The sequence below is a fragment of the Acerihabitans sp. genome (assembly GCF_036398755.1).
Lineage (GTDB): Bacteria > Pseudomonadota > Gammaproteobacteria > Enterobacterales > Enterobacteriaceae > Acerihabitans.
On sequence record NZ_DASWOM010000064.1, the window covers coordinates 1 to 57,671 of the forward strand.

The following is a 57,671-nucleotide window of genomic DNA, read 5'->3' on the forward strand; positions in this document are numbered from 1 at the left end:
ACCGCCATGCGGACGAAAATGATGATGACCTGAGTCGTGTTTGCCAGGTGTGGCGGTTACGGTCATGACATCTTCATTTCTCGACGAGGTGACTCGGCTGGCATAATCACCGCCACCCCCGCCTCTGTTAGTCGCGCATGCTCCACGGGAATTGCCGCCACCACAGCTCCCGGATGAGCTACTGCACCTGCCGCCCGATGACGGTCCACAACTGCCGATATTCATATATTCCCTTATTGGAATGATGATTAATTATTCTTGATTAATTTCATTCAGCACATAACTTGCGGAGCTGATAAAATAATATATGGGAAAAATTAAAGCATCAAAAATGTAACGGGGTGTTAAATGAGAGCCGGGGAAAAAATTCGCGAGAGATATTAACTTATTTCTTAAAAATAAATATAGTATTGCTTAAAATGAATTGAAATAATCATTGCCATGAAAAATTGAATATTAGGGGGTAAAAGATATTTATTTTTGCTTCATTTTAATTTCTCAAAATATTTTATTGAAAAGGATAAATTTCTTAATTAATGTTAATCTCATGAATGGTTCGTTGCAATAAAGGCGTTTATCATGGCCCGTCCGGCGCTAAAGTATGATCATTTTTAGTATTGAGAATTTAAATGCTCCAAATTAATATTTTTTTAAACACTGATTAAAATAGTCTGCGTATTCCTTACGGTGTTGACGAGGGGTTGCCTAATAATAATCCGGGAATGCGAGCGCCGAAACAGTCTGCGCAGATCACCAGCGTGCAATCCCACTATCGCCGCCTGTCAAACAGTGGCTGATTGCCAGTATCCTGGTTGTTATCAGCTTGATTATGCCAACCTATGCTGCCCAAAGGTAATCCGCGTCAACCCAAGGGCAAGCGTCAGGCGTTAACCGTACATTGTTGATTTTCCTTTGTCGCTTTTGGAACAAAACATCGATGGGCGACAATCTGAAATGTGGAAATCGACGTCAAATCATATCGTTATATATTTAAGTATATAGCGATAGGTGGCCTCCAACTTGCACCACTTCCACTCTGGCCGGAAAACACGTATGCCGGCATATCCGTTATTTTAACCTTCACCGCCGCTCCGGCGGCCAAGGGGAGGAGAGCTTTATGCAACCGGCCATGCGACATGACACCAAAACCACCCATCCAACGCTTGCGCAGTCGTTATCCTTTACCTGCCAACTGGGTGAATGCCGCTCCGAGCTGCTGCCCCTGCTGTCCGAGGTGAGCAAGGTGGTCAGCAGGGAAGGCTCTTTATCCAAGACGCTCAAACTGGTGCTGGAACTGATGCAAAAACATTTGCAGGTCACCCGGGCGATGATCTCGCTTTACGACGCCAGCTGCGATCAGATTTTTATTCATGAAAGCTTCGGTTTATCAAAAGATGAAATCGACCGGGGCGTCTATTACCCGGGCGAGGGCATCACCGGCAAAGTGGTCGAGACCCGCCAGCCGATAATCGTGCCGGTTATCGCCGAGGAGCCGCTGTTTCTCAACCGCACCGGCAGCTGGGACAAAACCCTTGATAGCCGGCTGTCGTTTATCTGCGTGCCCATTATGCGTGGCATGAAAGTCATGGGGACGATAGGGGTGGAGCGTTTATACAATAACCGGCAACTGCTGTACCTGGACCTGGAAGTGTTGGCGATTATCGCCACCACCATTGCCCAGGCGGTGGAGCTGCATCTGCTGGAGCGCGCCCATAAGCAGGTATTGCGGGATCAAAGCGCCAGACTGAATAAAGAGTTAAAAGAAAAATTCAAGCCAGCGAATATTATCGGCAATTCCAGGGCGATGCAGTCGGTTTACCGGATGATTGATAAAGTCAGCCATGCCCGCACCACTGTGCTGATCCTGGGCGAAAGCGGGGTCGGCAAGGAACGGGTCGCCAGCGCCATTCACTATAACAGCAGCTGCGGCGGCGGCCCGTTTGTCAAATTCAACTGTGCTTCGCTGCCGGAAAGCGTTATCGAAAGCGAGCTGTTCGGCCACGAAAAAGGCGCCTTTACCGGCGCCGTGGCGCGCCGGGCCGGGCGGTTTGAGGAAGCGGACGGCGGTACGATTTTTCTCGATGAGGTCGGTGAACTGTCCCTCTCGGCGCAGGCCAAGCTGTTAAGGGTTATCCAGGAGCGCTGCTTTGAACGCCTGGGCAGCAACGAATCCATCAAGGTTAACGTGCGCATCCTGGCGGCGACGCATTGCGATTTAACCGCCATGGTGGCCGAGGGCACGTTCCGCGAGGATCTGTTCTATCGGCTGAATGTTTTCCCCATTACCATTCCTCCGCTACATGAGCGGGGCAACGATATCCTGATCCTGGCCGAACATTTTAACGCCTGGTTTGCCAAGGAGCAGCAGGTCGACGTGCCCACCATCTCCACGCCCGCGCTGAATTTAATGCTGAACTACGATTGGCCCGGCAATGTGCGCGAGCTGGAAAATATGATGGAGCGCGCGGTGCTGCTGGCGGAAGAGGGGGTCATCCACAGCTATCATCTGCCCGCCGCCCTGCAGCCGGCCATACTGGGGACGCTTGGCGAACACGCGGGGCTGGAGGCCCGTTTATCCATGATGGAATACGAGCTTATCGTCGAGGCACTGGCGCGTTTTCAGGGCAATATGTCCAGGGCGGCGGCGCAGTTGGGCCTGACCCGGCGTATGCTCGGCCTGCGCATGGCGAAATATCAGCTGAACTATAAAAATTACCGGAGTGGAGACTGATATGGCCGACGCCGACGAGCTCGCGGCACGGGACCTGGCGGAAAGTATGGACATTCCGCGCCGCGCCGGCGACCTGCGCCGGCCGGCGCGCAAAACCCATGTACGCAAAGGGCGCGGCGGGCACGCGGTGGATCAGATCATCGCCGATTCCCACGCCATGAAGCGCACCCTGGCGGCGGTGGCGAATATTGCGCCCACCCGCTCGGCGGTGCTGTTGCGCGGCGAGCCGGGAACCGGTAAGGACGTTATCGCCAGGGCTATCCATCTCAAGTCGCAACACCGCGCCGGTCCGTTTATCAAAGTCTGCTGCGATTATCTTGCCAGCGACGATATCATGCGCGAGTTGTTCGGCTGTGAAGCGGGCTTTTCCGGCAGCGGCGCCGGCTATCCCGGGGATATTTCCCTGGCCGCGGGCGGTACGCTGTTTATCAGCGAAATCGGCCATTTTTCCCTGTTATTGCAAAAGCGGCTGCTGCGCATTTTACAAGAACAGCTGTATAAGCCGCTCGGCGGCACCCGTACCCTGGCCTGCGATGTGCGCATCATCTGCGCCACGGAGAAAAACCTGGAGCAGATGATGGCGCAGGGGACATTTCTAGCCGAGCTGTATTACCGCATCCATATCGCCACCATTGCCCTGCCGCCCCTGCGCGAGCGTAAGGAAGACATTCCCGGCCTGGTGAATTACTTTTTTGCACGCTATAACCGCGATAACCACAGATCGCTTACGCTTACCGGGGAGGCTCTGGCGCCGCTCTATCTGTGCCATTGGCCGGCGAATGTGCGCGATATCGAGAACTGTCTTGAGCATGCCGCCATCCATGCCCGGGGCGAGGTTATACAGCAATTGCCCTGCCTGTCCGGGCGCTGCCTGCGTCAGCGCCTGAACCGGGAAATCAGCCGGCAGCAGGAGGCAACGCCGCAGGAACCACGCCCCGACGCGGGGTACAGTCCGGCGACGCCGCTATGGCCGGCGGGCATGATGCGCGCCATGCCCGCGACGGCCATCGCTTCGGATGACGATGATGAGGAGATGCGCTATCGCCTGGTCGCCGCGCTGGAAAAAAGCGGCGGGGTCAAGGCCAAAGCCGCCCGTTTGCTGCAGATTACCCCGCGGCAGCTTTATTATGCGTTGAAAAAAATGCACATCGAGGTAAAGAAGTTCTGAGCGCGCGGCGGCGGTTCCCTGCCACCCCACAGCCTGATTAAGGTTAATAGGTTATTTAATATATGGCAGTAGAGGGTTAATTTATTTATTTAGCTTAATACCACGAAAAATATTTCACCGTAATTTGATCTCATCGCCATTTATTGGCGAAAAAGCGTTTTATTCTTGCGTGCTTCATTTTACCCGCGATGAAACGCCTCGGGAGAAATACCGCTCCAGGAGAATCAACGCAAAAAAATATCTCGAATTATCAGCGTAATATAGCGCATCATTCTCATTTGCAAGTCGGTGATCCTCTGATTATCTTATGTATGGTCATAACGTTTGTTTATGGCTGATGGCGAGCGCGCAGATAGTATGGCAGACTGGGCTGGATGGTTGTCGATATGGTCATAAAGGCAATCCATTAACAGCATTTTTACCTGCTTTTCGCCCGGAATTCTGAAATAACAGTTCATATATTCGCCATACGATTAAAAATTTTTTTAGATTTTAAATAGAACGTATGACTGCTTATTTTTTTACAGATAGTGAATTACTTCACGCTTTTGTCATAAAGTCTGCCGATCGTGCTTCATTTATGGTCAAACACCTGTGGATTGTTTTCGTTTGCTGTGCTTCACAAAATGTGTAAATCCCTACGGGTTATATTGACGTATTGGCAAACAGTTGCCAAATTGGGAGCCTCGGAAGTCAGGAGGGCAATGGATTGTTTGCATGGATCCACGCAATCAACGCGTCGGTCGGTGATATCTTATGGGTGTCCCGGCATACTTTCCCTTCTGGAGTTCTGATGCCGCAAGGCATACTGCACAGACCGCAGCATTAATAAAAAAGCGTCTGGCCGTACAACACACAACATCACATCACACAACGGAGCATAACGATGACAATTTCCTTGACCAAATCAGGGATACTGAAGGTCGGCATAAGCCTGGCGGCATTAGCCGTGGCGGCCAGCGTTCAGGCAAAAACTCTGGTCTATTGCTCAGAGGGCTCGCCTGAAGGGTTCAACCCGCAGTTATTCACTTCCGGCACCAGTTTTGATGCCAGTTCCGTGCCGATCTACAACCGTTTGGTCGATTTTAAACTGGGCACCACGGAAGTGATTCCGAGCCTGGCCGATAAGTGGGAAATCAGCGCCGATGGCAAGTCTTATACCTTCCATCTGCGCAAAGGCGTGAAGTGGCAGGAAAGCAAAGACTTCAAACCGACCCGCGATTTTAACGCCGATGACGTGATCTTCTCGTTTATGCGGCAGAAAGACGCTAACAACCCTTACCATAAAGTCTCCGGCGGCAACTACGAATACTTTGACGGCATGGGCATGGGCGATTTGATCGCCAGCGTGGAAAAAGTCGACGACTACACCGTGCGCTTTAACCTGACCCGTGAGGAATCGCCGTTCCTGGCCGACCTGGCCATGGACTTCGCCTCCATTATGTCCGCCGAGTATGCCGATGCGATGCAAAAAGCGGGCACGCCGGAAAAAATCGATCTTAACCCGATCGGTACCGGACCGTTCCAACTGCTGCAGTACCAGAAAGATTCCCGCATTCTGTACAAAGCGTTTGAGAACTACTGGGGCACCAAACCGAAAATCGATCGCCTGGTGTTCTCCATTACGCCGGATGCTTCCGTACGTTATGCCAAGCTGCAGAAAAACGAATGCCAGGTTATGCCGTATCCTAACCCTGCGGACATCGCCCGCATGAAACAGGATAAAGACATTACCCTGTTGCAGCAGCCGGGCCTGAACGTCGGTTATTTGGCGTTCAATGTCGAAAAGAAACCCTTGGATAACCTGAAGGTCCGCCAGGCGCTGATTACCGCGGTAAATAAATCCGCTATTATCGACGCCGTCTATCAGGGCGCCGGCCAACCGGCGAAAAACCTGATTCCGCCGACCATGTGGGGCTACAACGACGCGGTGCAGGATTACGCCTACGATCCGGCCAAAGCGAAAGAGCTGCTCAAGGAAGCCGGTATGCCGGATGGCTTCACCATCGATTTGTGGGCGATGCCGGTTCAGCGTCCCTACAACCCGAATGCCCGCCGCATGGCGGAAATGATCCAGTCCGACTGGGCGAAAATCGGTGTCAAGGCCAAGATCGTCAGCTACGAATGGGGCGAATACCTCAAGCGTGCCAAAGCCGGCGAGCATCAGTCCGTTATGATGGGCTGGACCGGGGATAATGGGGATCCGGATAACTTCTTCGCCACCCTGTTCAGCTGTGCGTCGGCTAAAGACGGCTCCAACTATTCAAGATGGTGTTATAAGCCGTTTGAAGATGTGATCCAGCCTGCGCGCAGCACGTCGGATCATGCTAAACGCGTCGATCTGTACAAACAGGCCCAGGTGGTGATGCACGATCAGGCCCCGGCATTAATCATTGCCCACTCAACGGTGTACGAGCCGGTGCGTAAAGAAGTCAAAGGGTATGTGGTTGATCCGTTAGGTAAACATCATTTCGAGAACGTATCTTTAGAGTAAAGGTCAATTAACCCCCCTTAACCCTAAAGGGAGCCCCCTCCGTTCATGCGAGGGGGCGGGAATATCCCCTGTGTCACACAGGGGAAGGTCTCGCGCCAGCAAGACCTCGGGGGGAAATCCTGAAGATGTGAGCTTTGATAAACCCGGTCGCCGCAAGCGGCCGGGTAAACTATATACAGAAACAGAGAGTTCGGAATATGTTGCAGTTCATACTCCGACGTTTGGGACTTGTAATCCCGACGTTTATTGGTATTACGTTACTGACATTTGCATTTGTCCATCTGATCCCCGGCGATCCGGTGCTGATCATGGCGGGCGAACGCGGCATGTCCCCCGAGCGTCACGCCGAGATGATGGCGGCGCTTGGCCTGGATAAACCCTTATTTCAGCAATATGTTCATTATGTCATCGGCATTATGCACGGCGACCTGGGCATTTCGCTTAAAAGCCGCATCCCCGTTTGGCAGGAGTTTGTGCCGCGATTCCAGGCAACCCTGGAGCTGGGTGTTTGCGCAATGATTTTTGCCGTGCTGGTCGGTATCCCCGCCGGGGTGTTGGCGGCGGTCAAGCGCGGTTCGATATTTGACCATACCGCGGTCAGTATTTCGCTGGCCGGCTATTCGATGCCTATTTTCTGGTGGGGCATGATGCTCATCATGCTGGTGTCGGTGCATTTCAACCTCACGCCGGTGTCCGGGCGGGTGGGCGATACGGTCTTTCTCGACGACAGTATGCCGCTCACCGGCTTTATGCTGATCGATACCCTGATTTGGGGCCAGCCGGGAGATTTTAAGGATGCCGTGATGCATATGGTGCTGCCGGCCATCGTGCTTGGCACCATTCCGCTGGCGGTCATTGTGCGCATGACCCGTTCGGCGATGCTGGAGGTGCTGAGCGAAGATTATATCCGCACCGCCCGCGCCAAGGGCCTGAGCCGCATGCGCGTCATTATCGTCCATGCCTTGCGCAACGCGCTGTTGCCGGTGGTGACTGTTATCGGGCTGCAGGTCGGCACCCTGTTGGCGGGCGCTATCCTTACGGAAACGATTTTCTCCTGGCCCGGATTGGGCCGCTGGCTGGTCGAGGCCTTGCAGCGCCGCGATTATCCGGTAGTGCAGGGCGGGGTATTATTGGTGGCGATCCTGATTATTGTGGTGAACCTGCTGGTGGACGTGCTGTATGGCGTGGTTAACCCGCGTATTCGCCACAAGAAATAGGGGAAGGGAAAATGACTGAAATCTCTGAGCCGGTAATTACCGGCGCACCGAAGCCCATGACCCCTTTGCAGGAGTTCTGGCACTATTTTAAACGTAATAAGGGCGCGGTAATCGGCCTGGCCTATATCGTGCTGATGTTTGTCATCGCCATCGGCGCCGGGGTTATTGCGCCCCACGGCCCGGCGGAGCAGTTCCGTGAGGCGCTGCTGCGCCCGCCGGTATGGATGGAGGGCGGCAGTTGGCAGTTTATCCTGGGCACCGATGACGTCGGACGCGATATCATGACCCGCCTGATGTTCGGCGCGCGCCTTTCCCTGCTGGTCGGTTGCCTGGTGGTGGTGCTGTCGCTGATTTTCGGCGTGATATTCGGGCTGCTGTCCGGGTATATCGGCGGATTGGTGGACGTGGTCATCATGCGCGTGGTGGATATCATGCTGGCGCTGCCCAGCCTGCTGCTGGCGCTGGTGCTGGTGGCTATCTTCGGCCCCTCCATCGTCAACGCCTCACTGGCGCTGACCTTCGTCGCGCTGCCCCATTATGTGCGCCTGACGCGCGCGGCGGTGCTGGGCGAGGTGAACCGCGACTATGTAACCGCCTCGGGCGTGGCCGGCGCCGGCCCCTTGCGCCAGATGTTCGTCAACATCCTTCCCAACTGCCTGGCACCGCTGATCGTGCAGGCGTCGCTGGGCTTCTCCAATGCCATCCTTGATATGGCCGCGTTGGGCTTCCTGGGCATGGGCGCGCAGCCGCCGACACCGGAGTGGGGCACCATGCTCTCCGATGTGCTGCAGTTTGCGCAGAGTGCCTGGTGGGTGGTGACCTTCCCGGGGGTCATTATCCTGCTCACCGTTTTAGCCTTTAATTTGATGGGGGACGGACTGCGTGATGCGCTCGACCCCAAACTCAAGCAGTAACGAGGAAGCAATGGCGTTATTAACCATAGATAAATTATCGGTACATTTCGGTGATGAAGGGACACCGTTTCGTGCCGTCGACCGCATCAGCTACCAGGTGGAACAGGGCCAGGTGGTCGGCATTGTCGGCGAGTCCGGCTCCGGCAAGTCCGTCAGCTCGCTGGCCATTATGGGCCTGATTGATTTTCCCGGCCGCGTGATGGCGGAAAACCTGGTATTCAACGGCCGCGATTTGCAGAAAATCTCCAACAGCGAGCGTCGCCAGCTGATTGGCGCCGACATCGCCATGATTTTCCAGGACCCGATGACCAGCCTCAATCCCTGCTACACCGTAGGCTTCCAGATCATGGAAGCCATCAAGGTGCATCAGGGCGGCAATCGCCGGACCCGGCGCCAGCGCGCCATCGATCTGCTGACCCTGGTGGGCATTCCCGCGCCGGCGTCCAGGCTGGACGTTTATCCGCACCAGCTGTCCGGCGGCATGAGCCAGCGGGTGATGATCGCCATGGCGATTGCCTGCCGTCCCAAGCTGCTGATTGCCGATGAGCCCACCACCGCGCTGGATGTGACCATTCAGGCGCAGATCATCGAGCTGCTGCTGGATTTGCAGCAGCGGGAAAATATGGCGCTGGTGCTGATTACCCATGATCTGGCGCTGGTGGCGGAAGCCGCGCATCATATTATCGTTATGTACGCCGGCCAGGTGGTTGAAACCGGCAAGGCGACGGAAATCTTCCGCGCCCCGCGCCACCCCTATACCCAGGCGCTGCTGCGCGCCCTGCCGGAATTTGCCACCGACAAAGCCAGGCTGGCCTCTCTGCCCGGCATGGTGCCCGGCAAATACGATCGGCCCACCGGCTGCCTGCTGAACCCGCGCTGTCCCTATGCCACCGATTATTGCCGCCAGGTGGAGCCGGAGCTGCGGGATCTGCCGGATCGTCAGTCTAAATGTCACTATCCGCTGGATGACGCGGGGAGACCTACCCGATGAGCGAGACAATTTACGATCCGCAGGCAACCGCCTTGCTGCATGCGGTGGATTTAAAGAAATACTACCCGGTGAAAAAAGGGCTGTTCGGCAAGGAAGTCATGGTCAAGGCCCTGGACGGGGTGTCCTTTACCCTGGAACGCGGCAAGACGCTGGCGGTGGTGGGCGAATCCGGCTGCGGCAAGTCCACCCTCGGCCGCCTGCTGACCATGATCGAGACGCCTACCGGCGGGCAGTTGCATTACCTGGGCCAGGATCTGCTGAAACCTGATGTGACCGCCGCGCACCTGCGCCGGCAGAAAATCCAGATTGTGTTCCAGAACCCGTACGGCTCGCTGAATCCACGTAAAAAGGTGGGGCAAATCCTCGAGGAGCCGCTGCAAATCAATACCCCGCTTAACCGCGCCGAACGGCGCGAAAAAGCGCTGGCGATGATGGCGAAGGTGGGTCTGCGCACCGAATACTACGATCGCTATCCGCATATGTTTTCCGGCGGCCAGCGCCAGCGTATCGCCATTGCCCGCGGTCTGATGCTCGACCCCGACGTGGTGATCGCCGATGAGCCGGTTTCGGCCCTCGACGTATCGGTACGCGCCCAGGTGCTGAACCTGATGATGGACCTGCAGCAGGATATGGGGCTGTCGTATGTGTTTATCTCCCACGACCTGTCGGTGGTGGAGCATATTGCCGATGAAGTGATGGTGATGTATCTGGGCCGCTGTGTGGAAAAGGGCAGCAAGGAGGCGATTTTCAGCAACCCGCGCCACCCTTACACCCAGGCGCTGCTCTCCGCCACTCCCCGGCTGAACCCGGATTTGCGCCGCGAGCGCATCAAGCTGACCGGCGAGCTGCCCAGCCCGCTGAATCCGCCCCCGGGATGCGCCTTCAGCGCCCGCTGCCGCCGCCGTTTCGGTACCTGTACCGAACTGCAGCCGCAGCTTAAGCGCTACGGCGACCAGCTGGTGGCCTGCTTTGCCGTCGATCAGGACGAGGCGCAGGGCATTCGCTGAGCTTGATGACATAAGCGTATTTGCGGGCATGATGGGATGTTTTTTGGTCATCATGGACAGTTAGTCAAAAATATCTGGCGGGGGAAGGGAAACCTTCACCCGCTTTTTTTATCCACTTCGGACTGATGCCGAGCGAGGCAGATTTCCTGCAAACCCCTACTTCAATAGCAGCCTTTTCCTCTTGTTCCTGTGCAGATTTATTCGCTATATTTATATGCATAAACATGCGCAGAGGTGAACAATGAAACAGACCTTCTACCGGGCGAAAGCCTAACCTTTCATCCATACAAAAGCTAAAAAAGGCATTAATGTTTACCTGACTGAATCCGTGGTCAACGAGGCAAAAGAGATGCATTTGAATATTTCAGCCACGCTGAATGAAGCGCTGGCTGCCGCCGTGAAAGCAAAAAAAATGCAGCAGTGGAAAGACGATAACAAAGCCGGGATACAGGCATTCAATGAGTTCCAGCGGGAAGCGGGAAGCTTTACAGATGATGATTATTACGGAGTGGTTTGATGTCGCAGTTTTCAGTCTATAAAAATAAATCAGTAAAATCCAACCACCAGTACCCGTATATTATTGATGTTCAATCAGACTTGCTGAGTGATTTTCAGAGCCGTGTCATCATGCCTATAGCATCACGGACCGAAAGAAACTCTCAGGTGAAAAAGCTGACACCAGAAATTATCATTAATGAATTGCGTTATGTCGTCATCACGACATCGATCGCTTCCGTGGATGTCAAAAAGCTCAAAGAGCAGGACCTCGTTTTACAAGCTGATTTTATCCGCGATGCCATCGTCAGCGCAACCGACACCTTGATACTGGGCTCATGGAGAACCTTTTAGGCTAAAATTGTTCACATACTCTTGCTTTTATGCGCTACCCTATCGACACAATTTGTGTAATGCACAATTCTAGAAGGTTTTTTCATCGACCTCCGTTTATTAATACAATGTGGCGTCAGGGAAAAGAGGTTTTGTGCTGTATATGAATCATGATCTAGACATCTTTTCCCGTAGCAACATCCCTGATCTTGCAACTCATTATTTAAATATTTATCCATTGAAGGTTACAAAATATTAAAACAAGGGCAGCTAGAACATTTGGCCGGGCCAATCAGATTTCTAAGTGCGACCTGCCCGCAACAGCGATAAAAGAGATGGACATTCGGCAGCAAAGCAAACATACGGGCTCTGAAAAATTTAATCTAATGCGGTGGTTAAGGCGTGGCCAGGGGACCTGACCCTATAAGCAGTGCTCCTGTACTGTTAATCCATAGGTTTAAAGTTATAAATATTATCTTTATTCGTTTTAACGAGTTTAACATTGCTGCTATCACTGATATCTTTAAGATCAATAGAGACCCTCCGCCCTTTATTAAATCCAGTAGTATATATGATTTCACAAAGATCTTTAGACCGAAAGTTTTGGAAAATATCAATATTTTTATGTATATACTCACCTGAAAAACAAACTTCCTGTTCCATTGCTTTTAGCTTATAATTATTGTCATTTGATTCTTCAATAATAAAATAAGCTTCGTAATCTTTTTGTATTTGCGATTCAATTTGGCTTATATCTAAAAGATTATTAGGGTTTATAATATGAAGTAAGTTTTCATTTTTTTTAATATCATTGAAGGTCAAAGCTATATATTCATGGCTGCCGAACTCTTTAAATATATACTTGGTTTTATTGGGGGTGGTAGATTTTATTAGTTCACTCAAAGTTAATTGATACTGAGGATTAAAAACTGCCTTAATCCATTTTATAGCTGAGCGCCAATGCATTTTTCACCTCTGAAATATTCAGGATTAAGAAAAATTTCTAATGATTTTGATTATAACACCAACTATAGAAAAACATTTGTATGCCGACGGCACCACATCCTGATATATAGATACCGCAGTGAAAAAATAACCGGCATCTTCAATAAATACACGTCTAAAACATGGCGTGCTATTGTTGATCTTAACTAAAACAATATCTCCGTCATTAGGTAAATTATCTCTTTTTACTATGCAAATGGTTCCGCTAGAAAATTGCGGATATAGAGAATCATTATTTATATTAATAGCAAAACAATCATTGTTTTCAAATACACATAATTCTGTGGTATAAGTATCATATGTATCCAAAATTTCATCTAAGAATGCATTTAGACCATTAAATTTTATTAATGGTAATGTTTTTATTTTCTTTTGAGTTATTTCCTGTCTTTCTATATCAATGTCTGTGAATTCGCTGAGGCTAACTTCAAAAAATTGAGCCAATGCGACAATTGTTATGAGCGTAGGATTTCCGATACCTCGCCGCATACTATTGATAGTCGCTGTGCCAAGACCGGTTAGGGTGCTTAACTCGGTACTGTCAATACCTCTCTTTGACATCAAATATACCAAATTTTTTCCAATAGTAAGAAGTGCTTCATGCTCACCATTCAGATTTTTTAAGCCAATTTTATGCATTATATTGTCTCTGTGATGATATATTGAAAAAAAATACAGTATATTGTCACTCAGAGCTAAAAATCGAGTAATTTTTCTCTATTAGATATTGCTCTATTGTTTATTGCCCTAGTGATCAGACTAATCAAAATGATGCTAAAAATATATATAAAATTATATATTATCCATAATTATTATTTATAGCTAAGCATTTTTTCCTTAAAACCATATGTTAGTTGAAATTACTGCAACCACCATACAACAAAGGAGACATAAAATTAATTTTTTCGATTATATTATCTCAAAAGGAGTTGCGTTTTCCCGTACGCCAGGTGGATTAATCATAATCAATGATACCCTTGACCTGAGCGACAGTGGTGTGACTCATCTCCCTGACTCTTTGATCGTAATGGGCTCCTTAATTCTAAAAGGTTGTGCTATTGATAAGCTACCCGGTAATCTCAAGGTTTATGATAATCTTGATGCTAAAAATACGAAGGTTCGGGTTTTACCAATAGACATGGAAATAGGGCGCGCTATTTTCCTTGAAAACACTAGGATTGAATCCTTATCTGATAATTTTCATTGTTATGATTCGTTAGATCTTGAAAATACGCCTATCGAGAGGCTGCCCAAGAACCTACGTGTAAATGGCTATTTAAATATAAAAGGAACATTGATTACAGAATTAAGAGATGATTTATTGATAGGAGGTCCTTTACTTGTTGATTTAGAAAATCTGCAAAACCTTGTTGCTTGGCGTAGTGTAGAAACTGCGGCTTTAGCTTTTGAAGCAGAACACAGTCAAATACCTAAAAGTGCCGTGTTGTTAGCGCAAAATTCAGAGATTTTCTCTCCGATTATTTTAGCAGTATGGATATCCCGAACAATCAGGATCTCATTTATGAATTTTTATGGCACAATGGAACAATTTGTGGCTATTCATGATTCGGAAATAATTAAAGCAACTATGTTTGAATGTGTACAAGAACTGAATGAAAAGATAAAAGAATAAGCATAATCAATTAAATTATTATAGCGAACATTCTCCTCCAGTACGCCGAATATATACTGCGAGGAGAAACCAAATTTCAAACGCAATGTTTAATTTAAAACTTATATTGAATTCAATAATGTAATAACTTGCGCTCTATAAGACTAAGAATTATTTTTTTGATAATGAAATATTAAACCAATCTAGTATTATATTGGTCCTATAACAATTAACCACGAAGAAACTCATTCTAATAATAACGCTGCTATATTTATATATTGAAATAAAGAACAAATTTCTAAGTTAAATGAAGTTGTAAAAAGCATGACTTTATGAAATTTTGAAATTAATATGTTAATCTCAGTGCTCTGAATGTTTAAACGGTTAAACGGTCTATTAGGTCAAGATCTTTATCAAAATAGGTACGCAAGCGCTAACAGATGAATTTTTTAAAAGGGATTTTATGAATACTGATTACAAGATATATGGTCTATTTGTCGGACTAACCGTAACTATCATGGTTATGTGTGACACTTTGATGTTTAAGGTGTTTAATTTAGGTGATTTTAGAATCACTGCCAGTGGTATTGTTTTTACGTTATTCTATCTATTGTCAACTATATCCACGGAAGTGTATGGTTATAAATTAGGGGGGCGTACGGTTTGGATTGTGGTTTTATGCCAAACAATATATGTTTTTTTAATAAATATATGTGCAGTTATCCAAGTTGACTCGAATGCCTATTCCCAGCATTATTATGGTCTCTACAATGATTTTTGGCGGGTAACCGTTGCGACCTGGGTCTCGATGCCGGCATCTTATTTTTGTAACAGTTTTTTAATATCAAAGCTGAAAATTTATTTCAATGGCCGCTTTTTCATCGTTCGCTATACCTTATCCGCCATGATGGCTCAGGCGGTGTTGCTGATTACAGATTATCCAATCAGTTTATCATCTAAATATTCTTTTTATGAATTAGTTAATATCATGTCTACTACGTGGTGCTATAAAGTGGTTATGTCAATTATACTTTTACCTGTTGGTATTTACATCGTGCAAAAAATTAAAAAGGTTGAAAAGACGGACTATTACGACTGGGGAATCTCATATAATCCATTAAAAGTCTTTAAAGGAACCAATGATGATGTAATGAGGAATAAATTCGATATTAATAAATAACGTCTAATGAGTATAGCGTCCTGTTGAGCAGCGTGCATGTCTACGCAGATCTACTGAATGGTTTGTCGAGCCTACGGCACAGAAAGGATTTGTTTAGTGGCCGCTATGATTACGCTAGGGGGTATCATATTGATTTTGATTATAGGCAGATCTATTCGTGCGCCTATTGTCCGCGTCACCATTATCTTAATATCGAGCTTATGGTAAACACTCAGTGTCCACTGGATTTACCATTGCTCACGCCTTTTACAGTGCGTCGCCTGACGCTCGGGCGAATGAGTTATTTCAGCGACCAGTACGTCAGCATCCGCAGGCTGGCGGAGTAGTAGTCTTCCTGCGGCTGGATATTGTCGTTGACCTGCGCGCCGTTGCCCATGATGGCGTCGCGGATGGCCAGCATGCCCGGCGACAGCATGAAATCGGCCTTGGCGCCGGTCAGCACATCGACCCAGGCGGGGGTGGCCAGCCGGTCGAACTGGCGCCAGTAGGCGACGTAGGGCCCGAGCGACAGGCTGTTGCGCTGCGCCCAGCTGATATACAGCGGTATGCGCACCGCGTCGAAGCTAAAGCGCGACGGCCAGCGATCGGACGGGGCTAAGGCGCCGTCCGCCCGCAGGGTGACCCAATCGGTGGGTAATTGCGGGTCGCCGAAGCGCATCAGCGCCAGTATTTTAATGGAATCGGTGGTTAAATCGTTCCACACCTTAAGATGACCGGCCTGATAAAACGCCTGCCAGGCGGGGAAAATAAAATAAGACGGATTGAGCGTTACCGAACTGGTCTGGTTAAAACCCGAGGCACCGGGCAATAGCAGGCTATACCCGGCGAATTTAATCACATTGTGTTTGATTAACGCCGCCTGCAGCGCGTTGGAGGCGGCGGTATAGTCTGGCTGTTTCCACTTCTCGCCGGCCTGGAGCAGCGCCCAGGCAATCAGGGTGTCCCCATCCGCGGCGTTGTTGAGATCGGACACCGGCGGGGTGGCGGCGGGATCGTAGCGCCAGGAGTACAGGCCGATATCTTTGCGGTACAGATGCTGGTTGGTCCATTTCAGCAGGGTATCGAAAGTGGCGCGGTCATTATAGTTAACCGCCAGCAGCATGGCGTAGCCTTGCCCTTCGGTATGGCTGACATTGTGGTTGCCGGTATCGATAATGCGCCCTTCGGGCAGCATATAGCGGCTTTTATAATGCTGCCAGCCGGCGCTGTCGGCCTGCGCCGCGCCCGTCAGCAGTGCAAAAACCAGACCAAGCAGCAGCGAGAGATGGCGGGCAAGTTTCATAACGATTTACTACCTTAAAGAGAGTTTTGATAACTAAAGGTCATTATGCCTTTTGCGCTGTCCTGTTGCCAACGCAGCGCGACGTGAGGCTGGCCGCCCTGGGCGGATATCCATTGAGCGTAGGCGCCTTCCAGGATGGCCGCCAGTCCGGCGGTCCATTCTTCTTCCTGCGCGCCGGCGGCGGCGGGAGGTATGGCGTGGTGCGAAAAAACAAGATGGGTTGCGCCGGGCTGCAACCGCACGAAGCCCCAATGGAAATCCGACCATAGCCGATTAAGGCTGTCTTCCAGATCCCCGACCGTTTCGGCATGGGGCAGGGGAAAACGCATGGCCAGCTGATTGCCCATCAGGTTAAGGAACTGGCGGCGGTCTTCATCGCCGGCATTGGCGGCGATGCCGGAAATCATGATATCGAGCAAATCCTGCCAGCCGGGCTGGTACTGCCGCCGACGGAAGTACGCCAGCTCGGGAATGGTGTCAGTGGTATCCTGCATGCTTATTTTTCACCCAATAAATATCTAAAATACACCAGCGCGGTACTCTCGGAGTAATCGCCGAAGGTGTCGTAGCCCACCTGTCCGCCCACGGACATGTTGGGATTGATTTTATAGCTGCCGTTGGCGTGTACATTATAACTGACGCCGTTTTCATTGCGGGCGTCGTAATAGGCCGAATCGACGGACCCTTTGGCCACCAGTGTTTCCAACGCGGTTTGCAGCGCCGGATTATTGGGATAATAGGCGCTTTTATCCTGTGCATAGGACTGATAGCCCACCGATCCGCCCAGCGTCAAATCCCAGTCGTCATACTTTTGGGTGTAATCCACCGGCAGCGAGACGCTGATATAGTTTTGCGGGCTGAAGTAGCCCCCCTGGCCATAGCTGTAATAACTGAGATTTTTATCATAATCCATAAAGGTAATGTTGATACCGGTCTTCACCTCGCTATGATCCTCGCGTAGCGGGCGTACGTAGAATCCCGCCGAGGAAGTGATACCGGTATTACCGGGGATATTGTCGCCCTGGTAGCTGTAGCCGCCGACGCCGGCATACAAACCCGCGTCGCCGTCATCATAGGAGTACTGGACGCCGCCGCCGTTTTTGGTCACCTGCCCCCATTTTTTACCGCTGATCTTATCGCGGGTGCCGACATAAGAAAGCAGGCTGTCGGTGACCGCGCGCCGTTCAGCGGTAAAAATCAGCTTACTGAAATTGGTCAGGCTGGGCGACCACTGGAAACCGCCCACCAGCGAACTCAGATCCTCGCCTAGCGGGGTGGTGCCGATATCGGCTTTATAGCTGTCGCCGCTGAGCGCCAGGTTGACCTCCACGCCGGAGGCCTGCTGCGAACCGGATGAATCGGCGACGTAATCGCCGGGATTGACGGTGGATGCGGCATCCGAGGTGGAGGCTGTGGTGGTGGTGGTACTGCTTTGCGTACCGTCGGAATTCGTGGTGGTGGAGGTGGTGGTGGTCGACGTGGAGGCGCCGGCGGCGGCGGTGGCGTTATCTTTGGCGTTTTGCACCATAAGTCCCTGCTGCAGCGCGCCGGTGCCGAAACGGTTGCTTACCGAGCCGCTGGTGGAGCCGGAATTTAACGAGACCGGCGTGACCGATAGCTTCAGCCGCGAGCTGTCGAACGGTACGCCGGAGAGCACCAGCGGCGCCTTGATTTCGGTCAGGCCGCTCAGGCCGCTTTCGCCGTCGCGGCTGCGGATCCCCACATCGCCTTCGACCCAGGTGGCGGTTTTTTGCTGTTCCTGATCGAGCAATTGGTTGATTTGTTTCAATGTGCGGTCTTCGGGTGTGTCAACGCTGGCGGTAGCCATTGTCAAGCCGGTCAGCGGCAGCGGCGACACGCTATCGGAACGCTGCCATGGCAATACGGTGCCGTAGGCGGAGGCGGTACGCGGCGCGGCGGCCGCGGTTTTATTAACGAAAGGATTATCGGCGGTTTCCAGCCCGCCGACCACCGGCGCGCCGCCGGTACCGGCGGTATTGAGGCCGATGACCCGGCCTTTGGCGGAACGCAGCAGGGCGATGGCCTGCTGATGATCGCCCGCCGCTTCCGCAATCCGCGCCTCAAGCACCATGCGATCCACCGAACGCGGACCCTGCATGCCGGCCACCAGCCGTTTGGCGCGGCCGATATCGCCCTGCGCCAGCGCGGCGTTGGCGGCGCCTTCGCGGGCGCCTTCGTTTTGCGGTTCGCGCACCAGCACATAATCATAGACCCGCGCCGCCTGCTCGTTCATTTTGCCGGACTGGTAGAGGCGCGCCATGGCCAGCATCAGATCGACGTTCTGCGGATCGCTTTGCATCGCCACGATAAGCTTATCATAGGCCGCCGCGTATTGGCCGCGTTCGCGCAGCTCATCCGCCTGGTTAATCACCGAACCCTGGCGAATGCGGCTCAGCTCCGCCGGCGTGCTGCTGGCCACGATGCGCGGATTATTCATCCAGGCTTCCGCCTCGGCGGTCAGTCCCGCCTGGTTCAGCACCCCCACCTGGGCGGCATAATCACCGGCATTGCCGTTAACGCCGGCGCGCATATTATTGCGCACCAGCGCCACCGCGGCGGCGCTGTCGCCCAAGGTCATCAGATCCTGCGCCAGCTTGCCCACATCGGCCGGCGCCGCGGGCGGTGTTTGCGCCAGGGCGCGCAGGGTATTTAACGCCGCCGTGCGGTTGCCCTCCTGGATATAACGCTCGGCCCCCGCCATCTGCTGGTTAAAATTGACCCGCACGGCCAGGTCACGCATGGCGCGGTTGCGCCGGCTTTCGGGAATGTAGGCCAGCAATTGAGACGCCGCGGCCCAGCGCTGGGTTTCGCTGGCAAACAGGGCGGCGGCGTAAAGATTGTCCGCCGGCGCGCCGCGTTGGCCGGCGGCGGCCATCATGGCCTGCGCCTGGGCGCTGTCTCCCTGTTTTTGCAGGATGCGCGCCATATCCAGGCGTACCCAGATATTGGACGGTTGTTTTTCCAGCGCCTGGCGCAGCACTGCCAGCGCCCGCGGCGAATCGCCCGCCTGCATCGCCTGCGCGGCCTGGCGGCGCAAGGGGTCGACGTTGACGCCGCCCGCCGCCACCTGCGGGCGCTTATCCGCCGGTATCGTTTCCAGCACCTGTTGCGCGTCGGCGGTTTTATTGGCCTGGCGCAGGGTGTAGTACAGTCCCAGCTTGGTATCGGTATTTTGCGTATCCTGGGCCAGCGCGGCGCGATAGGTTTGCTCCGCGCCGGCCAGGTCGCCACGGCGGCGTAATACGTCGGCGCGAAACAGTTCCGCCGAGATGCCTTTGCTGCCTTCCGCCTGCGCCAGCGGCTCACTGAGCGTCAGCGCCGTATTCAGGTCGCCGGACGATACGGCGCCTTTGGCCTTGTTCAGTTCGCCGTAAAAATGCGCGTCCTTGGCAAGCGCCGCCCATTGGGCGCTGTTGGGTCCGCCTTGCTTCATCGCCTGGTTAAGGTAGTTTTCCGCCGCGCTGAAATCACCGCCGCGCATGGCGATATAACCCAATCCCGCCAGGGCGTCGCCATCGTTGGGATTGGTGGTCAGCACCGCCTCGAACCGGCTGCGCGCCGCCGCGAGGTCGCCGCTGTTCAGGGCGGAGTAGCCCTGTCCTTTCTCAGCCCCGCCCACGCTATCCTGGAAATGGCGCAACACAGCGCCGTCGCTGGGGTGGCGTTGCATATAATCGTCATAGGCGCTTTTGTCCTCCGGCTGCGGCGCCATCCAGAGCAGCGCCTGGCGCAGGGCGTTGTCCGCCGCCTTGTTATTGGCCGCCATCGGCGACAACAGGCCGACCCCTTCGCGACGGGTGTTTTCGTCATAGGTGAGGATCCTGCCCAGCGCCAGCCTGGCGGCCGCATCGGACGGCTGCTGGCTGACGCGGCCGCGCAGGCCGGCGATGGCGTCCGGACGCGACGCCGGAACCCCGGCCAGGGTTTCGTAATACTCTACCGCCAGGCTATCCAACGGCTGGCTGCCCTGGAACAGGGTCCGGTAACTTTCAATGGCGCGGGCCGTATTGCCCTGCGCCGCCAGTTGCCGGGCATTGGCGAGCTGGGTGGGCGAAATGGTTTGCAGCACGCTGGCGCTGTCGAGGTTTTGCAGGCGCGCGTCGCCGGGGGATGCCTTGACCAGCCGCTGGCGCCATTTCTGGGATTCGGCCTTTTGCCCGTCGCGTAACGCGTAAAGCGAAAGCAGATACAGGGCGTCGGCGTTATTTTCATCCACCGCCAGGATTTTCTGCAAGGACTCCTGGGCCAGTTCGTTATGGGCTTTTTCGTGCCAATAGGCCGCCTGTTGCAGCAATGCGTTGATCGCCGGGCTGTTATCCGCTGCCTGCGCCAGGGCGGAAAACAGCGACAGGCCCGCCAGGCCGGCGGCATACAGCGTCTTTAAGTCTTTTTTTATGTGGCGTTTCATTTTCTTTTACCCATATGGCCCAGTCAGGCAACACATCGTGTCGATACGGCTATTTATTCGCGCTATTGGCCAGGCGTTTAGCCGCATGCCGCGCCAGCAGAACGTAAATACAACTTCCTATCAGTACCGCGAATACCAGGCCACTTAAGGAAAGGAAAATAATATGCTGATTGGCGTACCAGATAATCATCATGTACCAGGGCATCTCCCCGCTGGGGTATTGGCTGCCCACGGTAAAGCTTTTTACCCCGTTTTCCGCGTTTATCACCGCAATATCGCCGCGGATCCCGGCATTGACGGCCGGTACCTGTAAATCAGCGTTGATATGCGTCAACTGATCGGCGTCGGTCGCCGTGGCCATCACCACCACCCGGTTGCCGGCCCAGGGCGAGGCAAAACTCAGGAATCCCCGCCAGGCGTCGGTGGAGGCCAGGTAACGGTCCGCTTCCACGCCCTGGCGGAAGAACCGGCCGGTAAAATAGCCCTTCAGGCGGGTGGTAAACGTTTCTTGCCTGACCGTGAGCAGCCCGTTGCGCATTTCGTAAGGCGACCCGGCCAGCAAGTCGCCCACCAGTTCGGTCTGCTTGAGCGAGGCGAAGGCGAGGATGTCTTTATCCGCCAGGGGCGCGCCGCCGGCGTCAGGGTCTTGCAGGCCCAGGCGCACATCCACGTGGTTAAGCGGGATGCCGGTGGCGTTGCCGGCGCGGGCGGCCATCGCCAGCAGCGTGGCGATTTCACCCGCCTCCGGTTTGGCCGGCAACAGCATGACCGTTTGGGAAAAATCCGCCATGCGGCTAAAGGGAAACGACGCGCCGACGTAATAGGACAGGTTGGGCAATAGCGTAAAATGGTGCGTGCGGCTCAGGTCGATGGTCGAATCCGGATCGATGCGGCTTTTGATATTGTTACTGGTCAGCAGGCTACAGGGCGCGTCGGCCTTGGGCTTCAGGGCGAAATAAAATTCCATCTGGTTGTCGCCGTATATCAGGTAAGGCGCCAACTGGAGGGTGAAGGTTTCCTGGCGGGTATCGCCGCCCAGCATGCGCCAGGCGGACTCCACCAGCCCATGTTTGTTTACCGGTAAACTGTGCAGGAAGGTGCCGTTAAGCGTAATGCTCAATTGCGAAGCATTTTCGTCAATCCAGTTTTCGGTGGGAAAACGATAGTCGATTTTCACCGGGATGAAATCGCCATCCCACATAAACAGATCCGGCGCGGCGCGAAAGCCGATGCGGATGCCGTCGTGGTACAGGCCGTTGGTGGTCAGCAACTCCGAGTTTTGCGCCAGATCTTTCAGGTAGACCGGCTTGGTGGTGTCAATCCAGCGCGGCGCGTCATAGGGCTGGCGTAAGGGAATGGTCTGGTTTGGCACCGCGATGACATCCTGTCTGGCCGGCAGCGGCGACGAAATCAGGCGATAGGCCGCCTGGCGCAGTTCATTGCCGTTGCGCCCCACCACCAGCAGCAGTTTATAGACCGGATTGAGCGGATTATCGATCATTTGCAGCGTGGGGCCGCTGACCTGCGGCAAGGTAATATCGGCGATTTTTTCGCCGGGCTGGCCGAACAGGATGCCGTTTTGCGTCGGCAGTTCGTTCAGGTGTACCGGGAAGTCCATATTACGGTAGCTGGACAATACGCCAAAATAGGACGCCAGCATGCCGGCGGCCGCCACCGCGTCGGATTTTACCGTCTGGCCGAAGATAAACGCCACCGACGAGCCTTTCATCGACAGCGGATCGTAAAACGGACGCGGGAAATGGCTTAAATCGCGGCCGATATCCAGTATCTGGCTGCTGAGCTGCAAATGGCTGGTGGGCAGGATGGTCACCCAATATTTGTCCGACAGATCCCGTTCGCAGGTCAGGGTGTTGTCGTCATTGACGCTAAAACTCAGGTTATTATTACTGACGATCATCGCCGCCGGAATGTCCAGCTCGTAGACATTATCCGCGGCGCTGGCCTGGCTAAGCGCCACGTTGCCCAGTTCCTGGCCGTTAAGCATCAGGCGCAGGCTGGTATCGCGGGCGGCCAGGGCCGGGGAGACCTTCAGCGCCAGGAACAGCCGTGCGGTGGTGGCCACCTGATCGCGGGGCAGGGTGAATTCGATGCCGGACTGGAGTTGGCCGCCGCTCAGGGTCAGGCCGTTCGGCTGGCCCATGCCGGCGACGCTGATGGTATCGTCGTTGATGGGGGTGACCTGCGCCGCCTGGCTGTCAACGCTTTGTCCCGGCGCGGCGGCCTGCGGCGCCACGCTTATCACCGGCGGAGGAAAATCCATCGGCAGAGCGCCGGCGGCGGGCGTGCCGGCGGTGGGCGCGGTTGACGGCGCGCTGCCGTCGGGCGTCGGGCCGGCGCCGGAGACGGGCGCGTTGGCCATCGGATCGGCACCCGCGGACTGAGCGCCCTGGTCGTCACTGTCCTGCGCCGCCGGCAACGGCGGCAGATGATAAACCGGCGCGTCGGCGGCCTGCGGACTGGCGGCAAAGGCCGACCCGACGCATGCCGTGGCGCCGAGACCTGCGATCAGTAACACAAGGTGGGCTATCTTCCTGATACAAAATGGCATGCAATTTTTTCCGCGTAAGCTTAGGTCGCTTCGCCAGGTCCTGCGGACTTGGCATTCTTTCTTTTTTGGCCGCGCTCTTTCCAGGTGTTGTAAAAAAGCTCGAACACGCAACGGACAATGCTGGCAAACGAGTGCAGCGGCCGATCTTTCGGATAGGGCGGCACAATCCAGGCATCCGCGCGGGCCAGCACCACGCGTACCAGCTCACGTCGTTTCTCCAGCGGCATCGCTTCGAACATCAGGCGAATCACGTTGGCGTCGGCGCCGATCAGGCTGACCGGGATACAGACCGCCCCGGACTGCAGACGCAGCTCCACTTCCTCAATGCGGTCGTTTTGATAGCGATCGTCCGGGGTCACCAGCTTCATCCCGCCCATGGAAAGGTCCAGGGTTTCGGTGCGTACGGAAATACCGCTGGCGTAATGAATAATGGCGGGCATGCTGACATCGATACGGATGGTTTTGCGGATTTGGCGCGTTTCCTTGGCCACCGCAATCGCCGCCAGCAAAATGATGACGCTCAGGGATGCCCAGATGACATTGAGCAAAATAACCCGCGGGTCGACGTTGAAATAATCATGCATCACCGCGCGCACCACGCCGGCGGCAATGCCGATGCCCAGCAATACCGCCACGATCAGGTGCGGCTTGACGATATGGAAATCAAAGAAGCCGACATCCAGCAGGCCGCCTTTATCGGTGACGTTGAATTTACCGTGTTTAGGTGAAATAAGGGTCAGCAGGGTGGGGATGACTAAATGGAACGCCATCGTCGTTTCGTAGATTTCACCCCAAAAGGTATAGCGAAAGCGACCGTTCATCCGGGAATTGAGATAGATTGCCAGGAACAGATGCGGCAAGACATAGGCAAAAATAGTGCTGGCGGACGAGGCGATGATGTTTTGGTTAAACAGCAAATAGGCCAGCGGCGCGGTCAGGAACGCCACGCGCGGCAAGCCGTACTGAAAATGCAGCATGGCGTTGAGATAGCATAAGCGCTGCTGCCACTTCAGGCCGCGGCCGAAAAGCGGGTTGTCCAGGCGGAAAATCTGGGTCATGCCGCGCGCCCAGCGGGTGCGCTGGATAACATGCAGCCCCAGGCGCTCGGTGGCAAGACCGGCCGCCAGCGGGATGGAGAGGAACGCGGAGTTCCAGCCCAGCCGCTGGAGCTTCAGGGCGGTATGGGCATCCTCGGTAACGGTTTCCACCGCGAATCCGCCGATTTCTTCCAGCGCGCTGCGGCGGATTACCGCGCAGGAGCCGCAAAAGAAGGTGGCGTTCCAGTTATCGTTGCCCTGCTGCACCGGCCCGTAGAACAGCGCGCCTTCATTGGGAATATCGCGCGCCGCCGACAGGTTGCGCTCGAACGGGTCGGGCGAATAGAAATGGTGGGGCGTTTGGATAAGCGCCAGGCGATCGTCTATTAAAAAGCTGCCCACGGTAGCCTGCAGGAAACCGCGGGTGGCGACATGGTCACAGTCGAATACACAGATATACTCGCCTTTGGTCACCGTCATGGCGTGGTTAAGGTTACCGGCCTTGGCGTGCTTGTTATCATTGCGGGTGATATAGCCCACCCCCGCATCGGCGGCGAATACCGCGAATTCGTTGCGTTTGCCGTCGTCGAGAATATAGATTTTCATCTTGTCGCGCGGGTAGTCGATGCACTGCGCGGCCAGCACGGTGTCGCGCACCACGTCCAGGCTCTCGTTATAGGATGGCACATACACGTCCACCGTCGGCCATGTGGCCGGGTCGTCGGGCATCGGCTCTATTTTACGTTTTAACGGCCAGGTGGTTTGCAGATAGCCGAGCACCAGGATTACCCAAGCGTACATTTCCGCCATAAATAGGCCGATGCCTAATACCGCCTCAATCACCGAATTAAAATGCAGCGTTTCGGTGGCGCGCCAATAGATATAGCGGGTGGACATCAAAAAAGACATCACCACCATGATGACGCTGATTAAATGGCTTTTATTCACGCCCAGCAGCAACATCAGCCCGATACTGAACAGACCGAAGATGTATTGCTTGTCGCTATCCATCGGCGTGATGATAATCAGCACCGCCACCGGCAGTAACAGTAAAAGCAGTAGGGAAAATATAAGCTTATTCATGCCTGGTCCTGTGCTTATTATTTAATGCCATGATTAGGCATGGCATAAAATTCGCCGTCGCCAACTTTCACTCCGACAATAGCGGCGACCTTTTTGCTGATAAGTTCTATATCAAACGCGGCGGCGGACACCGGGCTGAATTCAATGATTGAACGCTGCGACGCATTGGCCTCCGGCACGCACTCATCACGGTGGATGATGCCTAATAACCGGTCGCCAAGGCGTTGCTCAAAAAATTGCGAGACGTCCCGGCTTAAATTGCGGCGCATATCACTTTGATTAACAACATAATATTCACCCAGGCGGCTATTCATCGGCGCGCCGAGAAATTTATGGTTTTCCATTTGCGGTAGTAAGGAGAGGGAGGCGGTATCCGCCAGCATCACCACGATATGCAGATCCGCGAACGATTGGACGGCTTTTAATGCCGCAACCGGACCGGGAGGAAAATCGGCGATGACCACCAGGCCGGGGTAATTCAGTACCGTGCTCAATCCCCGCAGCAGGAAATGCGGATCGCGGCTGACGGCGGTTTCAAACGCCAGGCGCTGTTCTTCTTCCACCTCGCCATAGGGCAGGACAAACAGATTGGCGTCGGCTTTGAGGATAAACTGACTCCAGTCCACCGCCGTGGTGGCCTGGGCCACATAACCCCGGGTATCGGAAATCGGCACGCCAAAATGCAACCGCAGCGCGTTTTGCACATCAAAATCAATTACCAGCACCTTGCTGCCGCTACGGGCCAGGGCATAGGCAAGATTGGCGCTGACGGTCGTTTTACCCACGCCGCCCTTCGGCGAACAGACACAGACTAACGGCATAAAGCAATATTCTCTAAAAGAAGTGAAAGGGGCGTATCCCGACCCGGCAGCGTCGCCGACGCGGGAGATTTCCGGTTAAATAGGCGGTTAAACGGCATGGCGCTGGCCGAAACCCGAGCCGATAACGCCTCCGGGGAGGGGGCCGGGGCCGCTTGACCTTGGTGCCCATCGCCGAACAGCGGCGCCCGGGCGGGTTGACCTTGGCGTCCATCGCCAAACAGCGGCGCCTGGTCGGGGTGGCCTTGGCGCCCATCGTCGAACAGCGGCGCCCGGGCAGCGGCCAGCTCCTGCTGTATGGCGTTAAGAAATGCCGCGCCCGCGTGCGCGTTACCGGCGGGCGTCGCGGCGGCGGGCGATGCATGGGATGTCGCCGGCAGCGCCTTGCCGACCGCGCTCATCAAGGGAGAGGCATAGACTGGCGACGCGGGAAAGACTTGCGGCTGATAATGGGCGTTAACGGCGCCAATGTCCTGATGAATATCGCCGCCCGCGCCCGGCTGTTGCGCCGCGGTCGGTGCTCCCAGCGGGGAGGCGTTAAATTCTTTTTGCGAAACCGGGGTGGGGATCGGCTGCGTGGAGCGGCCCTGTTCCAGAGGATGGAATGGTTCATCGGCCGTGGCCACCTGGTTTATGATCGCCCAATGATGCGAAGAAATATTAGGATTGCTTTCAGCGATTTCTTTATAATCAATGTCTTCCATATTGAGCTTTTCTTTGAACCGCTTAATATCATCGTAATTATTCATTGCAACCTCACCGGATAAATTTGCGCGACATCTCTTGGAACGCGTTATCTTATGAACAAGAAGGCGCCCGCAGGTAGTGTTAGTGGTGGTAATGGATCTCGAACGTGGCGCAATGAAATGAATTAGAAAGTCATTAAAACAAACTAATACAAGTTTCTAATTTTTACAAAGTTAAATCAAATGAAACACATTGCGCTGCGGTAAAATCCGGGTCCCGCGTCGGTTGCCGCAGGTCGCTGAAATCATGTTCTCAAGCCCCGGCATAGGGCGACACATAATAAAATCGACGGCAAATAACGATATCATTATGATTTGTGCCCGTTATTTCTTTCGTGACGCCGCCGAAAAATGCTAAAGAATATGTAATGTCTCGTTAAAAAATAGGCCGGGACACCGGCAAAAAATTGATGTATGGCACGGACGGCATTTTACACAGCTGTCGTTGCTCTTGCCAGCGCCATGACGATAGGGATATGCCGGGGTAAAAGTTAAATTAACTGCGCCAATGGCCGCCTGAATCGCCACGAATCAGAATATTCCTAGGTTAAATGTTGGCATTATAAGCGGGCTTCGCCGATACGCGTTAATGAGACGAAATGCCTGTTTTAAAGAATAAAACCCGGCGTGAGATAGTATATATTAGTATGCTGAAAATCGCCTTACCGCCGGCCCGGCGATTTTTCGTTGTCCTCATCAAAAAATTTGCGCCGTACAGCCGGCGTCATGGCTTCCCGCGTTAACCGGGTAACCGTCCCGCCGGATAGTGGGCACTACGGCTCGAGCTGAAAAATGCCTTGGAGAACAGTTTGCGGATCAGACGTTCATTAACGATTAAACAAATGGCTACGGTGTCAGGCGTGGCGCTGGTGACTATTTGCATATTCATCGTGATCCAGCTGTTCCATTTTGTGCAGCAGCGCCGTGAAGACTATGCCCAGCAGCTGCAAAATATAGCCATGTCGGTGCGTCAGCCTTTATCGAGCGCGGTATTAAAAGGCGACGTGCCGCAGGCCGAGCGTATTCTCGCCACCCTGAAGCCGGTGGGCATCCTGAGCCGGGCGGATGTGGTGCTGCCGGACGATTTCCAGGTGCTGCACGCGGATTTCCCGCCGGAGCGGCCGGTGCCGGACGCGATCGCCCGCCTGTTCCGGCTGCCTGTGGAAATCTCGGTGCCGCTGTATGCGCTCCCCCGGCCATCGCATCCGCGCGCCCTTGCCTCGCTGGTATTGCAAGCCGACTCCTACCGGCTCTACCAGTTTATCGCCAGCGCATTTTCCACCATGATATCCACCTATCTTCTGCTGGCGCTGGTGCTGACGGTATCCATTACCTGGTGTATTAATCGCCTGATGGTCCATCCACTGCGCGAAATCGCCCGCGAACTGGAAACGCTGTCGCCGCAGGACATCGCGCGCCACCAGCTTTCGCTGCCGGATATGCATCGAGACGACGAGCTGGGCGTACTGGTGCGCAGCTATAATCGCAACCAGCAGACGCTGGCCGGCATGTTCGACGACCTTAACCGGCTGTCGACCCGCCATGCCGAAACGGCGTTGCCGAATAAAAATCTGTTTACCGCCATGCTGGATTCGCGCATGGCCCTTTGCAAAGACCCCCAGCAATATTGCCTGCTGGTGATAAGCATCGGCACATTGCAGGAAGCGACCGGCATCCTGACCGAGGCGCAACGGGGCATTCTGCTGATGACGCTGACCCGGCAGCTGAAGCGGCATCTTAACGATCACCGCTTTCTCGGCCAGCTCAATCACAATGAATTCGCGCTTTTCGATCATGGTCTGCATAACGCCTATGAAGGCATGCAGCTGGCGCAGGGCATAATGAACAGCATCAATGCGCCGCTGACCATCGGCAGCCTGTCCCTGCGTCCCGCCGCCAGCATCGGCATTGCCCTCAGGCAGCGCAATGATGAGTCCGCGCATCAATTGCTGCGTCGCGCCACCTCCGCCATGATGCTGGCCCATGACAACGGCAAAAATCAGATCCTGTTTTTCGAGCCGAAGCTCACCGCCATGGTCCACCGGCGCATGACGCTGGAAAGCACCATCCTGGAAGGCATTGAGCAGGGGCGCTGCGCATTATTCTTCCAACCGCAGGTGGATATCCGCGACCAGCGCTTGATTGGCGCGGAAGTGTTGCTGCGTTGGCGCCAGGATGACGGTACGTATTCGCTGCCGTCGGATTTCATCAGCGGCGCCGAAGAGATTGGCGCGATGGGACCGCTGGGCAATTGGGTGCTGGAAGCCTCCTGCCAGGTCCTCGCCCAGTGGCGGGAACGCGGTTCAAGGCTTCAGCTGGCGGTAAACCTGTCGGCCAAACAGCTGCAGGACTCGAAGCTGGTCCCCTTTCTGAAAGTACTGCTGGACCGGTACCAGATCGCGCCCGCCCAACTGGTGCTGGAAATCACTGAAACCGCGCGCATTACCGAATTCGAGCACTCCCTCGATCTGCTGCGGCAAATGCGCGATCTGGGGATTCTGATTGCGTTGGATGACTTTGGCATGGGGTATTCAAGCCTCTATTATCTGGACCGGTTGCGTAACCTGCCGATTGATTTACTGAAAATCGATCGGAGTTTTATTGAAAAACTGCCGGAGGATTTGGTGATGCTGCGCATTGTCAGCGCCATTGCCCAGGTACTGACGCTGCCGGTTATCGCCGAAGGCGTGGAAACCCAGGCTCAGCTGCAATGCCTGCTGGAACATAAAATTAATTGGGGGCAGGGTTATCTGTTCTCCGAGCCGTTGCCGCAGGGTGATTTTGAGCAGCGTTTCCTGCACCTTGCCGCCATCTGATCCCCGTTGGGGCGAGGTAAAATCGCCCGCGTCCGGTTACTTTAGTTTCTAAAGTCTAACTGAAGCGTTTCATTTCTAATTTCTCCCCGAAGCCTGCCGACAACCCCCGCGCGGTGGTGTATTGGTATTTCGAGATATGTAATTAGTTATCAAATCATTAATATTCTCGCTACATACCTTACTCACCTAAACGCGTAAATCTAACAAATAAGGTTGTCGTATGACATTCAACCCGTTTAAAAGTCTTTATCTTCAGGTCCTGGTGGCCATTGCGGTGGGGGTTTTGCTGGGGCATTTCTATCCGGCGCTTGGCGCGGACATGAAACCCTTGGGCGATGGTTTCGTAAAGTTAATCAAGATGATAATCGCGCCGGTTATCTTTTGCACCGTGGTCACCGGTATCGCGGGCATGGAAAGCCTGAAAGAAGTGGGCCGCACCGGCGCTGTGGCGCTGCTGTATTTTGAGGTTGTCAGCACCATAGCGCTGATAATCGGCCTTATCGTGGTGAACGTGGTGCAACCGGGCGCCGGTATGAATATCGATCCGGCCACGCTCGATGCCAAGGCGGTGGCGGTGTATGCGCAGCAGGCGGAGCAGCAGGGGCTGGTGGCGTTTTTAATGGATATCATTCCGGCAAGCGTGATTGGCGCCTTCGCCAGCGGCAATATCCTTCAGGTTTTGCTGTTTGCGGTGCTGTTCGGTTTCGCCCTCCACCGCCTGGGTGAGAAGGGCCTGGTGATTTTTAATGTCATCGACAGCTTTGCCAAGGTGATTTTCGGCATTATCAATATGATTATGCGTCTGGCGCCGATTGGCGCATTCGGCGCCATGGCCTTTACCATCGGCAAGTATGGTTTGGGATCGCTGATACAGCTCGGACAGCTTATCGCCTGTTTCTACCTGACCTGCATCCTGTTCGTCGTCGTGGTTCTGGGGACGATTGCGCGGGTCACCGGGTTTAATATTTTCCGTTTCATCAACTATATAAAAGAAGAGTTGCTGATTGTGCTCGGCACCTCCTCCTCCGAGTCGGCGCTGCCGCGGATGCTTGATAAAATGGAGCGCGCCGGCTGCGAAAAATCGGTGGTGGGCCTGGTGATCCCCACCGGCTATTCGTTTAACCTCGACGGCACCTCCATCTACCTGACCATGGCGGCGGTGTTTATCGCCCAGGCCACCAATAGCCATATGGACATTATTCATCAGGTAACCCTGCTGGTGGTGCTGCTGCTGTCGAGCAAAGGGGCGGCGGGCGTTACCGGCAGCGGCTTTATCGTCCTGGCCGCGACCCTGTCGGCGGTCGGCCATTTACCGGTGGCGGGGCTGGCGCTTATCCTGGGCATCGACCGTTTTATGTCCGAGGCCCGCGCGCTGACCAATCTGGTGGGCAATGGCGTCGCCACTATCGTGGTGGCCAAGTGGTGCGATCAGCTCGATGAAAAGCAACTGAAGGCGGCGCTTAAACCCTCGCCCTCCGCCTCCGCAACCTGATCGCGTACTGGTGTTTTCATGACCCTTTTGCCGGCCGGCGCAACGCGATACGGCCGGCAATACCTTGTTACGCCTATTATTATCCCGCAGGGCCCCCAGGCAGTACTATTTTATGCCGTGCCGTGACATCCGCAAAGGTCTGCGGTCTAACAACATGGTACACTTTGCGTCACGCATTTTTCCGACGGAAAAGATACTAATCGATGGAACGCACGGTAAACCGTCTGAGTGAGATTACACATTTTAATGGGCAGTTATTGAGTAGGGGTTCACATGCAGGGCACCGGAATTCGTCTTTTCATGAGTGTAGTGTTACTGGCGACGGTGGGTGGCAATGTTCAGGCAGAAGCATTACAACCCGATCCCGCCTGGCAACAGGGCAAACTCAGTAATGGCTTCTCCTGGCAAGTATTGGCGACACCGCAACGGCCGAACGATCGTATTGAACTGCGCTTGATGGTAAACACCGGCTCGCTGGCTGAAAACGCACAGCAGACCGGTTTTGCGCGCCTGCTTCCACGCCTGGCATTGACGCACAGTGATAACTTTTCCTCCGCGCAGCTGAAATCACTCTGGCAACAGGGCGTGGATCAACAGCGTCCGCAGCCGCCGGCCATCATTTCCTACGATTACACCCTCTACAGCCTGAGCCTGCCCAACGGCCGTCCCGATTTGCTCAAAGAGGCGCTGAAGTGGATGATGAACACCGGCGGTCATTTAACCATCAGTCCGGCCACGCTGCATGCCGCGCTGCAAGGGAACGATCCGGTGACGACCGCGCCCGCCAATGCCGGCAGCCCCTGGTGGCATTACCGGCTCAAGGGCTCGGTATTGCTGGCCCACGATCCGAGCCGGCAGGCGGCCGCGCCGGTGAGCGGCCAGCAGCTGCAGCAATTCTACCAGCGCTGGTATACGCCGGACGCCATGACGCTGTATGTGGTGGGCAACGTCGACAATCGCGGGCTGAACGAACAGATCGTCAAAACCTTTTCATCCCTTAAGGGCAAGCGCGATACGCCCGCCACGCTGCCGGCGCTGTCGCCGCTGGTGGCCCAGCCGGTCAGTTTGATGAGCGAGGACGCCCGGGAAGACAGCCTGAAGCTGGTATGGGATACCGCCTGGCAGCCGATCCGCGACTCGCGTTCCCTGGATCGCTACTGGCGCAGCGATTTGGCGCGCGAGGCGCTGTTCTGGCATGTCCAGCAGGCCATGAAAGACAGCAACCTGAAGCAAACCAATCTGCGTTTCGATTGTAATGTGCATTACCAGCGCGCGCAGTGCGCCGTGCATATGGACACCCCGACCGATAACCTGACGGCGGCGATGACCTTTGTCTCCCATGAGCTGGCGAACCTGCGCAACAACGGCCTGAGCAAGGCGGAGTTCGACGCGCTGATGGCGCGTAAGACCGGGGAACTGGGCACCCTGTTTGCCACCTACGCCCGCACCGATACCGACATTTTGATGAGCCAGCGACTGCGTTCGCAGCAAAATGACGTGGTGGATATTGCGCCGGAGCAGTACCAGAAGCTGCGTAATGCCTTTTTGTCCAGGCTGACGCTGCAGATGCTGAATGAGGAGTTGCGTTCGCAGTTATCGCAAAACGCCACGCTGGTGCTGATGCAGCCCAAGGGCGAGCCCGAAGTCAATATGAAGACGCTGCAGGAAACCTACGAGCATATCATGGCGCCGGGGCCGCAGCCGGCCGCCGTTGACGAGAGCAAACCGGAAGTCACTGATATTCCGCCGCAGTCCTGATACGCGCCGGCCAAGGATTGATACCACCCCGCCGCGGTCCTGACAACGGCCGGCCGGGGAGGGATTTCTGGCGGCGCCCGCGGACATGATGGCGGCGATAGCCATGGAAGGACGCTCGCCGCCTCAGGCGGAATGGGCTTATTCAGGCATGGCGTCGCGGGGAATAATGGCCCCGCGGTACTGGATCACCGTACTGGCGGTAAGATGGCCGCGTCTGGCCGCAGAGACCGCATCGCCGCCGGTCAGGCGCACGGCCAGGTAGCCGGCGCTGAATGAATCGCCCGCGGCGGTGGTATCGACCACTTTTTCCTTCGGCAGTTTGATCGCCGGCACATCCAGCAGTTCGCCTTCCTGCGTGGACACCAGGCAGGACTCGGCGCCGCGCTTGATGACAATCTCCCGCACGCCCCAGCCGCGGGTGCGCTGAATCACCTCGTCCACCGGCTGTTTACCCCACAGCATATCTTCATCATCCAGCGTCAGGAAGGCGATATCGGTGTGCGCGAGGATATCCCGATAGGCGCTTTGGGTTTCTTCCCGGCTCGCCCACAGGCGCGGACGATAGTTATTGTCAAAGATCACCTTGCCGCCGTTATCCCGGCAGGCCTTCAGCAGCGCCAACAGGCGTTGGCGGCTTTCGACGCTCAGGATGGCGATACTGATGCCGCTTATATAGAGGTAATCGAAGCCGGCCAGCGCCTGGCAGATGCGTTCTGTCCCCGCGCTTTCCAGCCAGTAGCGGGCGGCGGCTTCGTTACGCCAGTAATAGAATGTGCGCTCGCCGGTGTCGTCGGTCTCGATGTAATACAAGCCCGGCAAACGGTTATCCATGCGCTGGATAAGATCGGTCTTCACCCCTTCCCGCCGCCATGCGCCAATCATGTCTTCGCTGAAATTGTCGGTGCCAAGGGCGGTGACGTAATGCACATCCAGCTCGGCCGGTTTGACCAGCCGAGCAATATAAACCGAGGTATTCAGCGTGTCGCCGCCAAAGCCGCGTTTAACATCGGCGCCTTTTTGCGACAGTTCAATCATGCATTCGCCGATAACGGCAATGTTTTTGGTTGTCATTTACTGCGAGCCTGTATGAATAAAGTGAATAGAAAGGGGTCAAGACACTTAGTCTCACTAGATTGGCGGTCTCAGTCAATAGCACTGAAACGATGTTTTAATTTATCATGACCTGGGTCGCTCCCCGGCTGGGCTTAGGCCGCTGGGTTAGCGCGCTTTTTTAGTAACAAATTCAATCATTATCCTACGTAAGGTCAGAAATCCTCAACTATGATTAATGGCATAAGGCCGTTTAATGAGGAATTTTATCACCATGACCCGGACGAAAAAGGCGATTTTAGGTGTTGTATTGTTTCTGCTGGTGGTATTGATTGCCATCGTTATTTTTATTGCCACGTACGACCTGAATCGCCTTAAGCCCAAGATAAATGACAAGGTTACCGCCGAGCTGCACCGGCCTTTTGCCATTAACGGCGACCTGGGCGTACAGTGGTCGCGCCAGCGGGACGAGGCGGGGTGGCGGGCCTGGGTACCCTGGCCGCACCTGCATGCGGAGGATGTGGTGTTGGGCAACCCGCCCGATGTGCCCGGCGATTATACCGCCCGGTTGAAACGGGTGGAGGCCAGCATTTCGCCGCTGGCGTTGCTGCACAAAGAGGTTTACCTGCCGCGCATTACCCTGTTCAGCCCCGACGCCTCGTTGAAGCGGTTGGCCGATGGCAAAAACAATTGGACCTTCAACCTGGCCAATAGCGATCAGCCGCAACAGGATACCCCGCCTTCCGCCTGGTCGTTCAAGGTGGACGATATCGTTTTTGACCAGGGCAAAATTGATTTTCTCGACCCTATCACCAAGGCCGATGTTCATGTGACGGTCAATCCGCTGGGCAAACCTATCGCCTACGCGGAGCTTGCCGGCGCAAGCACCAAGGATAATACCACCCGGGGCGACGCCGCCAGGTCCGGCGACGGCGGCAAAACCACCAAGGCCGATTCCGCCGCCAAGTCCGGCGACGGCGACAAAACCACCAAGGCCGACACCGCCGCCAAGTCCGGCGACGGCGACAAAACCGCCAAGGCCGACACCGCCGCCAAGTCCGGCGACGGCGACAAAACCGCCAAGGCCGACACCGCCGCCGATTCGGATAGCGGCGGCACCCAGGCAACAGCGGCGCGGGGTGCCGACGATTATATCTTTGGCTGGAAGGTGGCCGGTAAATACAATAACGAACCCCTGAGCGGCGACGGCAAAATCGGCGGCATGCTGGCGCTGCGCAGTGCCAACCGGCCCTTCCCGCTGCAGGCGGATGTGCGCTCGGGCGCGAGCCGGGTCAGCCTCCAGGGGACGTTGGAAGATCCGATGAACCTGGGCGGCCTGGATTTGCGGCTGCGGTTGTCAGGGGATAACCTGGGGGATCTTCACGCCCTGACCGGTGTCGTGCTGCCGGATTCCCCGCCGTATTCAACCGACGGTCATTTGATTGCCCATTTCCAGGGCAAGGAACGCGGCCATTTTCGCTATGAAAAATTCGACGGCAAAATCGGCTCGAGCGATATCCACGGTACGCTGGAGTTTGTGCAGGGCAAACCCCGACCTTCGCTGAGCGGCGAAGTGGTATCCAACCAGTTGCGTTTTGCCGATTTGGGGCCGCTTATCGGGGCGGATTCCGGTACCGAATCCGGCAAGCAGAAAGCCAAGACGCAGTCGGTGCAGCCGGCGGATAAAGTGCTGCCCTATGATAAATTCGATACCGCCAAATGGGATACCATGGACGCGGATGTTAAATTCACCGGCAAACGTATCGAGCATGGCAAAAACCTGCCGCTGAGCGATCTTTATACCCACGTTAAGCTCGATAACGGCGTTTTGCTGCTTGACCCGCTGCGGTTTGGCATGGCGCGCGGCACCCTGAACTCCACCATCAGGCTTGAGGGTAACCACTCGCCGATGCGTGGCCGCGCGGATTTGCATGCGCGCGGGCTGCAGCTTAAAGCGTTGTTCCCGGATGTGCAGGCCATGCGCAGCAGCATGGGCCAGTTAAACGGTGATGCGCAGTTTACCGGCACCGGTAATTCGGTGGCCGCGCTGCTGGGCGGCGCCAATGGCGATGTGCGTATCCTGATGAATGACGGCGTTATCAGTCGCAACCTGATGGAAATCGCCGGGCTGAACGTGGGTAACTACGTGGTCGGCAAGCTGTTTGGCGATGAACAGGTGAAGATTAACTGCGCGGCGGCGGATCTGGGCGTGCGCGATGGGCTGGCGACGCCGCGATTGTTTGTGTTTGATACCGAGAACGCGGTGATAAACATCGCCGGCACGACGAATTTTTCCAGCGAACGGATGGATTTGTCCATTAATCCGGACAGTAAAGGGGCGCGGATCGTTACCCTGCGTTCACCGCTGTATGTGCGCGGCACCTTTAAGCATCCCGACGCCGGGGTGAAACCCGGCCCGTTGATTGCGCGCGGGGCTGTGGCGGTGGCGCTGGGCGCGGTACTGACCCCGGCGGCGGCGCTGCTGGCGCTGATATCACCCAGCGGCGGTGAAGAGAACCAATGCGGGCCGATTTTGCAGGAAATGAAAAGCAAAAAATAAACCCGCGGCGCGTTCGCGGCTAAACGGGCTCGCTGAAGGTCAGGCGCCAACTGCCCGGCGAGCCATTGGGTGATATGGCCTGGCGATATGGCACCCCCGCTGGGGTTGATGTCGCCCGGGCGACATATGAAAAGTCCGCTTACCGCAAAATAGCGCAGCTGTGATCCTGAATTTCCTCGGCTGAAGCCATGTTGCCCCGCCACAGGTTACGCTCGCCGGCCAACAGCGCGAAGCCGCCGTCGGCCAGGGGCACCATGGCAAGCGTAAAATGCCCCATATTATCCGCGGCGCGCGGTACTTCCCGCGCCAGCATCAGAAACGGGCTTTGTGCCGTCAGGGCGGCGGCGCTGACGCGTTTCGCCAGGTACGGGTGTCCCATCAGCGGTTCGCCCAGGGGGCGCCATGCGGTGCCGAGGGCGGCGGCTTCGCCGTCAAGCTGACGGCGTACATCGGGCCGCAGGCACGAGATATGGATATGAAGCTGGTTTTGCGTGCGGCCCGAACGGGAGTTAATCGCCAGGGACAGCGCGCTGTCAGGTATCGGCGCGCCGTGTTTTTCGGCCAGAAAGTGGCGTGCCCGCCAGGCGTCTGCAAAGAAGTTGGGGGTCTGGGGCTTGAGTAACGGGGGACTTTCCATGCCGGTCATTTTTTCGGTCGGCATCAGCAAATATTGCAGCGGACCGTTTAAGTCCTTGAGTATCACATATCCCGCCGCCAGGTTAACCTCGGAACAGGGCGCCGGCTGTCCGGTCCGTTGCTGGCCGGGCAGGCATTTCCGACTGACAATCTGCCACAGCGCATCCGGGTTTCCCGCGGGCGCGCGGCTGTAGTAAACGCCGGCGCCGATGGCCGCGATAACCAATAGCAATAACAGCAGGTAATACCGATTCCGTCGCAGATTCATTACCGCCTCTTTATGTCTGCTCACTGATAAAAAAACGGGCCGCATTCCCTGGGAATCCGGCCCGTACGTATCCAGCCGGGCAAACGATAGCCATCATCTGCCGAGGGCATATTTCAGCATTTACAATGACCGGTGCCGGGTCTCGCGCGTGGCCAGCAGGGCCAGCAGCGTCAGGGTCGCCATTGAGGCCAGGTAAATGCCGACGTAGTACAGGCCGTAATGGGCGGTCAGCCAGGTGGCGATATAAGGCGCGACCGAGGCGCCGATAATCGATGACACGTTATAGGAGAACGACGCGCCGGTATAACGCACCTCGGTGGGAAACAGCTCCGGCAGCAGCGCGCCCATCGGGCCGAAGGTGAGGCCCATAATGGTAAAACCGCACAGCAGGAACGCCATTACCAGCCAGATATTGCCCGAGCCCAGCATAAAGGGGAAGACCAGCGCGAACAGGATGATAACCAGCGTGACGGTTATCATGGTCCGGCGGCGGCCGAAGCTGTCGGCCAACTGGCCCGACACCGGCACCATCAGCCCGAAGCCGATGACCCCGACCATCAGCATCAGCAGGAAATCATTACGCGTAATCCCAAGGCCTACCGGTTTTGGCGTGGTACCGTAGGTCAGGGAATAAACGGTCATGATATAAAACAGCGTATAGGTCGCCACCATGATAAATGTGCCGAGCACGGTGGCTTTCAGATGTTTGCTGAACAGGGTGCCGATAGGCATGCGCACCTGCGCTTTGGCCAGGGCTATCTTGGCGAATACCGGCGTTTCGTGCAGGGATACGCGCACATAAAGGCCGATCAGGACCAGGACCGCCGACAGGATAAAGGGCACGCGCCAACCCCAGCTCAGGAACTGCTCGTCGGTCAGCAGCCAGGACAGCGCTAAAAACATGGCGTTGGCAAAAAAGAAGCCGATTGGCGCCCCCAACTGTGGGAACGAGCCGTACAGCGCGCGTTTATGCGCCGGAGCGTTTTCCGTGGCCAGCAACGCCGCCCCGCCCCATTCGCCGCCCAGCCCCAGGCCCTGGCCGAAACGGGCCACCGCCAGCAGTATCGGCGCGGCGATGCCGATGGTTTGGTAGCCCGGCAGCAGGCCGATAAGCACGGTGGAGATGCCCATGGTCAGCAGTGAGGCCACAAGCGTAACCTTGCGCCCGACGCGATCGCCAAAATGCCCGAACAGCGCGGAACCGATGGGCCGGGCGACAAACGCCAGCGCAAAGGTTGCCAGCGATTGCAGCGTGGCGGCGGTGGCGTCGCCCTGCGGAAAGAAGATGTGCGGGAAAACGATTACCGCCGCGGTGGCGTAAATGTAAAAGTCGAAAAATTCGATAGCGGTGCCGATTAAGGACGCCACAATCACTTTACCCCGTGAGTTGACCGGGACGAATGGCGCATTAGGGTCGATGGCTGGTGCGATGGAGGCTGGCATTTTGTTTCTTATTGATCACATTCGTAAAAGAAAGGCATCTTAGACATAGAAAAAAGCATTTTCAATGGCGGATTTTTGACCGCCAGGCGGCTTTGCCGGGTAAAAAGCAGAATATGTGACGCAGTCGCTTGTTTGCAGTGATAACACCGTGCTAAGCGAACGATAACAGAGTTAAACCCTGCATAGGGACCAAATAAAAGCCCAGGGGTAGTGTTATATGCTGGTTTATGGTTGCATTTATGTTAAAGTCAGCGATTATCACTGCCATTAGCGCATTTTATTGAAATAATACACTGCTATTCCGGCGGTAAGCACCATTAGATAGGGCCGCAGGCTCTCCTGCCGTGGCGGCGCCTGGGCGGCGGAGAAGCCGCCGGCCGCCGGCGGTTTGCCCGGGGCGGCATCAAAAAGCGCGGGACCGGCGCCGGCGCCGTGCCGGGCGTGGTTGGCCGGCTGGCCGCTCGGCTCAGGTCGGCTGTCGCCGCCGGGCCGGCGGGTATTTTCCGGCGGCGTTGGGCTGTCGTCGCTCAGGTATTGCGCCGTGGCTATCCAGGCGGCGCAAAATAACGTCAGACGGGCAAAAAAGTAGAAAAACGCCATCAGCCCTATCACCGAGCCAAACGCCGCGCCGGATGGCGAAGTGGCAAGCTTGGGCAGTGTCAGCGTCATGATGATCTTGATGATTTCGAAACCCGCCGCCGCCAGCAGCGCGCCGCGGAACATGGCCTTGCTATGCGGTTTATGTCGCGGGATAACCCAAAAAATCCACAAAAACAGCAGATAGTTAGCCAGTATCGACACGATAAGGGTCACCACCGTCATCACCGGCCGCAGCCATTCGATCGAATCCAGCCCCAGGGCCTTGACGATGCTTTCCTGGGCGGCGCCGGCAATGGAGGTCAGGGACAGGGTGACAATCAGCGCCACGATAAGCCCAATCAGGGAAATCAGATCGCGCAGGTATTTCAGATAGAATTTTTCCTCATCCTGCGGATTGCGCTCCCATTCGTCGCGCAGCTGGGCGCGGATGGCCTCGCGCAGGTTGCCCATCCAGTTCAGTCCCGAATACAGCGCTATCAGCAGCCCGGTAATGCCCACCGTGGTGCGCTGGGCGATGGCGGTCTTGACCGTGGTTTTCAGCGTATCCGCCAGGGTACGGTCGCTGATGCTGTCGGCGATCTTGTTAATCAGGTCGGTCAGGATATCCGGATTGGACGCCAGGAAAAACCCCACCCCGGCGAAGGACACCATTAAAATGGGGATCAGGGACAGGAAGGAAAAATAGGTAATCGCCGCGCCGAACTGGCTGCCCATCCGGTCGTTAAATCGCTCCACGGCACGGATGACATGCGCCACCGCCGGGTATGCGCTGACTTTTTCAATAAGGCGGCCGGAACGAAACGCAACCTTATCGATCTGCTGATTGCCGGTGTGGATATTGCCTAGCAGCGAACCGCCGGAATGCCCGGCGGTCGGAGTTGAAGTCGTCGATTTTTCGGCCATGATCCCTCTCATTGCTTTTGCGATATTAGTTCGCCATGCAATTGATTATAGATAAGGATGGCCAAAAGCGGGACGGACGGTTTAATCCGGCCACAGCCAGGCGGCGCCGCGCACCCCGCTGGAATCGCCGTGCAGCGCCTTGCGCACCGGCGTTTCGCATTCGCCGCCGAACGTCCAGCCTTTAATCAGCGCCGGCAGGGTGCGGTATAAACGATCGACGTTGCTCATGCCGCCGCCCAATACCACCACGTCCGGGTCGAGGATATTGATCACATGGGCCAGCGATTTGGCCAGACGCCGTTCATAGCGGCTAACGGCCATCCCGGCCAGCGCGTCTCCCGCCGCCGCCCGCTGCATAATGTCCACGCCGGTGGACGGCGGTCCGCCGAGGCGCTGGTAGTCGCCGGCGAAACCGGTGCCGGAGACAAAGGTTTCGATGCAGCCCGATTTGCCGCAGTAGCAGGGCACCTCTGCGGCATGGCGCTGTTCATCCACATCCTGCCAGGGCAAGGGGTTATGGCCCCATTCCCCGGCGATGCCGTTGCCGCCGGCATGTACCCGGCCGTTGATCGCAAGCCCCGCGCCGCAGCCGGTGCCGATAATCACCGCAAATACGGTAGCGGCGCCGGCGGCCGCGCCGTCGGTGGCCTCGGATACCGCAAGGCAGTTGGCGTCGTTGGCGATACGCACCGGACGGCCCAGCAGCGCCGTTAAATCCTGGTCGATAGCCCGGCCGTTAAGCCAGACCGAATTGGCATTTTTGACCCGATGGGAAAACGGCGACAGGGTGCCCGGGATACCCATGCCGACGCTGCCCTGCGCGCCGGTCGCCTGTTCCGCCGCCGCCACCAGCGCAACAATGGCGCGCAGGGTTTGGTCATAATCGTCGCGCGGCGTGGGGATGCGTTGGCGGAATATCGCCATTCCATCGTTGTCCAGCGCCACCACTTCTGTTTTGGTCCCGCCCAAATCTATTCCTATACGCACTGTTGTTCCCTCCATTCAATCCGCCGCCGGTCGTCGTGTTCCCGACGCGGCATGAGAGACGTCTCACACATCCACGTCCTGAACCGTTCGATCGATTTGGCTTAATGTACACTCTATTATCATTCCCGTAACACAGCGAAGACGGCATATGAAACCCAGTATTCTTGTCGTGGACGACGATCCCGCTATTTGTGAACTGTTAAACGACATGCTCAGCGAACATGTGTTTACCGTGCACGTCCGCCATCAGGGCCGGTCGGCGCTGGCGCTGCTCGAGCAATCGCCGCAGATAGCGCTGGTCCTGCTGGATCTGATGCTGCCGGATACCAACGGGCTGCTGGTGTTGCAGCAAATCCAGCGCCTGCGGCCGCATTTGCCGGTAGTGATGCTCACCGGCATGGGGTCGGAGTCTGATATTGTCGTCGGGCTGGAAATGGGCGCCGACGATTATATTGTTAAACCCTTTAATCCCCGCGTGGTGATAGCGCGTATCAAGGCGGTGCTGCGCCGCGGCGGTGCGCTGGCCATGGAGCCGCCGGCCGTCGGTCGCCAAAACGGCTGGCTGTTCAACGGCTGGCGGTTGGACAGCGACAGCTGTACGCTGTTCAATCCCAGCCGGGAACCGGTAACCCTGACGCAGGGCGAATACAGCCTGCTGCTGGCGCTGCTTGCCCATGCCCGTAAAGTGTTGACCCGCGATCAACTGCTGGAGCTGACCCACAGCGAAACCCTGGACGTCTTCGATCGCACCGTCGACGTGCTTATCATGCGGCTGCGCCGTAAAATAGAATCCAATCCCCACCAGCCGACGCTTATCCGTACCATACGCCGGCTGGGTTATGTGTTCGCGGCGGATGTGGTGCGCGCCGATGCCGCCATCGACATCGGCCAGACCGCCTGATCAGCGGGGCCGGCGGCCCGCCCGGCGCCGTTAACGCGCCCGCGCAGACCGGTGCGCGCCGGGAGAATCATGCAAGCCGGCGCGCGAATAGGGCATCAGGCCGGTATCTGTTCGTAGTCGTTGCATAGCAGCCAGCGCGGCGCCTCGTCTTCGGTTATGGGGCTGAAACGCGCCTGTCCCCGCAGGAAACGGTTATCGCGCTGGTCGTCATTGGTCATCGAGACTTCGCCCACCAACACATCGCCAAAACCCTCCTCGCCCCAAAAACTGTGATAAATGCCGGGCGTCAGGCAAATGCTCTCCCCCGGGGCCAGGCGCACGCGGGAGCCGGCGGCATGGGTCTGCCGGCAGCCGTCGATAACCACCGTCACCTTTGAGGCGGCCAGCTGTTCCTCATCATCGCGGTTATACATTTCCACCATCAGGTTGCCGCCGCCCCGATTGATAATATCCTCGCGCTTATGCCAGTGAAAATGCAGCGGCGTAATCTGCGCTTCGCGGCAATGAATGGCTTTTTCGGCATAGATCTTGGCATAAGGGCCGCCGTCGGGCGAGCCGTTGCGCAGGGTGAACAGCGTCAGGCCGGCGTGGGTAAAATCGTCGCCGCCGAAGTCCGTCACATCCCAGCCCAGGCGCAGATCGAATACCTCGCGCCAGTGCCGGCGCTCCAGGGATAGCCAGTCATTCGGGGAAAAACGGGCAAACGGCGGCAAATGCATGCCGTTGCGGGCAAAAAACTGCTGGGTCTGGTGCAGAATACTGTTGACCTGAGAGCGCTTCATACCGCCTCCGCTGTCATCGGGTACGGGCGGCGCACCGCCGCCGGGGATGGCGCCGGCGGGCCGGCGTGGAATCGGCCACGTTTTCCCGCCCGCCGCCGGTGAGGGTTATTTCACCGTCCAGCCTTTGTAGCTGGCGACATTGTTGCGATCGATCATTTTCACCGGGATCAGCACCGGTTCCTTGGGCGCCGGTTTACCCTGTAAAATGTCATAACCGATTTCCACCGCTTTGGCGGCCATCACCTGCGGATCCTGGGCCGGCGTGGCGACAAACAGCGAATTTTCGCGTTTCAACGCTTCCTCGCCGTCCGGCGAGCCGTCGACGCCGACGATAAAGAACTCTTTACGCTGGGCCTGCTTGGCGGCCAGGTCGGCGCCGATGGCCGTCGGGTCGTTAATGGCGAATACCGCGTCGATATGCGGGTTAGCCGCCAGCAGCGAGGTCATTATTTCCAGTCCCCCTTCGCGGCTGCCCTTGGCATTCTGGTTATAGGACAGCAATTTGATATCCGGATGCTTTTTCAGCTCGTTCATACAGCCTTCCACCCGGTTTTGCACCGCGGACACCGGCGGTCCGTTGACGATGACCACCTGGCCTTTGCCTTTCAGCTTGTCGGTGATGTATTGGCAGGCCAATTCCCCGGCCTGGGTATTGTTGGACGTAATAGTGGCGTTGGCCCCCTCGGCCGCCACGTCGACCGCCACCACCACGATACCCGCGGCCTGGGCGCGCTTCACCGCCGGACCGATGCCTTTGGAATCCGCCGCGTTGAGGATAATCATATCGACCTTGGCGGCGATGAAATTATCGATTTGCCCTACCTGTTGGCCCAGGTCGTAACCGCTGGACACCAGCGTGACGTTGACTTTGTCGCCGGCCAGTTCGCGGGCTTTCATCTCCGCCCCTTTGGTTATCTGCACAAAAAACGGGTTGGCGAGATCGCCCACCGTCACGCCGATGGCCTTCAATTCCTTGGCCTGCGCCAGAGGCGCGGCGGTCAGCATGGCCGCCGTCAGCAGCGCGGTATAAACAGGATTCAATCGCATGGTTTTTCTCCGGTATGGGTTATGCCTGATGATGTCGGGTACGGTATTTGTCAATCAGCACCGCTATGATGATCACCGCCCCTTTGATCACCAGCTGCCAGAAATAGGAGACGCCCATCAGCGTCATGCCGTTGTTAAGCGTGGCGATAATCAGCGCCCCCACCAGCGTGCCGGTAATGGTGCCGATGCCGCCGACAAAACTGGTGCCGCCGAGGATCACCGCGGCGATGGCGTCCAGCTCATACCCCATGCCCAGGTTGCCGTTGGCGCTGTAGAGCCTGGAGGCGCTCATCAGCCCGCCCAGGCCGGAAAGCAGGCCGCTGGCGGCGTAGACGAACAGCAGCACGAAGCTGACCCGGATACCGGTCAGGCGCGCCGCCTGCATGTTGCCGCCCACCGCGTAGATATGCACGCCGAGGGTGGTGCGCCGGAGGATAAACCAGCACACCGCGATTACCGCCAGGGCGATGATAATCAGCCAGGGCACCGGCCCCAGGTAGCTGTTGCCGATCCACTCGAAATTGATATAGGAGTTAATCACCGTGGTGCCGTCCGCCAGCAGGTAGGCGGCGCCGCGCAGCGCGGTATAGGTGCCGAGGGTGACGATAAACGGCGGCAGGCCGGCGTAGGCCACCAGAATGCCGTTGAACAGGCCCATGCCCAGGCCGGCCAGCAGCGCCAGCGGTATCGACAGATAGGCCAGCGTCGGATGGAGCGAAGCCACCATGGCCACCACCGCCGTGGCGCCAAGCATCGATCCCACCGACAAATCGATGCCGCCGGTGAGGATGATAAACGTCATCCCCGCCGCCAGGACGATATTAATCGAGGCCTGGCGGGCAATATTCAGCAGGTTGCTGTCGGTGAAAAAATTGGGCGCGACGAAGCCGAAAATCGCCACGATCAGCACCAGGATCGGCAGGATGCCGACGGTTTGCATCAGGTCGTTCAGCCAGGGCTTCTTGACGGTGGCCGGCGTGGCGTCGGGGGTAGCGGAATTGGTGGCCATGGCGGCTCCTTAAACGGGCGTCGGTGTCAGTTCGACGCCGGTGGCCAGCGTCATGATATTTTCCTGCGAAATCTCGCCGCCGCTGAGCTCGCCGGCCAGGCGGCCTTCACACATGACGTAGACGCGGTCGCTCATCCCGACCACCTCCGGCAGTTCGCTGGAGATCATCAAAATGGCCACGCCCTGCTGCGCCATTTGCCCCATCATGCGGTAAATTTCGCTTTTGGCGCCCACGTCCACGCCACGCGTCGGCTCATCGAGGATCAGGATGCGCGGATGGATGGCCACCCAGCGCGATACCAGCAGCTTTTGCTGGTTGCCGCCGGACAACCCGCCGGCGCGCACCTGGGCGTGGGGAACCCGGATATTGAGCGCGCGGATGGCCTCGGACGAAATAACCAGTCCCTTGCGCCGGTCGAGCAGGCCGAAATGGGCGTCGCGCTCCAGGGTCGGCATAACGATATTTTCATGGGCGGCCATATCGAGGAACAGCCCCTGTTCCTTGCGGTTTTCGGGCAAAAAGCCGATGCCCAGCGTTATGGCGTCGCGCGGCGAACGAATGGCGACCGGGTTGCCGTCCACCCGTATGACGCCGCCGGTGGGTTTATGCACGCCGAACACCAGTTGGGCCAGTTCGGAACGACCGGCGCCCACCAGTCCGGACAGCGCGACGATTTCGCCGGAGCGCACCGTCAGGCTGACGGGCCTGACCTTTTTGCCGTCGGTCAGGTCCCGCAGTTCCAGGCGCACATCGCCGACCGGAATATGCGTGTCCTTATTAAACAGATCGCTTAACGGCCGTCCGACCATCATGCGCACCAGCTCGGCGGCGGAGAGCTGCTCGCGCGTCAGGCTGCCGACATACTGGCCGTCGCGCAGCACGCTGACCCGATCGGACAGTTCATAGACTTCCGCCATGCGATGGCTGATATAGATAATGGCCATCCCTTCCTGACGCAGCCGTTTAATCAGTTCGAACAGGCGCTGGGTTTCGCGGGACGACAGCGCGGCGGTGGGTTCGTCCATGACCAGGATGCGGCTGTTGCGGTGCAGCGCCCGGCCGATTTCCACCTGCTGCTGCTCGGCAATGGTCAGCGACATCACCAGGTCGGTGGCGCGGAACTGCGCGCCCAGGCGATCGATAACCTGCTGGGCCTCCCGCACCATTTTGCCGCGCTGCACCAGGCCGCCGCGCGCCAGCTCACTGCCCAGGAAGATGTTTTCCGCCACCGTCAGGTTGGGCGCCAGGTTCATTTCCTGGTATATCAGGGTAATGCCCGCCGCCAGGGCGTCTTTTGGGCCTTTAATCGGCCTCGGCGCGCCGTCGATAATAATCTCGCCGCTGGTGGCGGTATACGCGCCGGCCAGGATCTTCATCAGGGTGCTTTTCCCGGCGCCGTTTTCTCCCATCAGCGCATGGATTTCACCCAGCCAGACCTTGAGGTTGACCGACTTCAGGGCATGGAAATGGCCGAAGCGTTTGCCAATATCGCGCATTTCGAGAATCGGGGTAGCTGTCATCCTGTTGGCGCCTTCGTTAAGCCGTCACAGACGCAGTAAAGCAGATCCAGATAAATGCAAAATGTCAGCGGTTGTTCATGTTTGTCATAATTGGCCATGGCATGGGTTCTATACTGGCGGCCAGCCCGTTGCGGAGCCCTGATATGACGTCGTTGTTCTCCCCAAGACCGATCCTGGCAGGCGCCAGGGGCCGCCTGCTGATGTTCAACCTGCTGGTGGTGGCGGTGACGCTGATGGTCAGCGGGGTGGCGATCGTGGGGTTTCGTCATGCCGGCAATCTGCAAGAACAAATGCAGGCCCATACCCTCAGTGAAATGACCGGCAGCATGGAACTGGGGCGCGATACCGCCAACGTGGCCATTGCCGCCATCCGTTTGTCCCAGGTGGTGGGCGCGCTGGAGTATCAGAGCGAGGCCTTGCTGCTGGCGCAAACGCAGCTGGCGCTGCAGGACTCTTTGCGCCAATTGGCGCAATCGCCCCTGGCGGCGAGCGAGCCGGCGCTGGTGGAACGCATCACCCGGCGCAGCGGCGCCCTGGAGGCCAGCGTCACCCGCCTGCTTGAGCTGGGCCGCCAGCGGCATATGCAGCGCAACCAATTGCTAAGCGAGCTGTACCAATGCCAGATGTACCTGCACCAGATCGCCACCATCGCCGCCCGTGAGCGCCAACTGGCGCCGACGTTTGCCCTCAGGGAAGAAATCGACCGCCTGCTGGACATCGCCATCCACACCACCAGTCCCCGATCGGCGCTTATCCAACTGGATCAGGTGATGGCCGGCTGGCCGCCGGCCGATCACCTCAGCCCCCTGTTGGCCGATAAAATCCGGCGCTTTATGCTTAGCCAGCAAAACCTCGGCCCCCTGGGGCGGGAGCTGTCCGACAGCGATCTGGCCATTGCGTATTTCACTTACCATATCAAAGCGTTGGTCGGCATGCTGAACGGCGACATCAACCTGTATGTGCAAAAGGTGGCGGGGGAGTCGCGCGAGCGGATCCGCCAAACGCATCACGAACTGGCGTCGATCATCTATTTCATCGGTCTGTTCGCCCTGCTGTCGCTGGTGATTACCCTTTTTGCCGGCTGGTATATCTATCGCAACCTGGGGTCCAACCTGTCGGTTATCGCCGACGCCATGTCCCGGCTGGCGGGGGGGGAACGCCAGGTCAGCGTGCCGGGATTGCACCGGCGCGACGAACTGGGCGATCTGGCGCGGGCCTTTAACGTCTTTGCCGGCAACACCGCATCCCTGGAGCAGACCTCGCGCCTGCTGAAAGAAAAAAGCACCCAATTAGAGAACACCTTTCTGGCCATGCGCGACGGCTTTGCCCTGTTCGATCGGCGCGGCCGCCTGGTGGTATGGAACCCGCAATATCCGCTGTTGCTGGGACTGCCGGCCACGCTGCTGTTTCGCGGCCAGCATTATCGCGAGCTCTTGGCCGCCCTTGGCCGCAACCAGGCGAAAGTGCCGGGCTATCGCGACTGGCGCGAGGTGAACGCCCACCTGCGCGCCCTTGCGCCGCGCGCGCTGGAGCTGCATCTGGCGGCCGGTCCCATCCTGGAGCTGCGTTTCAGTCCGGTGCCGCGCCACGGCATGGTCAATGTGGTGTTGGACCGCTCGGAGCGCAAGGCTCTGGAGCAGGCGCTGGTCCATAGCCAGAAAATGAAGGCGGTGGGCCAGCTGACCGGCGGCCTGGCCCATGACTTCAATAACCTGCTGGCGGTGATTATCGGCAGCCTGGAGCTGTGCGCAAACGGCGATGGTCGCGACGGCGAGCGCATCGATCGCGCCCTGAAAGCCGCCGGACGCGGCGCCCAGCTGACCCAGCGCCTGCTGGCCTTTTCCCGCAAACAGGCGCTGCATCCGCAGGCGGTGCAATTGCCCGGACTGGTGGATAATCTGAGCGTACTGCTGCGCCAAACGCTTCCGGTCAACCTGATTTTGAAGGTGGCGCCGCAACTGCCCGGCTGGTTTGCCTGGATCGACGTCAATCAGTTGGAAAACGCCATCATGAACCTGGTGGTCAACGCCCGCGACGCCATGGAGGGACGCGGCGGCGAAATTATTATCCGCACCTATAACCAGCGGGTGGTGCGCGCCGGCGGCAGAAAGCAGGACATGGTCACCCTGGAAGTCGGCGACAGCGGCTGCGGCATGTCGGCCGAGGTGCAATCGCAGGTATTCGAGCCTTTTTTCACCACCAAAACCGTCGGCAACGGCAGCGGCCTGGGGCTGTCGATGGTCTATGGCTTTATCCGCCAGTCCGGCGGCCGGGTGCAGATTGAATCATCCCCCGGCGCCGGCACGCTGGTGCGCCTGCAGCTGCCGCGCGCGCCGGCGATGGACCCGGCGCCGGAACCGATGCCCGACCCCGGTCCGGCGGCGCGCGAGGATCTGCTGGTGCTGGTCCTTGACGATCAGGAAGATGTGCGCGATACCCTGTGCGAACAGCTGCATCAGTTGGGATACGTGACGCTTGCCGCCGGCGATAGCGCCGAGGCCCTGATGCTGCTCGGGCGCACCCCGGATATCGCCATGCTGATAAGCGACCTGATGCTACCCGGCGCGCGCAGCGGCGCCGAGGTCATCCAGCTGGCCCGTCAGGCCAATCCGGCGCTGGCGACCCTGCTTATCAGCGGCCAGGATATGCGCCGCGACGGCTGCGGGTTGCCCGACGCCGTTACGCTGCTGCGCAAGCCGTTTACCCTGGCGCAATTGGCCCAGGCGTTGAGGCAGTCATTAGGCATGAGAATAAGAAGCCCCGTGTGACGCCCCGTTCCGCGGGGAAAAATGCTTAACCTTGGTCTTTCGATTGAGACGGGCATTAGTAAAGTAAAATGGTCTATTTGGTGATCTGGTTAATGAAATAAATTTGTCATAAATAATAACGGTGACAGTAGATCTGTTTTCGATAAATTTTATTAATGGATTTGGCCGCGGGAAAATAAAAAATAATTAATATTATTTTTTCAAATAAGTCATTTTTACAATAAAAATTATTTATCATTTCATTTTAATAAATATATCCCGGATATTAATTATCCGGGTGTATAACGCTATTAAATACAAAAAGCGAAAATCACGAAAATATCACAATACATTATCTGAAAATTGAGTTAATTTATGATTTACCGCAAGACGTTGAGAATATATATGACAAACGCTGCAGACACGAAATTGTCTTTATGGTCGCTTACGGCTTTAGTGGTGGGGTCGATGATCGGTGCCGGCATATTTTCCCTGCCGGCGACGTTTGGCCGCGCCACCGGGGGATTCGGCGCCCTGATCGCCTGGTGTATCGCCGGCGGGGGCATGCTGATGCTGGCATTTGTATTCCAGACGCTGGCCCAGCGTAAACCTGAGCTTGATTCCGGGGTATTCATTTATGCCAAACAGGGATTCGGCGACTATTTGGGTTTTGCCGCCGCCTTGGGATTCTGGGCGGGTACCTGTATCGGCAACGTTTCTTATTATGTGTTGATAAAATCCACGCTCGGCGCTTTTTTCCCGATATTCGGCAACGGTAACACCGTGCCGGCGGTCGCGGTGGCCTCGGTTATCCTGTGGGCGTTTCATGTGCTGTTGCTGCGCGGGGTAAAAGGCGCGGCATCGATCAATACCATCGCCACCTTCGCCAAGGTCATTCCGATATTCTGTTTTGTCATCGTATTGATCTTCGCCTTTAAAGGCGATTTTTTTGTCGCCAATTTCTGGGGCGTTCCCGACCCGGCGCGCGCCGGCGATCTGGCGCATCTCAACGACTATGGCTATGCCGGCCACGCCGCCCTGGGTGTGGCGCCGGCGCCCGAATCGCTGTTTTCCCAGGTGCGCAGCACCATGCTGGTGACGGTGTTCGTCTTTTTGGGCATCGAGGGCGCCAGCGTGTATTCCCGTTACGCCAAACGGCGCAGCCACATCGGCATCGCCACGGTGCTGGGGTTTATCGGCGTGCTGTGCCTGATGATCCTGGTGACCATGCTGTCCTACGGCGTGCTGCTGCGTCCGGACCTGGCCGCCCTGCGCCAGCCGTCGATGGCCGGAGTGCTTGAGGCGGTGGTGGGACGCTGGGGCGCGGTGTTCATCAGCGCCGGGCTGATTATCTCGGTGCTGGGCGCCTATCTTTCCTGGTCGCTTTTGGCGGCGGAAGTGTTATTCTCCGCCGCCAAAAGCCAAAGCATGCCGAAAATATTCGCCAGCGAAAATAGCCGGGCGGTCCCTTCCGCCGCCGTATGGCTGACCAATATTACCATCCAGGTATTCCTGGTCCTGACATTGTTTAGTGATTACGCTTTCCAGCTGGCGCTTGAATTAACCAGTTCATTAACGCTTATTCCTTATTTACTGGTCGGCGCCTACGCCTTAAAGCTGGCCTGGACCAAAGAGACCTATGAAACCGATGCGCGCGGGCATACCAAAGATTTGGTTATTGCCGCCATTGCCACCTTTTACGCGTTGCTGATGATCTATGCCGGCGGATTAAAGTATCTGTTGCTGTCCGCTATTATCTACGGACCCGGCACCGTGCTGTTTATCCTGGCAAAGCGTGAGCAGAAGGCGGAATTATTCACCACGGCGGAAAGGATATTATTTATTGTCGTGATGCTGGCGGCCATTGCTGCGCTGTGGAGTCTCGCCACCGGAGTTATTACTATTTAAATGACGGGAGCTGATATGACAGATAAGCAAAAATCCGCGGATTATGGCGTCCATTCGGAAGTGGGGCAGCTGCGCAAGGTTTTGGTGTGCGCGCCGGGAAGGGCGCACAATCGCCTGACGCCCAGTAACTGCGATGAGCTGTTGTTTGATGATGTGCTGTGGGTGGAGCGGGCCAAACGCGATCATTTCGACTTTATGACCAAAATGCGCGAACAGGGCGTCGATGTGCTGGAGATGCATAACCTGCTGGCAACCACCCTGGAGAATCCCCTGGCCAAGAGCTGGCTGCTGGACCAGCAAATCGTGCCCGATGAGGTGTCGCTTGGGATACTAAGCGAAACCCGCGGTTTTCTCGACGGCCTGGCGCCGAGGGTCCTGGCCGAAGTCCTGATAGGCGGTCTTTCCACCACCGACCTGGCCGCGCAGGGATATGCCGACCACGAAGAGCTGAAGCTTATCCGCGAGGCGGTGGGCATTACCGAATATCTGCTGCCGCCGTTGCCGAACACGCTTTATACCCGCGACACCACCTGCTGGATCTATGGCGGCGTAACGCTCAATCCGCTTTATTGGCCGGCCCGCCACGAGGAAACGTTGCTGATGGCCGCCATTTACAAATTCCATCCCGATTTTGCCCAGGCCCGTTTTGATATCTGGTATGGCGACCCGACCGTACATCACGGCACCGCCACGCTTGAAGGCGGCGATGTGATGCCTATCGGCAATAAAACGGTACTGATAGGCATGAGCGAACGCACCTCGCACCAGGCCATTACCCAGCTGGCCGCGTCGCTATTCGCCAAAAAACACGCCGGGGTGGAACGGGTAATGATCGCCGCCATGCCGAAACTGCGCGCGGCGATGCACCTGGATACGGTATTCACCTTTTGCGATCGGGATGTGGTGACGCTGTACCCGGCCATCGTCAATCAAATCCAGACCTTTTCCCTGCGTCCGGACGACGGCCCGACCGGCATGAAGCTCAGCCGCGACCCGGGCACCTTTGTCGAGGCGGTGGCCGCGGCGTTAAGCCTGGATAAGCTGCGGGTGGTGGAAACCGAGGGCAATGACTACGATACCGAGCGTCAGCAGTGGGACAGCGGCAATAATATGGTGGCGCTGTCACCCGGCAAGGTGATGGCCTACGATCGCAACACCAAAACCAATACCCGGCTGCGTAAAGAGGGGGTCGAGGTGATTGAGATTGTGGGCAGCGAGTTGGGCCGGGGACGCGGCGGCGGTCATTGCATGACCTGCCCGCTGATTCGTGACGCGGTGGAGTAATTCCGCGCATCGCTGGGCGGGGGCGCCCCGAGGCTGAAGATAAAATCCGGCCGGCCCCCCGCCGGGTCATCAATCTGCACTGTATTGAAACCAACCGTCAATTGAGTCGAAAATCCGGCGCAAAATGCACTACTCTTCATCTTTTCTGGTCATGTTCGCGCGTGCGCGGCATGGCGAAGCGCGACGATCGGTCACGAACGCCCGCGCTTGCGCTTTAACACGGAGAGGATTGCATGCTGTATCGCCGTTTTGAAAAAATTATCGATGTATTCCAGGACGCGCCGGCGAAGGCTCCCCCCGGGCGGGTCTTGCCTTTCTATCTGTATTATCTGCGCCAGGTCTGGCCGAGCTTTGCCGCGCTGCTGGTGGTCGGCCTTATCGGCGCGCTTATCGAGGTGGCGTTGTTCAGCTACCTGAGCCGGATTATCGATTTGGTCAACACTACGCCCAGCGCGGGGTTTTTCACGGCGCACGGCGGCGAGCTGCTGTGGATGGCGGCGGTTATCCTTGTCATGCGCCCGGTGTTTATCGGCCTGCACGATCTGCTGGTACACCAGACCATCAGCCCGGGCATGACCAGCATGATCCGCTGGCAAAACCATAACTACGTGCTGCGCCAAAGCCTCAATTTTTTCCAGAACGATTTTGCCGGCCGTATCGCCCAGCGCATCATGCAGACCGGCAGCTCACTGCGCGACTCGCTGGTGCAGGCGGTGGACGCCCTGTGGCATGTGCTGATTTACGCCATCACCACGCTGGTGCTGTTCGCCGAGGCCGACTGGCGCCTGATGATCCCGCTGGTGGCCTGGATTTTCGGGTTTCTGCTCAGCCTGTATTATTTCGTCCCCAGGGTAAAGTCCCGCTCGGTGGCGTCTTCCGAGGCGCGCTCCAAACTGATGGGCTGTATCGTCGACGGTTACACCAATATCACCACCCTGAAACTGTTCGCGCATTCGGCGCTGGAACAACAGTACGCCCGCGAGGCCATCAGCGAGCAGACTTATAAAACCCAGCTGGCGAGCCGCATGGTAACCAGCATGGACGTGGCGATTACCACGCTGAACGGGCTGCTGATTGTCGGCACCACCGGCCTGGCGCTATGGTTATGGACCCAGTCGCAGCTCAGCGTGGGCGCCATCGCCCTGGCCACCGGCCTGGTGATCCGCATCGTCAATATGTCGGGCTGGATCATGTGGGTGGTTAACGGCATTTTTGAAAATATCGGCATGGTACAGGACGGCCTGGAAACCATCGCCCAACCGGTTAGCGTCATCGACCGTCCGCGGGCGCAACGCCTGGTGGTTGACCGTGGCGCCATTCATTTTGATCGCGTTGCCTTTAACTATGGCCGGGAACGGCAGGTGATTAACGGTCTGGATCTGGCTATCCGGCCCGGCGAAAAAATCGGCCTGATCGGCCCCTCCGGCGCTGGCAAGTCGACGCTGGTTAACCTGCTGCTGCGCCTGTATGACCTGGACGGCGGCCGTATCCTTATCGACGGACAGGATATCGCCCAGGTTAGCCAGGAAAGCCTGCGGGCGCAGATCGGCATGATAACCCAGGACACGTCCCTGCTGCACCGCTCTATTCGCGACAACCTGCTGTACGGCAGGCCCGGCGCCAATGAAGCCCAGCTGTGGGATGCCATCCGCCGCGCCCGCGCCGACGAGTTTATCCCGCAGCTGTCCGATCTCCAGGGCCGCACCGGCCTGGATGCCCACGTCGGCGAGCGCGGGGTTAAGCTCTCCGGCGGGCAGCGCCAGCGTATCGCCATTGCCCGGGTATTGCTTAAGGACGCGCCGATCCTGATTATGGACGAGGCCACCTCCGCGCTGGATTCTGAAGTGGAGGCGGCCATCCAGGAAAGCCTGGAGCTACTGATGCGCGGCAAGACGGTGATTGCCATCGCCCACCGGCTGTCGACCATCATCAAGATGGATCGGCTGGTGGTGCTGGATAACGGGCGGATTGCCGAGGTCGGCAGCCATAACGAACTGCTGGCCCGCGGGGGGCTGTATGCCCGGCTATGGCGCTACCAGACCGGCGGATTTGTCGGCGCCGGGTAATCCGGGCGGCATTCCGCTCCGCCGGGGCGGTTTTCGCACCCTGTGGCTCAATCCCGGCGGTAGGGTAGCGACAGCCTGGCGTCGTCCGCCCAGGCGCGCACGGCCTGGCGCTCCCCGGTCAGGAAATCGGCCACCGCCGCGCGCAGGCCGGGATGGCGCAGGTAGTGCCACGAATCGGTCAGCACCGGCTCGAACCCGCGGATAAGCTTATGCTCGCCCTGGGCGCCGGCGTCAAAACGCGCCAGTCCCCGGGCAATGGCATACTCGATGCCCTGGTAAAAACAGGTTTCGAAATGCAGCCGGTCGAATTCCGCCAGGCATCCCCAATAGCGGCCGTAAAACGTATCATGGTCCACCAGGCTGAAGGCCATGGCCACCGGATGACCCTGTTGGCTGGCCAGCACCACCCGGATGGCGCCGGGCATCCGTTCGGCCAGCAGGCTGAAGAAGTCCCGCGTCAGATATGGCCTGCGGCCGCGCACCTCATAGGTATTGGCGTAGCAGGCGTAAATAAAGTCCCATTGCGCCTCGTTCACCTGCGTTCCCGTAAGCCAGGAGAAATCAATGCCCTGCGCCAGGACCTGTTCGCGCTCCTTGCGTAGTTGTTTGCGCTTGCGCGAGGTGAGGGTATCGAGAAAATCCTGGAAATCCCGATAGCCGCGATTAAACCAATGGTACTGGCAGCCCAGGCGCCTGAGCCAGTCCGGCTCGGCCGCCAGCAGAACGTTGGCCGGGGCATCGGTAAAGTTGATATGCGCGCCCGACAGCCCATGGCGGGCAAGATGCCCCGGCAGCGCCGCCAGCAGTTGTGCGCCCGCCGCCGGGGAGCCGAGCAGCCGGGCGCCGGTGACCGGGCTGAAGGGCACCGCGCCCAGCCATTTGGGGTAATATTCTATACCGGCGCGCTCGCAGGCTTCCGCCCAGCCCTGATCGAAAACGTATTCGCCATAGGAATGGCTTTTCCGATAGCCGGGCATGGCGGCGAGGGTACGGCCGCCCTCCACCCATAACAGATGGTCGGCTTGCCAGCCGGAACGTGGGCCAAGACTGCCGCTGTCCTCGACCGCGCTGAGAAATGCGTGGCGCAGGAAGGGTTGTCCGGCCGGAACCAGGGCATCCCACTCGCCGGCGGGCACATCGCCCAGGCGCGCCAGGGAGGTTAATGACATAACAGGGAACTCCGGTGAAGTGCCGTCAATCAGAAAGCACAGTAGCCAGTTGGAGGGCATAGCGCAAGGGTGGGGGCACGCAGTGGCAAAGGCGCCCGGGATTGCCGGGTGGGATGACCGCACGGCGCTCACGGATAAACGCCGTCATCTCACAGCGAATTGACCAGGCTCTCGCGGCGGCGGAATTCAGAGGGAGACAGCCCGACGGCCTGATGGAAATCGCGGGAAAAATGCAGCGGATCGTTATAACCGACCTGATAGGCGATGGCGGCAATGCTGGCGTCGGTTTCCACCAATAAGCGACGCGCCTGGGATAACCGGTAATTTTTCAGCCATTTCAGCGGGGTTTGGTTAAAGGTGGTTTTGAACAGGCGAAACAGCTGCGATTTGCTCACCTGGCAAAAATGCATGAATTTTTCGATATCCCATTCATCGTGATAATGGCTATGTATCTGGTAAATCAACTGACCCAAGCCACGATGCATAATCATCGGCGAGCGCAGCGCCTCGGCGCTGCGGCTTTCCAGCAGGGTAAACACCAGATTGGCGCAGACCATATCGCACTGCGCCTCGCTCATCAGGGTATGCGAGCGCATCAGGCCGAAAATGGTCTGGTAAATGCCGTTCATTTTGTCCGGGAAATCAAATTGGAAAACCGGATGTTTCTGTATCTCCAACAGCGACATAATATTGTTCAGTTTGCCCCCGTCTACCCGCAGCCAGAAAATTTCCCAGGGATCGCCCGGATCGGGGTAGTGTTCATGGGGCCATCTCACCGGTAGCCAGACCAATTGATTGGCTTTCACCTGATGCACTTTATCCTCTACCTTCACCCGACCTTTACCCTTCAGGCAGAAAATAAATTCGTGGCCGACCACCGACTGGCGCTGTATATGATGCTCCGGGCCGGTTTGTAAATGACCGGCGCGTAATATGCGATAGTTGAATAGTGTGGAGAAATCATCATATTCCCGATAAAAAGAGGAAACGATCCGCGTCTGGTTCTTTAATGCCGCCATAGGTTATTCCGGCCCATTGATCTTTTCTTTAATAGCAAACCGATGGCTAAAAGTAGCCTATTTACCTGGGTCTCTTGAGCGGGGGACGGGTTATTTATGATCTGTCTCACAAATTTATTGACCGGGGACTTCCATCCATATTTTTGAAATTTATCGCACTCACTGCGCGCGCGGCAAAGACATTAAGGTAAGCCCTATTGATGAGGAATAATTTAGCCAATGTGGTTTAACCAAAAAAGTAGGAGTGTTGTTGCATGATTAATTTTAATGACCCGCGCCAGGTCGCCAAAGCCATCCAGTTCACGAATGTGAATGCGGATCTCACGCGCGACGAGCTGCTAAAGCACCTGGATCTCTGCCTGCAATATCAGTTTGACGCGGCCATGATCGCCCCGTGTTGGGTCGCGCTGGCCAAGGACGTGCTGAAAGGCTCCGGGGTCAGGGTGGCCACCACGGTTAATTTCCCCCAGGCCAACGACACCACGGCGATGAAAGTGGCGCTGGTGCGCGAACTGGCCAGGGAGGGGGCCGATGAGTTTGATTTTCCGCCGAACCCGGGCTTTTTGCTCAGCGGTATGGAAGACCGCTATTTTG

40 protein-coding genes and 1 pseudogene (1 of these 41 running past the window's edge) are annotated in these 57,671 nt (G+C 56.6%); 21 read left to right on the top strand and 20 right to left on the bottom strand.

Going from position 1 to position 57,671, the window contains the following annotated elements; genetic code table 11:
• The first annotated feature begins 1,117 nt into the window (after nucleotides 1–1,117).
• The 9 genes from VGC33_RS10285 to VGC33_RS10325 all read left to right on the top strand — a co-directional run bounded on the left by VGC33_RS10285 (nucleotide 1,118) and on the right by VGC33_RS10325 (nucleotide 11,371).
• Entirely contained in the window at nucleotides 1,118–2,731 is a 1,614-nt protein-coding gene (locus VGC33_RS10285) for a sigma 54-interacting transcriptional regulator (RefSeq protein WP_331120657.1), read from the top strand.
• Nucleotide 2,732: 1 nt separating this feature from the next.
• Nucleotides 2,733–3,899 (top strand): sigma 54-interacting transcriptional regulator, encoded by a 1,167-nt coding sequence (locus VGC33_RS10290; protein WP_331120658.1) that lies wholly within the window; start codon nucleotides 2,733–2,735, stop codon nucleotides 3,897–3,899.
• An 886-nt stretch (nucleotides 3,900–4,785) separates the two neighbouring features.
• Nucleotides 4,786–6,393, top strand: coding sequence for a dipeptide ABC transporter periplasmic-binding protein DppA (dppA, locus tag VGC33_RS10295; RefSeq protein ID WP_331120659.1), 1,608 nt, complete (start codon nucleotides 4,786–4,788; stop codon nucleotides 6,391–6,393).
• A 197-nt stretch (nucleotides 6,394–6,590) separates the two neighbouring features.
• Complete coding sequence (gene dppB / locus VGC33_RS10300) at nucleotides 6,591–7,610, top strand: dipeptide ABC transporter permease DppB (RefSeq protein WP_331120660.1); 1,020 nt, start codon at nucleotides 6,591–6,593, stop codon at nucleotides 7,608–7,610.
• A gap of 11 nt (nucleotides 7,611–7,621) precedes the next feature.
• A complete protein-coding gene (gene dppC, locus VGC33_RS10305; RefSeq protein ID WP_331120661.1) occupies nucleotides 7,622–8,524 on the top strand; it encodes a dipeptide ABC transporter permease DppC in 903 nt (300 codons plus the stop codon).
• 10 nt (nucleotides 8,525–8,534) lie between these two features.
• Nucleotides 8,535–9,515 (top strand): dipeptide ABC transporter ATP-binding protein, encoded by a 981-nt coding sequence (gene dppD / locus VGC33_RS10310; protein ID WP_331120662.1) that lies wholly within the window; start codon nucleotides 8,535–8,537, stop codon nucleotides 9,513–9,515.
• A complete protein-coding gene (dppF, locus tag VGC33_RS10315; RefSeq protein WP_331120663.1) occupies nucleotides 9,512–10,522 on the top strand; it encodes a dipeptide ABC transporter ATP-binding subunit DppF in 1,011 nt (336 codons plus the stop codon). The genes dppD and dppF overlap by 4 nt, the downstream gene beginning before the upstream one ends.
• 304 nt (nucleotides 10,523–10,826) lie before the next feature.
• The gene (locus VGC33_RS10320) at nucleotides 10,827–11,039 is read left to right on the top strand and encodes a type II toxin-antitoxin system CcdA family antitoxin (RefSeq protein ID WP_331120784.1); all 213 of its coding nucleotides are present in this window, start codon (nucleotides 10,827–10,829) and stop codon (nucleotides 11,037–11,039) included.
• Complete coding sequence (locus VGC33_RS10325; protein ID WP_331120664.1) at nucleotides 11,039–11,371, top strand: CcdB family protein; 333 nt, start codon at nucleotides 11,039–11,041, stop codon at nucleotides 11,369–11,371. Before VGC33_RS10320 ends, VGC33_RS10325 begins: the two co-directional genes overlap by 1 nt.
• A gap of 423 nt (nucleotides 11,372–11,794) precedes the next feature.
• On the opposite strand, the gene VGC33_RS10330 is transcribed toward VGC33_RS10325, so the two are convergent.
• Together VGC33_RS10330 and VGC33_RS10335 are read right to left on the bottom strand one after the other, a co-directional pair.
• Nucleotides 11,795–12,316 (bottom strand): hypothetical protein, encoded by a 522-nt coding sequence (locus VGC33_RS10330; protein WP_331120665.1) that lies wholly within the window; start codon nucleotides 12,314–12,316, stop codon nucleotides 11,795–11,797.
• A gap of 24 nt (nucleotides 12,317–12,340) precedes the next feature.
• Complete coding sequence (locus VGC33_RS10335; RefSeq protein WP_331120666.1) at nucleotides 12,341–12,994, bottom strand: XRE family transcriptional regulator; 654 nt, start codon at nucleotides 12,992–12,994, stop codon at nucleotides 12,341–12,343.
• 208 nt (nucleotides 12,995–13,202) lie between these two features.
• Between VGC33_RS10335 and VGC33_RS10340 the strand changes: the two genes are divergently transcribed.
• Nucleotides 13,203–13,988 (top strand): leucine-rich repeat domain-containing protein, encoded by a 786-nt coding sequence (locus VGC33_RS10340; protein ID WP_331120667.1) that lies wholly within the window; start codon nucleotides 13,203–13,205, stop codon nucleotides 13,986–13,988.
• 442 nt (nucleotides 13,989–14,430) lie between these two features.
• The gene (locus VGC33_RS10345) at nucleotides 14,431–15,147 is read left to right on the top strand and encodes a VUT family protein (RefSeq protein ID WP_331120668.1); all 717 of its coding nucleotides are present in this window, start codon (nucleotides 14,431–14,433) and stop codon (nucleotides 15,145–15,147) included.
• A 280-nt stretch (nucleotides 15,148–15,427) separates the two neighbouring features.
• Here VGC33_RS10345 and VGC33_RS10350 read toward each other — a convergent pair whose 3' ends face one another.
• From VGC33_RS10350 to bcsO, 7 genes are read right to left on the bottom strand one after another with little or no spacing between them, the layout of a single operon-like run.
• Nucleotides 15,428–16,429 carry a family 8 glycosyl hydrolase gene (locus VGC33_RS10350; protein WP_331120669.1) on the bottom strand — a complete coding sequence of 334 codons (1,002 nt, stop codon included), beginning with the start codon at nucleotides 16,427–16,429 and terminating at the stop codon, nucleotides 15,428–15,430.
• Between the two features lie 14 nt (nucleotides 16,430–16,443).
• Nucleotides 16,444–16,923 carry a cellulose biosynthesis protein BcsD gene (bcsD, locus tag VGC33_RS10355; protein WP_331120670.1) on the bottom strand — a complete coding sequence of 160 codons (480 nt, stop codon included), beginning with the start codon at nucleotides 16,921–16,923 and terminating at the stop codon, nucleotides 16,444–16,446.
• A gap of 2 nt (nucleotides 16,924–16,925) precedes the next feature.
• On the bottom strand, nucleotides 16,926–20,858 hold the full coding sequence (locus VGC33_RS10360; protein WP_331120671.1) for a cellulose biosynthesis protein BcsC: 3,933 nt from the start codon (nucleotides 20,856–20,858) through the stop codon (nucleotides 16,926–16,928).
• Between the two features lie 49 nt (nucleotides 20,859–20,907).
• Nucleotides 20,908–23,394, bottom strand: a complete 2,487-nt coding sequence (gene bcsB, locus VGC33_RS10365; RefSeq protein ID WP_331120672.1) for a cellulose biosynthesis cyclic di-GMP-binding regulatory protein BcsB — start codon at nucleotides 23,392–23,394, stop codon at nucleotides 20,908–20,910.
• A 53-nt stretch (nucleotides 23,395–23,447) separates the two neighbouring features.
• Nucleotides 23,448–25,547 carry a UDP-forming cellulose synthase catalytic subunit gene (bcsA, locus tag VGC33_RS10370; RefSeq protein WP_331120673.1) on the bottom strand — a complete coding sequence of 700 codons (2,100 nt, stop codon included), beginning with the start codon at nucleotides 25,545–25,547 and terminating at the stop codon, nucleotides 23,448–23,450.
• Nucleotides 25,548–25,564: 17 nt separating this feature from the next.
• Nucleotides 25,565–26,368, bottom strand: coding sequence for a cellulose biosynthesis protein BcsQ (gene bcsQ / locus VGC33_RS10375; RefSeq protein ID WP_331120674.1), 804 nt, complete (start codon nucleotides 26,366–26,368; stop codon nucleotides 25,565–25,567).
• Nucleotides 26,359–27,114 carry a cellulose biosynthesis protein BcsO gene (gene bcsO / locus VGC33_RS10380; RefSeq protein ID WP_331120675.1) on the bottom strand — a complete coding sequence of 252 codons (756 nt, stop codon included), beginning with the start codon at nucleotides 27,112–27,114 and terminating at the stop codon, nucleotides 26,359–26,361. The genes bcsQ and bcsO overlap by 10 nt, the downstream gene beginning before the upstream one ends.
• 806 nt (nucleotides 27,115–27,920) lie before the next feature.
• On the opposite strand from bcsO, the gene hmsP reads away from it, so the two are divergent.
• The 3 genes from hmsP to VGC33_RS10395 all read left to right on the top strand — a co-directional run bounded on the left by hmsP (nucleotide 27,921) and on the right by VGC33_RS10395 (nucleotide 33,177).
• A complete protein-coding gene (gene hmsP, locus VGC33_RS10385; RefSeq protein WP_331120676.1) occupies nucleotides 27,921–29,927 on the top strand; it encodes a biofilm formation regulator HmsP in 2,007 nt (668 codons plus the stop codon).
• 220 nt (nucleotides 29,928–30,147) lie between these two features.
• Complete coding sequence (locus VGC33_RS10390; RefSeq protein ID WP_331120677.1) at nucleotides 30,148–31,419, top strand: dicarboxylate/amino acid:cation symporter; 1,272 nt, start codon at nucleotides 30,148–30,150, stop codon at nucleotides 31,417–31,419.
• A gap of 273 nt (nucleotides 31,420–31,692) precedes the next feature.
• Nucleotides 31,693–33,177, top strand: coding sequence for a M16 family metallopeptidase (locus tag VGC33_RS10395; RefSeq protein ID WP_331120678.1), 1,485 nt, complete (start codon nucleotides 31,693–31,695; stop codon nucleotides 33,175–33,177).
• Between the two features lie 138 nt (nucleotides 33,178–33,315).
• On the opposite strand, the gene kdgK is transcribed toward VGC33_RS10395, so the two are convergent.
• On the bottom strand, nucleotides 33,316–34,248 hold the full coding sequence (gene kdgK, locus VGC33_RS10400) for a 2-dehydro-3-deoxygluconokinase (RefSeq protein ID WP_331120679.1): 933 nt from the start codon (nucleotides 34,246–34,248) through the stop codon (nucleotides 33,316–33,318).
• Between the two features lie 253 nt (nucleotides 34,249–34,501).
• Here kdgK and VGC33_RS10405 point away from each other — a divergent pair, with 253 nt between their 5' ends.
• A complete protein-coding gene (locus tag VGC33_RS10405; RefSeq protein WP_331120680.1) occupies nucleotides 34,502–36,787 on the top strand; it encodes an AsmA family protein in 2,286 nt (761 codons plus the stop codon).
• 139 nt (nucleotides 36,788–36,926) lie between these two features.
• Here VGC33_RS10405 and VGC33_RS10410 read toward each other — a convergent pair whose 3' ends face one another.
• The 4 genes and pseudogenes from VGC33_RS10410 to mak all read right to left on the bottom strand — a co-directional run bounded on the left by VGC33_RS10410 (nucleotide 36,927) and on the right by mak (nucleotide 41,624).
• Complete coding sequence (locus tag VGC33_RS10410; protein WP_524535653.1) at nucleotides 36,927–37,685, bottom strand: CDP-diacylglycerol diphosphatase; 759 nt, start codon at nucleotides 37,683–37,685, stop codon at nucleotides 36,927–36,929.
• 126 nt (nucleotides 37,686–37,811) lie between these two features.
• Nucleotides 37,812–39,134, bottom strand: a complete 1,323-nt coding sequence (locus VGC33_RS10415; RefSeq protein ID WP_331120682.1) for an MFS transporter — start codon at nucleotides 39,132–39,134, stop codon at nucleotides 37,812–37,814.
• A gap of 519 nt (nucleotides 39,135–39,653) precedes the next feature.
• Nucleotides 39,654–40,583 (bottom strand): annotated as a pseudogene (yhjD, locus tag VGC33_RS10420) (inner membrane protein YhjD); the annotation flags it as partial.
• Between the two features lie 135 nt (nucleotides 40,584–40,718).
• Nucleotides 40,719–41,624: a fructokinase gene (gene mak / locus VGC33_RS10425; RefSeq protein WP_331120683.1), complete on the bottom strand. Its 906-nt coding sequence runs from the start codon at nucleotides 41,622–41,624 to the stop codon at nucleotides 40,719–40,721.
• Between the two features lie 148 nt (nucleotides 41,625–41,772).
• On the opposite strand from mak, the gene VGC33_RS10430 reads away from it, so the two are divergent.
• On the top strand, nucleotides 41,773–42,525 hold the full coding sequence (locus VGC33_RS10430) for a response regulator transcription factor (protein WP_331120684.1): 753 nt from the start codon (nucleotides 41,773–41,775) through the stop codon (nucleotides 42,523–42,525).
• 95 nt (nucleotides 42,526–42,620) lie between these two features.
• Here the strand turns inward: VGC33_RS10430 and VGC33_RS10435 are convergent, their stop codons facing one another.
• The 4 genes from VGC33_RS10435 to VGC33_RS10450 form a co-directional block, all read right to left on the bottom strand.
• Nucleotides 42,621–43,307, bottom strand: a complete 687-nt coding sequence (locus tag VGC33_RS10435) for a D-lyxose/D-mannose isomerase (RefSeq protein ID WP_331120685.1) — start codon at nucleotides 43,305–43,307, stop codon at nucleotides 42,621–42,623.
• A gap of 105 nt (nucleotides 43,308–43,412) precedes the next feature.
• Complete coding sequence (locus VGC33_RS10440; protein ID WP_331120686.1) at nucleotides 43,413–44,354, bottom strand: ABC transporter substrate-binding protein; 942 nt, start codon at nucleotides 44,352–44,354, stop codon at nucleotides 43,413–43,415.
• 19 nt (nucleotides 44,355–44,373) lie between these two features.
• A complete protein-coding gene (locus VGC33_RS10445) occupies nucleotides 44,374–45,363 on the bottom strand; it encodes an ABC transporter permease subunit (RefSeq protein ID WP_331120687.1) in 990 nt (329 codons plus the stop codon).
• A gap of 9 nt (nucleotides 45,364–45,372) precedes the next feature.
• Nucleotides 45,373–46,884, bottom strand: a complete 1,512-nt coding sequence (locus VGC33_RS10450; protein WP_331120688.1) for a sugar ABC transporter ATP-binding protein — start codon at nucleotides 46,882–46,884, stop codon at nucleotides 45,373–45,375.
• Between the two features lie 143 nt (nucleotides 46,885–47,027).
• Here VGC33_RS10450 and VGC33_RS10455 point away from each other — a divergent pair, with 143 nt between their 5' ends.
• The 4 genes from VGC33_RS10455 to VGC33_RS10470 all read left to right on the top strand — a co-directional run bounded on the left by VGC33_RS10455 (nucleotide 47,028) and on the right by VGC33_RS10470 (nucleotide 54,889).
• Nucleotides 47,028–49,652: an ATP-binding protein gene (locus VGC33_RS10455; RefSeq protein WP_331120689.1), complete on the top strand. Its 2,625-nt coding sequence runs from the start codon at nucleotides 47,028–47,030 to the stop codon at nucleotides 49,650–49,652.
• Between the two features lie 384 nt (nucleotides 49,653–50,036).
• On the top strand, nucleotides 50,037–51,539 hold the full coding sequence (locus VGC33_RS10460; protein WP_331120690.1) for a basic amino acid/polyamine antiporter: 1,503 nt from the start codon (nucleotides 50,037–50,039) through the stop codon (nucleotides 51,537–51,539).
• A gap of 15 nt (nucleotides 51,540–51,554) precedes the next feature.
• Complete coding sequence (gene arcA, locus VGC33_RS10465; RefSeq protein WP_331120691.1) at nucleotides 51,555–52,823, top strand: arginine deiminase; 1,269 nt, start codon at nucleotides 51,555–51,557, stop codon at nucleotides 52,821–52,823.
• A gap of 233 nt (nucleotides 52,824–53,056) precedes the next feature.
• Nucleotides 53,057–54,889 carry an ABC transporter ATP-binding protein gene (locus VGC33_RS10470; RefSeq protein ID WP_331120692.1) on the top strand — a complete coding sequence of 611 codons (1,833 nt, stop codon included), beginning with the start codon at nucleotides 53,057–53,059 and terminating at the stop codon, nucleotides 54,887–54,889.
• 47 nt (nucleotides 54,890–54,936) lie between these two features.
• On the opposite strand, the gene VGC33_RS10475 is transcribed toward VGC33_RS10470, so the two are convergent.
• Together VGC33_RS10475 and VGC33_RS10480 are read right to left on the bottom strand one after the other, a co-directional pair.
• On the bottom strand, nucleotides 54,937–56,058 hold the full coding sequence (locus VGC33_RS10475; protein ID WP_331120693.1) for a GNAT family N-acetyltransferase: 1,122 nt from the start codon (nucleotides 56,056–56,058) through the stop codon (nucleotides 54,937–54,939).
• 149 nt (nucleotides 56,059–56,207) lie between these two features.
• Nucleotides 56,208–57,077: a helix-turn-helix domain-containing protein gene (locus VGC33_RS10480; protein WP_331120694.1), complete on the bottom strand. Its 870-nt coding sequence runs from the start codon at nucleotides 57,075–57,077 to the stop codon at nucleotides 56,208–56,210.
• A gap of 254 nt (nucleotides 57,078–57,331) precedes the next feature.
• On the opposite strand from VGC33_RS10480, the gene deoC reads away from it, so the two are divergent.
• On the top strand, nucleotides 57,332–57,671 hold the start of the coding sequence (gene deoC / locus VGC33_RS10485) for a deoxyribose-phosphate aldolase (RefSeq protein ID WP_331120695.1). It continues 362 nt past the right edge of the window; only the first 340 of its 702 coding nucleotides appear in the window; its start codon is at nucleotides 57,332–57,334; the stop codon falls past the right edge of the window.

What these genes read in the sequence shown, in the direction of transcription:
- VGC33_RS10350 (WP_331120669.1), bottom strand. Translation starts at nt 16,429, where the DNA reads ATGAAACTTGCCCGCCATCTCTCGCTGCTGCTTGGTCTGGTTTTTGCA.
- VGC33_RS10330 (WP_331120665.1), bottom strand. Translation starts at nt 12,316, where the DNA reads ATGCATTGGCGCTCAGCTATAAAATGGATTAAGGCAGTTTTTAATCCT.
- VGC33_RS10395 (WP_331120678.1), top strand. Translation starts at nt 31,693, where the DNA reads ATGCAGGGCACCGGAATTCGTCTTTTCATGAGTGTAGTGTTACTGGCG.
- VGC33_RS10335 (WP_331120666.1), bottom strand. Translation starts at nt 12,994, where the DNA reads ATGCATAAAATTGGCTTAAAAAATCTGAATGGTGAGCATGAAGCACTT.
- VGC33_RS10450 (WP_331120688.1), bottom strand. Translation starts at nt 46,884, where the DNA reads ATGACAGCTACCCCGATTCTCGAAATGCGCGATATTGGCAAACGCTTC.
- bcsD (WP_331120670.1), bottom strand. Translation starts at nt 16,923, where the DNA reads ATGCAGGATACCACTGACACCATTCCCGAGCTGGCGTACTTCCGTCGG.
- VGC33_RS10405 (WP_331120680.1), top strand. Translation starts at nt 34,502, where the DNA reads ATGACCCGGACGAAAAAGGCGATTTTAGGTGTTGTATTGTTTCTGCTG.
- VGC33_RS10430 (WP_331120684.1), top strand. Translation starts at nt 41,773, where the DNA reads ATGAAACCCAGTATTCTTGTCGTGGACGACGATCCCGCTATTTGTGAA.
- VGC33_RS10435 (WP_331120685.1), bottom strand. Translation starts at nt 43,307, where the DNA reads ATGAAGCGCTCTCAGGTCAACAGTATTCTGCACCAGACCCAGCAGTTT.
- VGC33_RS10340 (WP_331120667.1), top strand. Translation starts at nt 13,203, where the DNA reads ATGTTAGTTGAAATTACTGCAACCACCATACAACAAAGGAGACATAAA.
- VGC33_RS10460 (WP_331120690.1), top strand. Translation starts at nt 50,037, where the DNA reads ATGACAAACGCTGCAGACACGAAATTGTCTTTATGGTCGCTTACGGCT.
- VGC33_RS10470 (WP_331120692.1), top strand. Translation starts at nt 53,057, where the DNA reads ATGCTGTATCGCCGTTTTGAAAAAATTATCGATGTATTCCAGGACGCG.
- bcsA (WP_331120673.1), bottom strand. Translation starts at nt 25,547, where the DNA reads ATGAATAAGCTTATATTTTCCCTACTGCTTTTACTGTTACTGCCGGTG.
- VGC33_RS10345 (WP_331120668.1), top strand. Translation starts at nt 14,431, where the DNA reads ATGAATACTGATTACAAGATATATGGTCTATTTGTCGGACTAACCGTA.
- VGC33_RS10390 (WP_331120677.1), top strand. Translation starts at nt 30,148, where the DNA reads ATGACATTCAACCCGTTTAAAAGTCTTTATCTTCAGGTCCTGGTGGCC.
- bcsQ (WP_331120674.1), bottom strand. Translation starts at nt 26,368, where the DNA reads ATGCCGTTAGTCTGTGTCTGTTCGCCGAAGGGCGGCGTGGGTAAAACG.
- bcsO (WP_331120675.1), bottom strand. Translation starts at nt 27,114, where the DNA reads ATGAATAATTACGATGATATTAAGCGGTTCAAAGAAAAGCTCAATATG.
- arcA (WP_331120691.1), top strand. Translation starts at nt 51,555, where the DNA reads ATGACAGATAAGCAAAAATCCGCGGATTATGGCGTCCATTCGGAAGTG.
- dppA (WP_331120659.1), top strand. Translation starts at nt 4,786, where the DNA reads ATGACAATTTCCTTGACCAAATCAGGGATACTGAAGGTCGGCATAAGC.
- dppD (WP_331120662.1), top strand. Translation starts at nt 8,535, where the DNA reads ATGGCGTTATTAACCATAGATAAATTATCGGTACATTTCGGTGATGAA.
- VGC33_RS10415 (WP_331120682.1), bottom strand. Translation starts at nt 39,134, where the DNA reads ATGCCAGCCTCCATCGCACCAGCCATCGACCCTAATGCGCCATTCGTC.
- kdgK (WP_331120679.1), bottom strand. Translation starts at nt 34,248, where the DNA reads ATGACAACCAAAAACATTGCCGTTATCGGCGAATGCATGATTGAACTG.
- VGC33_RS10285 (WP_331120657.1), top strand. Translation starts at nt 1,118, where the DNA reads ATGCAACCGGCCATGCGACATGACACCAAAACCACCCATCCAACGCTT.
- VGC33_RS10360 (WP_331120671.1), bottom strand. Translation starts at nt 20,858, where the DNA reads ATGAAACGCCACATAAAAAAAGACTTAAAGACGCTGTATGCCGCCGGC.
- VGC33_RS10290 (WP_331120658.1), top strand. Translation starts at nt 2,733, where the DNA reads ATGGCCGACGCCGACGAGCTCGCGGCACGGGACCTGGCGGAAAGTATG.
- VGC33_RS10445 (WP_331120687.1), bottom strand. Translation starts at nt 45,363, where the DNA reads ATGGCCACCAATTCCGCTACCCCCGACGCCACGCCGGCCACCGTCAAG.
- VGC33_RS10455 (WP_331120689.1), top strand. Translation starts at nt 47,028, where the DNA reads ATGACGTCGTTGTTCTCCCCAAGACCGATCCTGGCAGGCGCCAGGGGC.
- dppC (WP_331120661.1), top strand. Translation starts at nt 7,622, where the DNA reads ATGACTGAAATCTCTGAGCCGGTAATTACCGGCGCACCGAAGCCCATG.
- VGC33_RS10325 (WP_331120664.1), top strand. Translation starts at nt 11,039, where the DNA reads ATGTCGCAGTTTTCAGTCTATAAAAATAAATCAGTAAAATCCAACCAC.
- VGC33_RS10480 (WP_331120694.1), bottom strand. Translation starts at nt 57,077, where the DNA reads ATGGCGGCATTAAAGAACCAGACGCGGATCGTTTCCTCTTTTTATCGG.
- VGC33_RS10475 (WP_331120693.1), bottom strand. Translation starts at nt 56,058, where the DNA reads ATGTCATTAACCTCCCTGGCGCGCCTGGGCGATGTGCCCGCCGGCGAG.
- VGC33_RS10440 (WP_331120686.1), bottom strand. Translation starts at nt 44,354, where the DNA reads ATGCGATTGAATCCTGTTTATACCGCGCTGCTGACGGCGGCCATGCTG.
- dppB (WP_331120660.1), top strand. Translation starts at nt 6,591, where the DNA reads ATGTTGCAGTTCATACTCCGACGTTTGGGACTTGTAATCCCGACGTTT.
- dppF (WP_331120663.1), top strand. Translation starts at nt 9,512, where the DNA reads ATGAGCGAGACAATTTACGATCCGCAGGCAACCGCCTTGCTGCATGCG.